Genomic DNA, 52,587 nt, shown 5'->3' with positions numbered 1-52,587 from the left:
GTATTCATGGAGAGCCTTTAAGAAAAATAGTCTTGCCAACGGATTCGTAATCCGGAGGAAATAGAAACATTTGAATCATCTGGTACAGACACAAAAAAAGGCCGTCCCCGAAGGAACGGCCTGAAAAATTGGAATATTTTTATTATTGGGCTCCGTTCTGCTTGAGCATCTCCTGAAGCTGTTCGGGAGAAATGCTCATGGGGCCGCCCTGGGGAGCCGGGGCTTCCGAAATGCCGTCCAGTTCCAGATCAAAAACAAGGGGGGAATTGGGTTCGATCGGAGCGCCGGGGGTATTTTCACCGTAGGCCAGCTCGGAAGGAATGTACACGATCCACTGGGAGCCGACGGGCATCGTGGTCAGGGCTTCGGCAAAACCTGGAATGACCTGGAGGGGAAGTTCCACGGACTTGCCCTTGGTATCGTCAAACACCGTGCCGTCCAGCAGCGTGCCCTTGTACTTCACCTTGAACATGGGGTTCTTGAACTTCTTTTCGTCAAACTTTTCTTCGCCGCCCTTTTTCACGACTTTGTACTGGAGGCCGGATTTCGTGGTGGTCACGCCTTCCTTCTTGCCGTTTTCCTCCATGAACTTCTTGCTGGCTTCCAGATTGGACTTGGCCTTGGCGGAGATGCGTTCGTCAATTTGCTTCTGGAACGCGTCCAGGGCAGGCTTCAGCTGTTCCTGGTCCTTGGCGGGCTTGCGAACCATGCCGTCCTTGATACCCTGCAGGAAAGATTCCTGATCCAGGTCATCAAAGGTAAGGGTGGGAATGGAGCCGAGCTGCTGGCCGCTCTGGAAACCCAGAAAATAGCCCAGGTCCTTTTTCATCTGTTCGGGAGACACAGTAATTTCTTTCTCTTGTTTGTTTTGGTCGGCCGCCGGAGTTTCAGCAGCTTTTTCTTGGGCGCCCGCCACACCCGCCAGAAGGGCGGAAACGGCAAACAGGGCGATGGAAGGGTTCATCTTCATGGTTGTTTTTATCCTTTACTTGAAAAGAGGACACCTTTTTAACGAATTCCGTTCACATCACAAGACAAGAGAATCAGTCATCCTGTCATCCGCCCGCCGAACGCGGCCGGAAATGCCCCGTTCAAAAGGCGCAAGGCTCATGCCAGCGTTTCCAGAACGCGGGCGATCATGGCGGGATAAAGGGTGTGCTCCTGCACCTGGATGCGGGCATGGAGGCTTTCCGGCGTATCCCCCGGCAGCACGGGAACGCGCGCCTGCCCCAGAATAGGGCCCGTGTCCATGCCGTCATCCACGTAGTGAACGGTGCAGCCGCTCTCCGCAACCCCGGCGTTCACGGCCTGCTCCCAGGCATGAAGCCCCGGGAAGGAGGGAAGGAGGGAGGGATGAATGTTCAGAATGCGGGAGGGAAACTCCCGCAGCAGCGGACTCTTCACCAGGCGCATGAATCCCGCCAGGCATACGCAGTCCACGCCATATTCCTTCAGGCGTGCGGCAACGGCAGCCTGGGATTCCTCCGGGAACTTGGTTTTAAATCCCGCGCAGTCAATCACCTCCGCAGGCACGCCCCAGGAACGGGCGCGTTCCAGAATGTAGGCGTCCGGATTGTCAGACATCACCACGGCGATTTCCGCCCGGAGGGAGCCGGACCGGATGGCGTCATAAATGGACTGGCAATTGGAACCAGAACCGGAACCGAGTATTCCTAATTTGGGCAATCTGGACATCCGGGGGATGAAACCACAGTTTTTTGCCCGTGGCAAGTCTGCGGCTTGACAAAAAGGCGCTGGTATTCGCCTAATAAGGGCATGAGAGACACCCGTTTTCAGGCCCTGGCGGCCCAGCTGGCAGGGTATTCCACCACCCTGCGCCCGGGAGACCGGGTTCTGCTGGAATTAACGGATATTCCGGAGGAAATGGGAATAGCCCTCATCCGGGAAGTGCGCGCCGCGGGCGCCCTGCCCTTCCTGCGCCTGAACCAGTCCCGTCTGAACCGGGAAATGCTTTCGGGAGCCACGGAGGAACAATACGGGATCATCAGCCGCCACCGCCTGACGGAAATGGAGGAAATGGACGCCTACATAGAAATACGCGGCGGGGGCAACGCCTTTGAACTGTCTTCCGTTCCCCAGGAAAACATGGCTGCCGCCATGAAGGCCCTGAACCCCGTCTCCCAGAGGCGCATCCGCCATACACGCTGGTGCGGGCTGCGCTGGCCGTCGGAAGGGATGGCCCAGCAAGCCGCCATGAGCACGGAAGAGTTTGAGGATTTCTATTTCCGCACCTGCCTGATGGATTACGCCGCACTGCGTCCCGCCATGCAGAAGCTGGCCGCCATGATGGAGGCGGCGGAACACGTGCGCATTACCGGGCCGGAAACGGATATTTCCTTTTCCATCAAGGGACTGCCCGCCATTCCCTGTGCGGGAGAATGCAACCTGCCGGACGGGGAGGTATTCACCGCCCCCATCATTGACAGCGCCAACGGCCGCATTTCCTTCAACACGCCGAGCCTGTTCCAGGGCATCCCCTTTGACAACATCCGCCTGACGCTGGAAAACGGCCTGATCGTACAAGCGGAGGCGGGGGATAAAACCGGGGAGCTCAACGCCATTCTGGATACGGACCCCGGAGCGCGCCGGCTGGGGGAATTCGCCTTCGGCGTCAACCCGGCCATCACCCGCCCCATGCGCAACATCCTGTTTGATGAAAAAATCTCCGGCTCTTTCCATCTGACGCCGGGACAGGCCTACCATGTGGCGGACAACGGCAACCAGTCCCGCATCCATTGGGACATGGTATGCATCCAGACGGAAGAGGCCGGCGGGGGCGACATTTACCTGGACGGCGCCCTGGTGCGCCGCAACGGCCTGTTCACCCTTCCGGAACTGGCTATCCTCAATCCCTCCCAATCATGACTACGGAATCCACTTCTGCAAAAAAACGCCCTCTGCTCCGCAAACTCCTTTACGCCGCGGCGGCAGCCATCCTGCTGGGCTCCCTGCTGGCCTCCTACATGTACTGGGAAGCCAACCACCTGCGGTTCAGCGAAAACGCCGCTCCCGCCGGGTGCGTACCCCGTCTTTCCGGACTGCGCATCCTGGTGCTGTCAGACGTCCATACCAACCTGTCCCTGCTGGAAAAAGCGGCGCAGATGGCGGAACAGTCCAAACCGGACATGATCGTCTTCCTGGGAGACCTTTACACGGACTTCATGAGGGCCACCCACGCCGGGGACTACATGAAGCAAATGAAGAGGCTTTCTTCCATCGCTCCGTCCTACGCTTGCCTGGGCAACCATGACATGGCCCTGCTGGACAACGTGGAACGCATCCTGAAGGCAGGGGGCTTTACCCTGCTGAGGAACTCCGCCGCCTTCATCACCATTCCCAGGCTGAATAATGCCGAATTCAAACTGGTGGGGCTGGGAGACGTGCGCGAAGGGGACTTCTTCCCGGACCGGTGCATGAGCCCGCTTGAATTTGCGGAAGACTCGTCCATGCCTACCATTGTCCTGTGCCACAATCCCAAAGGGAGGGAACTGCTGGACGGCTACCGGTGGGACCTGATGCTCTCCGGCCACACGCACGGCGGCCAGATTAAACTGCCCTTTTTTTCCACTCCCCTGCTGATGACGGAGGGGGAAACCATGTCCTCCGGGTTTTATCCTTACAAAGACAAGCACATCTTCGTCACCCCCGGCATAGGCTACATGGGGCCGGGCCGCTTCAACTGCCCGCCGGAAATCAACCTCATCACCATTCCCTAGACTTTCCTCCCGACTATCATGGTTCTCTCTCTGCTGGCTTCCGGAGGCCCCAATGACGCGCCTCCCTTCTTCACCCTGCTGACCGTCGTTTTCATGGGCATCATTGCGATTGCCCTTATCCTGGCCCATTTCCGGCAGTCCCTGCTGGCGGGCTATTTCATTTGCGGGGTGATTCTGGCCAACTGCGGCATTCTGGACCACATCCCCAATTCCGACGTCAGCATCCAGGCCCTTTCCGAGGTGGGCATCATCCTCCTCATGTTCACGCTGGGGCTGGAATTTTCCATTGACGAACTCAAGCACCTGCGGAAAACGGCTCTGATCGGCGGGGGCATCCAGATGTTCATTTGCACGGCGGCATTCGGCCTGGGCCTCCATTACGCCACGGGCATGGACCTGAGCCATTCCCTGACGGTCGGGGCCATCATGGGCCTTTCCTCCACGGCGGTCGCGCTGAAATCATTCCAGGAATTCGGCCTGAGCGGCACGTCCGGGGCAAAAATGGCGGTGGGCATCGCCCTGTTCCAGGACATTGCCGCCATCATGCTGGTGGCGATCATGCCCCAGATCTTCGCCGCTACGCCCAACTCATGGGAAACCGCGCTCAACATCGGCATGGCCGTCCTGCGGGGGCTCATCTTCCTGGGCGCCGCATGGCTGATCGGCCACTACCTGCTTCCGCGCATCATGCTGGCCGTGGCGCGGACAAAAAGCCGGGAATTGTTCACCCTGATGGTATTCGCCATCTGTTCCGGCATCGCCATGCTGGCCAGCCTGCTGGGCCTGAGCATCGCCCTGGGGGCTTTCACCGCCGGCCTCTTCGTCAGCAGCTCCTACTACAGCCACCGCGTGCTCAGCGAGGTGCTCCCCTTCAAGGACCTTTTCCTCACCATCTTTTTCGTCTCCGCCGGACTGCTGATTGACATTGACGACCTGTGGGAACACATCGGCCATGTGGCGACCTTCGCCGCCTTTGTGCTCGTGATCAAATTCGTGGCCTGCATCGTGGCCGCAAACATCCTGAAAATCCCCGGACGCATGGGCATCATGGCCTCCACTGCGCTGACCAACGTGGGGGAATTCTCCCTGGTGCTCATCCCCTTCATGCAGGAGATCACCCCCATTCCGGCTCTGGTGACCACCAATGTATACGCCATTGCCGCCGTCTCCATGGGCATGACGCCCCTGCTGATGAAGGCGGCACGGAAGCTCACCCCCCTGCTGGTGCGCATCCCGGGCCTGAAAACAAAAAGGGAGCGCCTCAGCGTGGAAACCATGATCACGCGCGTGGAGGGGATCAAGGATCACGCCATCATCTGCGGCTACGGTCCCGTGGGCAGGAGGCTGCATGAAAGCCTGGCCAGATACGGCATTCCCTGCATCATCATTGACCTGAACGCAGACACCGTCAAATCCCTGCTCAACAGCGGCCATCTGGCCTTCCTGGGAGACATCCAGCACCAGATCACCATGGACCTGGCGGGCATCCGCACCGCGCGGCTCATCGCCTTCACATTCCCGGACCCAGCCCCGGCCCTCTCCACCTACATGCAGATCAAAGGCGTCAACGCGGCCATCACGGTGATTGCCCGCGCCAAATTCCGGTCGGAAGTGGCTTCCCTGCATCATGCAGGCATCACCAACGTCATTCATGATGAAATGGAAACGGGCGCTGCCGCGGTGCGGCTGGCAAAGCGGAGTTTTGATATTATTGAACCCGTAGAGGCATCCACACTGTCCCATTAAGCAATGACGAATCTGCCGGACGCCCATACCCACCCCTTCCCGGCCGCTCCCGGCACGGCTCCGCGCTTTGTCTGCGGCACATCCCCGGCGGACTGGGAGCAGGTAGCCCTGCTGGCGGAAAGGGATGAAAACGTAACGCCCTTCTTCGGCATTCATCCGTGGCGCCTGAATCCGGATACATGGAAGAAGGAAATGCTCCTACTGGAATCCTTCCTGAACCGCTTCCCCCGTGCGGGCGTGGGGGAAACGGGGCTGGACAAATGCCGCGGCGGCATTCCGGACCTGTCCCTCCAGAAAGAAGTGCTGAAACGGCATCTGGACCTGGCGGCAAGACTGGACCGCCCCGCCGCCCTGCACTGCTGCCGCGCATGGGGAACGCTGGCCGGGATGCTGGGGGAATATCCCCGTCTGAAAGCCGTGTTGCACGGCTGGACGGGGGCTCTGGATCCTGACGGCCAGCTTCCTTCCAACGGCTGGCTTCTATCCGTCGGACCGCGTGAAACAAAACGTCCCGGCCTTCTTTCCTCCATCCCGCTCCATCGGCTGGCGCTGGAATCGGACGAACACCCGGAGGCCCTGCCGGAACTCTACCGTAGCGCCGCACAAACCCTCTCCATGAAAGAGGAAGATCTGGCCGCCCTGGTCTCACGCAATATGGAGAAAATTTCCGACCGCTCAAACACAGGGGACGGATAACTCCCTGCCGCCCGGGTGGCATGAAACGGCGGCTTTTTTCCTTGGCAGCCGCCGGCCGCCGGCTATCATGCGGGCATGGGCCTTTTTCAGGATCAAACCAGTTCTCTGTCGGAAATCAAGCGGCTTGCCGCCCTTGTCATGGATCCCTCCCGCAGGGATGAAATCGGCCCGGACCAATGGCCCCTGGCCATGATCGCCTACGGGTTGGTCACCTGCAATGAAACAGGCAGGGAAGAAGAAGGCGTCACCATTTACAACATCTTCCAATCCTGCTGCGCTCCGGACGCACGGCGCAAATGCGCGCTTCAACTGGCGTCTTTCATCCGCCAGCGCAAGGGAGACGGATGGAGGGCCCTGCTGCCCTTCGCCATGACGGATGAAGCTCCGGACATCCGCCGCCAGGCCGCCTTCCTGATTTACACGCTGGCCGCCCCGACGGCGGAGGAGCGCTTCCCCGGAATCGCCAGTCTGGCGAACATCATCTGTGCGGATCCCCTCCCCGGGCAGGCGGGAATGTCCCCGGCGCTGGACGCCCTGATGAGCCTGGGGGACATGCGGATGGCTCCCTATCTGGCCTCCATCTCCAAAAAACTCTCTTCCGACCGCCTTGCAGGCCTGCTGGCCGGCACGGAAGCCATTCCCACCGACCTGGGCTGCGGATGGCTGCTGGATGTTCTGGACGAACGGCCGGAACTTTCCTCCGCCATTGCAGCGGTGCTGGCCGGAATGCCGGCCAGGGCCAGCGAAGTCCTGGACGTGGTGGTGCCTATCCCCTCCTGGCAATTTACCAACTCCGCCGTCCAGCCGCTCCACTCCTGGAGCATCCCTGAATACCGGCTGCGCATGCGGGAACGGCTCACCAAACGCCTCGCTCCGGAAGAACAGGAAGCGGTAACCCGGGCGTGGAGCTGATTCCCCCGCAGGCTCTGAGGCGTTGCGTGCCTGGCAGCAGTCCATCTACACACAAAAAGAGCCGTTCCACCCTTCTGCGGAACGGCTCTTTAGTCCAGGAAATTCAACCTTATGCCCGTTTGCGGCGCATCAGAAGCGCCGTCAGTCCGAGAAGCCCCAGCGTGGCCGTGGCCGGTTCCGGGATGGTCAGGGGAATCGCATGCGTGTTCAGATAGGCAAAATCATTTCCGTTCAGCACGCCGTCATACACAGCCAGATTATCAAGGAACAGGCCATTGGCGGAGGTTGGTTGGTCTCCGCCTCCCTTGATGCTTGTCACCTTGGAACTATCGGAAAGATTCGTCGTAACCGTCTTAACAAGCTCGCCATCGTGATAAACCTGCATCTCATTTCCCTTGAACGTCAGTCCAAGGTAGTTCCATTCGTCGTCATTGGCAGCAAACAACTCGGTTCCTTCCGCGATTCCAATGCTGGCCCCGTTGTAAATCACCCACTTGTTTGACGCCGTCATTTCCACTTTGATGGTCGTACCTGCAATCGTCATGGAAAGAGCATCCTTCCAGTCCGGATTGGAAGAACTGTAATACAAGTGGACGCCCAAGCTGAAACCGGTGGAAAAATCCAGTCCGGCAATGCCATCCGAACTCGTGATATTGAACGTTCCTCCATTGGGACAATGAGAATACCCGCCGTCCGGAAGAGGCATGATCGCATTACTCCAGTTGATATAATTTCCTGCTTTTGAAATGGTGGTGGAACCACTACCCAAATTAATGAAATTCTGATTGCTTCCAAGCTGGTTGAAATCCAGTCCATACAGCAAGGTGGAAGCCTGTGCGCCTGAAATCAGGCACAAAGCTGCGGCGACCGCCGTTCCCTTGAAAATTAAATGACCATGGGGATTGAACATGCATTTACTGAAGCGGATAACAAATCCGTTCTCCCGGAAAAACAAACAGTAAAAATTGAAACAAACTGAAACAGAACAATGAATTACCTGTGTTCTTTTTAAAGAAATGGTTTTAAGAAAGGCAACGTTTTTTTAAAGAAAAATATAAATCCTTATTTATCAAAATCCACACTTGACATCGGATTTGTTATCCGTTGATAAATTCTCTCCCTTGATCCTGAATCTCATCCGGTATTTTGCATGCATGAAATTAATGCAGGACCAGGATCAAGGAATAAAAAACCGGGATGCTGTCAAACGGAAAGGAAGAATCCTGCGGATTCAAAAGGATTCTCCACGGAAAACCGCCTACCTTGCCACGACATGGCGATGGTGGAAATCAACAAAACTCCGGAACGTTTCCTCGTCCAGCAAATCCTCATGCGTCATCAGCAGGAGGGGGAATGGAGTTCCGTCATCCGTGTAAGGAAGGTGAATGTAATCAAACTGGGGGTTGGGTACAAAGCCATGCCTCTGGTAAAACCCCAGGCGGCGGCGGGAAATTTCATCCTCCGGAGGATCAATTTCCAGAATGACCTTGCGGGGAAAGGCATCCCTCAGCTCCTCAAGAATCCTCTGCCCGGCCCCCTGGCCGCGGAGGGAGGCATCTACGGCAAAATATTCCAGATACACGAAAGCCTCGCGCCGCCAGCTCACAAGAATGGCGACTACCCGGTTTTCCCCGTTCAAGAATACTTCATAGTAAAAATCCGGATCACGAAATGCCAGCGGAAAGTCCTGAACACGCCGCTGTTCATGTACCGGAAAACTTGTCCGGTAAATATCCAGGGAATCCGCAAACAAGGGATCATCCACCCCCGTCACACGGTGCTTGGTCAATGATTCAGGTGTCATGCCCCACATCCAACCACATACGTCTTCCTTCGGCAAGACTCCCGGGAAAACTTCTCTGGTCATGCAATCAGCTACCCGGACTTAACCCGTTCACTTTCCAAATGATGCGTCATCTTTCTAACACATAATTCAAGCCATTGACAATAAATAAAACAAGAAGATATATTGATAGGCACATAGAAACAGTTCCTCCATGTTTACGTCTACTCGCTTCCTTTCGTTTCTCCTGCCGTTCCTAATATTTCCCGGAGGTGCCAATACTGTTCTTTATGCAGAAGAAACTTCGGCTACGGACGACTGCTCTTTATATATTGAATCAAAGACGGATGTGGCATCCGCCCAGTGCATGATTAACGGAGGAAACCAAGAGGACGATAAAAAACGGACTGATGTGGGTATTGGAGAAAAAGTTGAACTGACCTTGACCGGAAAACGATTAAAAGACGTGGATTTGGATTCCATAGAATGGTCCATGGAACCGGATAATGTAGCTATTATAAAAAAATCAAGAGAAGAGAAGAACAAGGCTATCCTAACCATCAACAAGGACATTACCCAAAACACCACGTTGAGCCTTCTCGTAAAAACTAACCTTGACGAAGAACTTCCGGAGAGAAAACCTCTGATTCTTAATATTTTTATCCCATCTGAAATCATAGCAGTACATACGGGGGAACGTATTCCCAAGTGCGCAGCAGATGGAGAAAAAGACAATGCGGGAGCATCCTCCGTCCTGGATTTATCTCTGCATCCATTGAAAGTGAGTTTCAGTAATATCGCCTTTATTGAACGGGCGAATGATCCGGAAGGTTTCCAACCGGAACATCAACCCGGCGCCGTTTTGTTCCGCCCCAATGCCAAAAACAAGGCAACACCCAGTGACCATATCGGATGGATGTTTAAGCCCGGAATCCGATTGCCCCAGTTGCAGGCTTCCAATCTTCCCAGGCCCTTTTCATGGTCATGCGGCTGGTATGTCCGTTCCGACGACAAGGACTGCCTTCTGATTCATGGCAAACCCTATCCCCAGGATTTTAACTTCACTTATGACGGAGAAGAAATCGATGAAGCGTCTCCAACCAAAGGCTTGCAAAACGTCAAAGTAACCGTCTCCAAATTTGGCCGCACCGTGACACGCAGTACGGCAGGCAAAGCGCTTCATATCAACTCATAAATTCTTTCCAATATCATTCCATGAAATCTCTTTATGTACCTATTCTTCTGAGTTGGACGGCCCTCCTTCTCTTCCATTCTCCTGCTTTCTCCGACATTCGTCTCCCCATCCCCTCAGCCATCAAAAATCTTAACAAGCAGAACACGAAACTGCTTCAACTTAAAAAACTTCTCGATGAAGACAGCATCATTTCCTTCTACCAAGAAGCCGACAAAATGTTGACGCAAGCAGACCGTTACAGCAAAAAGGAAGTCACACCCCAGGAACTCACCGACGGACTTTTCCTGTGCTATCTGATCGCCACCGCTCCATTCATCGACGTCAACCGGCACAGCAACGTCGTGTGGCTGATGAATTACACTGACTTAGATTATGAAGTCAAAGACTTCATGTCCTCAAGCGTCCCCTTCACCGCCCTGACAGACAAACGCTCCAACCTTCCAGGAAAAGAGGAAGCCCTACGATTCTATCTCACAGCGAGAGCCCTGGTTCTCCAGCAATTCCGGAGCAGTTTCGATCACGCCTTTGAGGCCACCTGGATCTGTTCGGAAATGCTTCTGGACCATGCCCCCCAGCTCACCGGCGACCGGGAAGCAGCCGGCGAATTCGCCAACAGGCTCGCAACCAATGAGGCAAGAAACAATAAACTTAAAAATATCATACCCAGAAGGGAAAGGATATTCGTCCGCGAATTGATGCAGTGCTTCCCGTCCAAGGCAGTGGAAGTCAAAAAATACCTCCGTATGGCCGGCTATAGCGACAAAGAAATCCCTGCCCTGCTTGACAGGACCGTCGGCAGGGTTCCTGAAGCCCAGTACCTGTACAAAGGGTTGCCGAAACGGCGGGATTGAACGCTTCATCTCCATTAAAAAGAGGGGAAGCTCTTCATGAAATCCATTTAAAGTTCCATTCCGGAAACACAGGAATTAAACTAATTTCATGATGCTGCCCATAAAGACTTTCCTGCTGCTGTTGTTCACCTGGGCTGCCTCTTCCAGCTGCATCCAGGCGGAAACTGGCCTGGACCGGGAGAATTCCTGGCCGCGCTGCGCACCCGCACGCCCCGGAGACCACATTCTTTTCCTGGGAAACAGTTACACGTTTTTCAACCGCATGCCCGCTATGGTCAAGGCGATGGCGGACACCAAAGGGCTGCGGCCGGACGTCCACATGCACGCGGCTCCGGCAGCGTCCCTCCAATCCCACTGGAATGATGATGCAGCCCGCAAGAAACTGGAAGGGACGGCCTGGAACATGGTCGTTCTCCAGGATCAAAGCGCCACTCCCATCGTGGCCCCGGAACGGACGATGGAATTCGGCGGCAAATGGTGCTCCCAGGTGCGGAGTACCCAGGGAACGCCCGTCCTGATGCTGACGTGGGGAAGAAAAGGCGCCTCCGGTGTTCCGGACCCGCAGGAGCAAAAAGCTCTTCTGCACACATACCTGGAACTTGCGCGCCGTGAACAGGCAGCCGTGGCCCCCGTAGGCATAGCCTGGGAAAACTGCCTCAAACGCTATCCTGGGATTGCCCTGTACCAGGCGGACGGACAGCACCCCACGGAAGAAGGCAGCTACCTGACGGCCTGTGTGATGTACTGCACCCTGTTCGGGAAATCGCCCCTGGGGCTGCCGGGAAAACTGTCTCTGAAAGGAGTGCGCCTGTGCAGCATTCCCACAGGCAGGGCCAGGATGCTGCAAACCATCGCCCGGGATACGTGCCGCCAGCTCTTCGCCGCGCCTGAGGGCCCTCGTCCCGGAACCGCCAAGCCATAGTCGGCGTACTCCGCCGCATAGCGCAGAATCTACTCGCAAAACAGCTGCCGCCTCTTTATCATGGCGGCGATCACTTATATATATCATGAGCGAACAAGTCATTATCATCGGTGCAGGGTGCGCAGGCTACACGGCGGCCATTTACACCGCCCGGGCCAATCTTTCTCCGCTTCTCATTACAGGCTCCCAGATCGGCGGCCAGCTGACCACCACGACGGAAGTGGAAAACTTCCCCGGCTTTCCGGACGGCGTGATGGGGCCGGACCTGATGTTCCTGATGCAGCAGCAGGCGGAAAAATTCGGCACCCGGTTCGCGTATGAGGACGTCAAGAGCGTCGTCAGGGATGAAGCCTCCGGCCTGTTCACCGTGAAGACCAGCGGACAGAATTACGAAGCCCGCAGCATCATCGTGGCTACGGGCGCATCCGCCCGCTACCTGGGCATTCCGGGAGAGGAAGGCCTCATCGGCCACGGCCTTACCGCCTGCGCCACCTGTGACGGAGCTTTTTACCGGGACGTGCCCGTGTGCGTGGTGGGCGGCGGAGACAGCGCCTGTGAAGAAGCCATGTTCCTGACGCGTTTTGCTTCCAGGGTTTACCTGATCCACCGCCGCGACACGCTCCGCGCCTCCAAAATCATGGCGGAACGCACGCTGTCCAATGAAAAGATTTTTCCGATGTGGAATTCCACCATCGCAAGTTACAAGACGGACGACCGGGGAGAACTGGAAGCCGTCATGCTGAAAGACGTGGTGGAAGGGGATGAAACGGAACTGCCCGTCAAGTGCGTCTTCATGGCGATCGGCCACACGCCGAACACCTCTTTCCTGGGAGACCTGGTGGACCGGGACGAGGCAGGCTACATTATCCGGGAACCCGGGCTCATGGCGACCAAGACGCCGGGCCTGTTCGCCGCCGGAGACGTGGCGGACCCCCATTACCGCCAGGCCATTTCCTCCGCCGGCATGGGCTGCGGCGCGGCCATTGAAGCGGAACGCTACCTGCTGGGGCTGTAAGCCCATCTTCCGGAGAGGGCCGGAATTTCTCTATCATTCCGGTCCTTCCCCGCCACAGGAAAACGGACATGCATCACTACAGCATCTTTGAGCTTTTCAGCATCGGGATAGGCCCTTCATCCTCCCATACCGTGGGACCCATGCGGGCGGCGCACCGCTTCCTGGAGCAGATACGCCACTCCCCGCGACTGGCGGAAATCACGGGAATCCGCTGTGAATGCTACGGTTCCCTGGCGGCCACCGGCCACGGGCACGGCACGGATACGGCCATTATGCTGGGCCTGCTGGGGGAAGAACCCCACACGGTGGAGCCGCGCAGCATTCCCGGAAAAATAGGACTCCTGCACCAGCAGGAAATCTTGTCTGTCACGGATGGAAAAACCGTCCGCTTCTCTCCCACACGCGACCTGGATCTTTCCCATTACCAGCCCCTGCGCCTGCACCCGAACGGAATGCTGTTCACGGCCGTCAATCAGGACGGGGAACCAGTGGAAGACGCCGTGTTTTATTCCACCGGAGGCGGCTTCGTCGCTTCCGAGCAGGAACTTCTGCATCCGGAGAAGCCGGAACGCGAACCCTTCCCCCTCCCCTATGAATCCGCAGAAGAGCTGCTGCGCATGGCGGATGAACGGGCATGCCCCCTTTCCTCCATTGTCATGGCTAATGAATGCGCCCTGCTCCCGGAACGGGAAGTCCGTGAAAAGCTGGACCTGATCTGGAGCACCATGAAACAGTCCATCTCCAATGGCATGAGTGCGCGGGGCAACCTGCCGGGCGTTCTGCAAGTTCCCCGCCGCGCCAAGACCTTGCGCAAATCCCTTCTGGTGCATGGAGAGTCGGCCCTGAAAGACCCCCTTTCCATCATGGACTGGATCAACCTGTACGCCATTGCCGTGAGTGAGGAGAACGCCGCAGGCGGACGCATCGTCACCGCGCCCACCAACGGAGCGGCGGGGATTGTACCGGCCGTTCTCAATTACGCCACCAAATTCTGCGTTTCACCGTATCAGGACGCCGTGCACCGTTTCCTGCTCACCGCAGGCGGCATTGCCATCCTGTACAAGAAAAACGCCTCCATTTCCGGCGCGGACGTAGGCTGCCAGGGGGAAGTGGGCGTGGCCTGCTCCATGGCGGCGGCCGCGCTGGCGGAGTACCTGGGAGGAACGCCCCACCAGGTGGAAAACGCCGCGGAAATAGGCATGGAACACAATCTGGGCCTCACCTGCGACCCGATCGCGGGCCTCGTCCAGATTCCCTGCATTGAACGCAACGCCATTGCCGCCATCAAGGCCATCAACGCCGCCCGCATCGCCATGGGCGGCACGGGCGCCCACTTCGTCCCTCTGGACAAGGTCATCCGCACCATGCTGGATACAGGAAGGGACATGCAGTCCAAGTACAAGGAGACCGCCCAGGGAGGACTGGCCGTGAACGTCGTGAACTGCTAAAGGGAAACGGAAATCATCCCATGGGATTCCATATGTGTCTGTTCCCGTAAAAAACACTCCGGCGGATTGACAGATACGGGGAGCAAAGGTAGGGTGCGGGCATGTTTTCACGCCTTTTTCTCGCTCTGGCCCTGCTCCTGGGCGGCACGGGACTGTCCCGGGCCGTCCACGTCGTCATGTGCGGCGGTCCCGCCCTCAGACAATGGGAAGGGTTGAGAATACAGCCTGACAGGCATGACAACTGGTGGGCCAACTTTGTCAGGGCCTCCACCATCCGCATCGCCCAAATCCAGCAAAAGGACCCCTCCGCCAGAATCACCTGGATCGTCTACCGCCCGGGCTATGCGGCACGAGGAAAGGAGGACGGCAAGCCCTATACCCGCTGGATTGCCGATCTGGCTTCCAAGTACAAAATCAAGCTCGTCTGGGTCAACACCGCTGACCAGGCCATCCAGGCCTTGAATTCGTCACCCCGGTTCCGGGGGGACAAGGTGGAATCCTTCTACTACTTCGGCCACTCCAACTGCTTTGCGTGGATGCTGGACTACGGCAACAACATCATGGCCGTCTCCACGGAGTGGATTCATGAAACGGACCTGAACCGGATACGCCGCGACATTTTCACGCCGCAGTCCGACTGCCGTAGCTTCGGCTGCTACACGGGAGCCAGCATGTCCGGCTGGTGGAAGCGCATCGTGGGCGTTCCCCTCTGGGGCAACACGGAATCCACCCGTTACGGCCCCGTCTCCGACGGCAGGCTGCCGGAAGGCGTGGGCAAGTGGGTTAAATGAACAAATTAACAGTTAACAGTGAAAAGTTAATACTGCTTTTACCATTGTATTGACCTGCACTGTTCACCATTTGCCGATCCCGTATTGCTTTTCTGGGAAAAAACCTTTATCATCATACCCATGCGGACTGACTTCCGCCATTTTCTGACACAATCATGAACCAAGCACCCAATGTTGCCATCGTCGGCGCCACCGGAGCGGTGGGCGTCGAGATCCTGTCCTGCCTGGAAACCCGCCAATTCCCCGTCGGCTCACTGAAGCTGCTGGCCTCCGCCCGGTCCGCCGGGAAACAGGTCTCTTTCCGGGGGAAAATGCTGACTGTGGAAGAATTGACGGAAAAATCCTTTGAAGGCGTGGACATTGCCCTGTTCAGCGCAGGCGGCGGCATTTCCCTGAAATTCGCCCCTATTGCGGCAGCGGCAGGATGCGTGGTCATTGACAATTCCTCCGCGTTCCGCCAGGACCCGGACGTCCCTCTGGTGGTGCCGGAAATCAACCCGGAAGCGGCTTTCAACCATCCCCGCAACATCATTGCCAACCCGAACTGCACCACCATCATTACGCTGATGGCCCTGTTCCCCCTGCACCAGCGCTTCGGGCTGAAAACCGTCATCGCTTCCAGCTACCAGGCAGTCTCCGGCAGCGGCCAGCACGGCATTGCGGAACTGGAATCCCAGGTGCGTGCCGTGGTGGACGGCCATCCCGTGGTGAAAAACGTTTATCCGCACCAGATCGCCTTCAACCTTCTTCCCCAGATCGACTCCTTTACGGAAAGCGGTTATACGAAGGAAGAGCTTAAAATGCTCCATGAAGGCCGCAAAATTCTTTCCCTGCCCGGTCTCAAGGTGACGTGCACCTGCGTGCGCGTGCCCGTGTACCGTTCCCACTCCATTTCCGTGACCGCCCAGTTTGAACAGCCCGTGGACGTGGAAACGGCCCGCAAGGCCTACGACGGGAAGCCCGGCGTGGCCCTGATGGATAACCCCTCGGAAGGCGTATGGCCCACTCCGCTGGACAGCACCAACGGGGATACCTGCTACGTGGGGCGCATGCGTAGAGATCTGGCTATCGACAATGCGCTGACCCTCTGGGTCGTAGGCGACCAGGTCCGGAAGGGGGCCGCCCTGAACGCCGTGCAAATTGCGGAACTGCTGGTCAACCGCTGAATGAACTCCACCCCGCACCCATTCCATAACGTCATGTGTGAACAACCTCTGAACGAATACATTACAGAACAATGCGCCCTGATTGACGCGGCGCTGGACAGGCTTCTTCCCGCTGAGGATGAAAGCCCAGAAACCATCCACAAGGCCATGCGCTACAGCATGTTTGCGGGTGGCAAAAGAATGCGCCCCGTGCTTTGCCTGGCCGCGGCGGAAGCCTGCGGAGGGCTGGCGGTGAATGCCCTGGTGCCCGCCTGCGCCGTGGAAATGATGCACACGTATTCCCTTATCCATGACGACCTGCCGGCCATGGACAATGACGACCTGCGCCGCGGCAAACCCACCAGCCACAAGGCCTTCGGGGAAGGAGTCGCCATTCTGGCCGGAGACGCCCTGCTGACGGAAGCCTTTGCCGTGATCGCCCAGGTGGATGATACGGAACGCTATACCGTCCGGGACTACGTCAAGGAACTGGCGGCCACCGGCGGAAGCAGCATGCTCATCGGCGGCCAGGTGCTGGACCTGGAAGGAGAGCACAAGCAGCTTTCCGAACCGGAGGTGCGCGCCGTGTATGAAGGGAAGACGGCCGCCCTGGTGACCACGGCCCTCCGCTTCGGCGCCATGTCTGCCAATGCCACGGAAGCCCAGCTGGAAGCCATCACGGACTTCGGGTACAATCTCGGCCTGGCCTTCCAGGTGATTGACGACATTCTGGATCTGACCGCTTCCACGGAAAAGCTCGGCAAGACCGCCGGGAAGGACGTGAACGCCCAGAAATCCACCTGCCCGGCCCTGATCGGCCTGGACGGCGCCCGTTCCGAAGCGAAATGCCGTACCCAGGCAGCCCTGGACGCCCTGATGATTTTCCCGGAAGAACGCCGCACGCGCCTGGTGGAACTGGCCAACTACCTCCTCAACCGCGAATATTAAGCCATATTCCGTTCATGCCCGCAGAAACCGTATCCGACAACGTGGAAACCCTGATTAACCTGGCGCTGGCCGAAGACTTCGGTCCCGGCGACGTGACCTCCACGTATTTCGTCCCGGAGCACCTGGCCGCCAGGGCCATTCTTACGCCCCGGAAAAAGGGCGTTCTTTCCGGAGTCAATGTGGCGGCGGAAGTCTTCCGCAAGGTAGACCCTTCCCTGAAAGTGGAAGTTTACCTGCATGACGGGGAAGCCGTGGCGCCCGGCGCCGTGGTCATGCTCATTGAAGGCTCCGCCCGCTCCATCCTGGGGGCGGAACGCACCGCGCTCAACTTCATCCAGCGTCTTTCCGGCGTAGCGACGCTTACCAGGAAATACGTGAAAGCCGTTTCCCACACCAGCGCCCGCATCCTGGACACCCGCAAAACCACTCCCGGCTACCGCCTGTTGGAAAAAGCGGCCGTGGCCCACGGCGGGGGCACCAACCACCGCATGGGACTTTACGACCGCGCCATGGTGAAGGACAACCACCTGATGACGGACGGCAACACGGAACACCTCCAGCAGTGCATCAACAAGCTGCGCGCGGAAAAGCCCGGCGTGGAAATCCAGCTGGAAGCGGATACCCTGGAACAGGTGGAAGCCTTCCTCAAGCTGGAAGGGGTGGACCACATCCTTCTGGACAACATGGCGCCGGCCATGCTGAAGCAGGCCGTCGCCCTGCGCGGCGACCGTGCCACGCCCCTGCTGGAAGCAAGCGGAGGAGTCAATCTGGACACGGTGGCCGCCATTGCGGAATCCGGCGTGGACTTCGTCTCCGTAGGCTACGTCACCCACTCCGCCCCCTCCCTGGACCTGGGGCTGGATTTCAGCATGGAATAACAGCTACACTTCAACCCATCATGGACCTGTCCAATTTCAGAGAAGAATACCTCAAAGGCCAGCTGCACAGAAAAGACCTGGCGGAGAACCCCTTTGAACAATTTCAAACCTGGTTTGAACAGGCCCTGAAAGCGGACATTCCGGAACCCAACGCCTTTTCCCTGGCTACGGTGAACGCGCAGGGAAGGCCTTCCCTGCGTACGGTGCTGCTCAAGTACTTTGACCAAACGGGTTTCGTCTTCTTCACCAACTACGGCAGCCACAAGGCCCACGACATTGAAGAAAACCCGCAGGTCTGCATGATGCTGCCCTGGGTGATGCTGGAACGCCAGGTCATCATTTACGGAAAGGCTGTCAAGGTCTCCCGCTCGGAATCCCTGAAATACTTCCTCACCCGGCCCAAGGAATCCCAGCTGGGCGCGTGGGTATCCCAACAGAGTTCCGTCATTTCCGGAAGAAAACTGCTGGAAATGAAGCTGATGGAGTTGAAAAACAAATTCTCCAAGGGAGAAATCCCCCTGCCCTCCTTCTGGGGCGGCTACCGGATTATTCCGGACACGTTCGAATTCTGGCAGGGCGGTCCCGGCCGCGTTCATGACCGTTTCATGTACAAACTTCAGGAAAACGGTTCCTGGACGATCGAACGCCTCCAGCCATGATCAACGAGCGCGCAACAGACCGGGGAATCACTTTCCTGGACGTGGAAACACCGCTCTGCACGGCCTCCCTGTGCCTGCAGGGAGCGAACCTGACGTCCTGGAAGCCGGAAGGACACGAAGAATGCCTCTTCCTTTCCCCCAATGCGGTCTTTGCCCCCGGCAAAGCCATCCGCGGAGGCATTCCCGTCTGCTGGCCCTGGTTCGGGCCCAAGAAAAACGCGCCATCCCACGGCGTCGCCCGCATCTCGGACTGGCGCATTCACCATCAGGAAACGGACAAGCACGGAAACGTCCTGCTTTCCCTGTCCTTTTATCCGGAAAACGAGGCCTATCCCGCAGCCATCCTGCGCCTGACGCTGGGCCGCACGCTGGTCATGAAGCTGGAAACGACCGCGCGTGTGCAGCCTTGCAGGCTCACGGAAGCCTTCCATAACTACTTTTCCATCGGCAACCTGACCAAATGCCGCGTTCACGGACTGGAAAACGTTCCGTTCCGTGAAGAAGCGTCCCACCCCATGAAGCACGGAGAACGGCCGCTGGCCCCCCTGGGGTACCTGGACCGCGTGTACGATTGCCCGGACCACACGGGAAAAATCGTTCTGGAAGATCCGGTCCTGAACCGTTCCATCACCGTGGAACGGGAACATGCCTCTTCCGTCATTGTCTGGAACCCCGGCCAGCAGGGCGCGGCGGACATGGCGGACCTGGGAGCGGATTTCTGGAATAAATTCCTTTGCGTGGAATCGGGGAATGCCGTTCCCCGGACGCTTCATCTTGCCCCGGGGCAGTCTCATACCATGTGCCAGAAGATTTCCGTGGCGCCCCTTTCCTGATAAAATGGCTCCCGGAAGTTTCCCGGGACGCTGTCCGCATGGCAGCCGCACCCGGAGAATATCTTGTTTAAATGTTCATTTTATTGAACTTATCTTCCTGATAAAAAGAAACCCCGGATTTATAATCCGAAGTCAACGAAAAAATCTGGGGAAAAGTTGGTTAGGGATAATAGGGCATATAGGGATGGCGGGAATAACAGGGGCCGGCAAAATTCCCCTATCGCCCCTATTATCCTTATGTTCCCTATCAATAGACCTCCTTGGTGGCGGCGCTGATTGATCACGGATTATAAATCCGTATAGGACATCCCTATTATGAAGATTAAACTCCCTTTGGTTCTTTTAACCTATATCCTCGCCACCCTTCCCTCTCTTGCAGAAACTCCCGCCCCGGCGGATGGAGGGAGCGTCTCCATCACTCAAGACATCCATTATGAGCTCAGTACTGATACGGAATATAAGGACACCGTATTCCGGGTAGATCCTTCCGCTTCACAGAACCGGCTTGAGGTCTCGTTTCAAGGGGATGGCGGCCAAAGCCTCACCCTGAACAAGGAAGATCGCAAAGACGGGCACGCCCAATTCTTTTTCGAAAGTTCGATCAGCAACCCTACGGTTGTCAACCTGTTTACCCTGTCCATTTCCCAATTGGACAACCTTCAGCTCGGAGGAACGTACGGGGCCATTGAATTAGCCAACTATCAGGGAGATTCCGTATTTTCCATCACTGACATCCACGGAAACGTCTCCCTGGATAACAACACGATTGAATACGGAGCAAACCAATCGGATGCCCTGGTATCCCTGTACTCTTCCGGAAATAACACCATTGCCATCAGCAACATCGGAGGGACCTTGTCCATCAGCAATAACACAAAAAGTCAAGGGAGAGGGCAATCCGGACTGGGATTGCTTATTAACAGCTACAACAGCACGGACACCTATGTTGACAATTTGATTCAAATTTCCCATGTCCGGGGAGGAATTGACATCCGGGACAATACCTTTTCATCCGGCCAGGGCGTTATTGCCATTTTCAATGACGTGAAGGCAGGAAGCGCCGTCATCACGGTGGACAACATCGCCGGCGGTATCCGCTTCGTGAACAACTCCGGCTCCTATTCCTTCGGCGCCTGCCTGAGCGCAGGCTGCAAAGTTGACTGGGGCGGAGAATTATTCAGCGGCCATGCAACCGTCCAGCTTTCCAACATTCAGGGAAACATACTTTTCCAGGATAACAGTTCCTATGTCGGATCCGCCATTTTTGTCAATGGCACGGAAAGCATGCTTTCCATTTCCGGCGTGGAGGGCAACGCATCATTCATCGGAAACCATGCGGATCTGCATGGCGGAGCCATCTATTTTGAAACGGGCTGCGTCTCTGAAAACAATATATTGTCCATCCAGCACGTACGGGGAAACGTCCTGTTTGAAGGCAATTCGGCAAAAGAGCTTGGAGGAGCCATTTGCAGTTCCGCGCCCATAGAGGATGAATATGGCAACCCCATCGGACCTGCCGACGCCCGGATCATTTTATTGGCCGACGGAGGAGACATGATATTCCAGAACAACGTCATGTATGTAAATGGGGCAGACCCCATCGCCAACGCTATCCTGGCGGATGGAAAACACAAGGTGGAACTGGGCGCCGCGGCCGGACGCAAAATTGCCTTCTATGATCCCATCGTCATGCAGGATGATCAGGAGAATGCTTCCTCCCTGCATTTAAACGAAGGATCGGGAAGTGAGGGAGAAATCCTCTTCTCCGGCAGGGATTATGCAGACTCGGACAATGCGGCCAATTACACCTCCACCCTCACGGGGGACGCCATCCAGTACAACGGCATCGTCCGTCTGGACCAGCGGGCCGCCCTGCAACTGGTCAACTACGTCCAGGAAGGCGGTGCGCTGGCCATGGGGCGCCGCACCTCCCTGACCGCCTCCGGAAACGTTTCCCTGAAAACCCTGACGCTTGACCTCCGGGAGGCCGGGGACGCCGCTTCCATCACGGCTGCAGGCTCTGTTTCCGCCGACCGGCTCACTGTGTACGGCTCCTCTTCCAGCGTTGCCGCAGGAGAAACCGTACTGACCATCAAGGCGGCCTCTTTTGGAGGGATTCTTGAGCAGCCGGCGGATGATTACAAGGCGGCCATGACGGATGACCGGGGCATGACGTTCCTTTTGGGAATGAATTGGGAGCTCAACGAAGAAGGCGCCCTTGTCTTTACCACCGGCCATATCATTGAAGAAGGAGTCATTGCGGAACTCCAGGGGAGCAATATTGCCAATTCCATGCTTTCCTGCGCCTCCACCCTGCGTTCATTCTCCGGCACGGGGCTGGCACACCTGGATACCGCCCGCTTCCTCTCCCCGCTCAAGAGCAATGTCTGGACCAGCGGTCTGGGAGATTTCCAGATGCAGAGGACCAAGGGCGGCATTGAAGGGTTCGACTACCAGGGCGGCGGCTTTGCCGCAGGGGGAGACTACAGGCTGGGGGAACAATGGCTGGGAGGGGTGGCCTACGGCTATACTTCCGGCAAAAACATCAGCCGGGAATACCGGGCCACTAACAGGCAGAACACCAACATGGGACTTATCTACACGGGCTGGAGGCTCCCCATGAACAAGGGGCAGGCTCTCACGATCACTGCCGCCGCCGGCTTCAGCAGCAGCAACAACAGCCTTTCCTCCGTGACCTCCGGCGGCCAGAACTCGTCGGGTTCATGGACCAACCGGGCATGGGACGGCACCGTGAAGGCCGCCTGGGAGCTTCCCGTTGGCAGGGGGCTGGTTCTCACACCCCAGATCGGGGTGGAATACACGGATGTGGTGCAGGAAGCGTTTACGGAACGCGGAGAAATGGCGCGGCGGTTTGAGCGTGGACATTACCGCAACCTGACCCTTCCGGTGGGACTTTCCCTGACCCGGAGCCTGACGGTGGGTGGCATGCCCTGGAGCCATACCGTGAGCGTGGAATATCTTCCGGACGTGTACCGGAGCAATGCCGGAACGCATGCGCGCCTGATTGGCAGCGGGTATGCATGGGGAGTGGAGGGAAGCAAGCCCGCCCGGCAGGGGGTAAGGGCTGGAATCTCCGGACGGCTTCAAGTAACGGATAACTGGAGTGCGTACGGGAGCTACGAGGTGGAGGCCCGCGACAACTTCGTGAACCAGAGCGTGATGCTTGGAGCAGGCTATTCCTTCTAGGAGAAAACGGACAAAATCATTTAGAACCGGGTTCCCTTTCCCAGGGAGCCCGGCTTTTATCTACCACACCGCTTCCTCCGGACGACACAGGAAAAATCCTTTTTCCTGCTCCCATGTCCAGATACCAGATTGCCTCTCTCCCGGAACAGCATCGCCCTTGAAATCCTCTCTGTCGACTATAGCGCCCGGGCTGGCGCTTCCCACGCCGTTTTTCCATAATTCGCTAGGGATAGGGGACGAAATGGACCGGGGGCCGCTCCCGCCGAAGGCCCGGACTGCTCCCAGCCAGCCAGGGAAAGAGGCAGGAGGGAAAACGGTTTCCCCTTCCATGGGAAAGTTCCCCGGCTAAAATAATGGACTGGCAGGATTCGGCTTGCAAAAACCACCCTTTTAAGGTTTGGTAGATTCCGAGCCTTTTGGCGCGTTCCCTACCAAGATGCATACAAACTCACCTTCCGATGTTGGCAACGCCGCAACCTTTATTGCGGAAATTTACGGTCAGGATGTCTTCAACATGGAGACCATGCGCAATTACCTGCCCCGCCCCGTTTATAAAAAATTGCTGGCTACCATCCGCAAGGACGAAAAGCTGGACCCGGATATTGCCAATGAAGTGGCCCAGGCCATGATGACGTGGGCTCTGGAAAAAGGCGCCAGCCATTATACCCACTGGTTCCAGCCCCTCAACGGAAGCACGGCGGAAAAGCATGACTCCTTTGTAGACGTGGATCCGGAAGGAAATCTGGAACTCAAATTCTCTGGAAAGAGCCTGGTCCAGGGCGAGCCGGACGCATCCAGCTTCCCCTCCGGCGGCCTGCGCGCTACTTTTGAGGCCCGCGGCTATACCGCGTGGGATCCCACCAGCCCCGCCTTCATCAAGCGTACGGAAAACGGCGCCACCCTCTGCATCCCCACCGCCTTCTGTTCCTACAAGGGACAGGCGCTGGATAAAAAGACGCCTCTTCTCCGGTCCATGACCGCCGTCACCCGCCAGGCCAAGCGCCTGCTGTCCTGCTTCGGCGGACCGTCAAACATCCACGTCAGCGCCGATCTGGGCGCGGAGCAGGAATACTTCCTGGTGGACAAGCAGCTTTACGCCCTGCGCCCGGACCTGATGATGTGCGGCCGCACCCTCTTCGGCAACGTTCCGCCCAAGCACCAGCAGATGGAAGACCATTACTTCGGCTCCATCAAGGACCGCGTACTGGAATTCATGGTGGACGTGGATGAAGCCCTCTGGAAGCTCGGCATTCCGGCCAAGACGCGCCACAATGAAGTTGCGCCGGGCCAGTTTGAAATCGCCCCCATTTTTGAAAGCCAGAACCTGGCCGTGGACCACAACATGCTGGTCATGGAAGTGCTCCGGAAAACTGCCAACAAGCATGACATGGTCTGCCTGCTGCATGAAAAGCCCTTCTCCGGCATGAACGGCTCCGGCAAGCACAACAACTGGTCCCTCTCCGCTCCCGGTTACGGCAGTCTGCTCAATCCGGGGTCCAGCCCGCAGGAAAACGCTATCTTCCTCACCCTGCTCTGCGCCACGATCAAGGCCGTGGATGAACACGCGGACCTGCTGCGCGCCTCCGTCGCCAAATCCGGCAACGAGCACCGGCTGGGAGCCCATGAAGCGCCTCCCGCCATCATCTCCATCTTTCTGGGAGACCTGCTGGATGAAATCATTGAGCAGATTGAAAAGGGCGGCACCAAGAAGGCATGCACCCAGAAGACCATCAACATCGGCGTGGACACTCTGCCGATGTTCCCCCTGGACGCCTCCGACCGCAACCGCACCAGCCCCTTCGCCTTCACGGGCAATAAATTCGAATTCCGCGCCGTAGGCTCCTCCCAAACCTGCGCATGGCCCATGACGGTGCTCAACACCATCGTGGCGGAAAGCCTGGATGAAATCTGCTCCATCCTGGAACCCGTCAAGGACAAGCCCGATGAATTCCACGCCACGCTGAACAAGCTGCTTCAAAACATTGTCAAGAAGCACAAGCGCATTCTTTTCAGCGGAGACGGTTACGGGGAAGCCTGGATTGAAGAAGCGGAACGCCGCCACCTGCCCAACGTTCCCGGCACCATTGAAGCCTTGGCCGCTCTGGAAACGCCCAAGGCCAAAGCCCTCTTTGAAAAATACAAGGTGGTCAGCCCCGTGGAACTCCACGCCCGCCATGAAATCCAGACGGAAATATTCCACAAGGAAATCAGCATTGAAGCGGAAACCGCCCTCCTGATGGTGGAAACCCTGTACATTCCCGCCGTGACGGAACAGCTGACGCAGCTCACCACCGCCATCGCCCAGATGAAGGCCGCCGGCATCAAGGCGGGCATGAAATCCACGGTGGACCGCGCCAACCAGATCGGTACCCTGCTGGACCTTCTCCCCGCCCAGGTGCAGAAACTCCGCCGCGCCATGGATGACGCCCATACAAAGGATATTCAAACGGGCATGGACAATCTGAGAAGCACGGTAGACATGCTGGAAAGCCTGACGGACGCAGACCTGTGGCCCGTTCCCACGTATTCGGAACTGCTCTTTCTGTAAAACAAAGAGCCTTCTCCAAAAGAGAAACGTATTATCTATCAATCACAAAGAACACTTATCCCAGTTCCTTTCCCAAGAAAAACGGCAAATTAATCGCCTGACGGATTGACAAAACAGTCAAAATAGTTATCCTTTCCGTCCGGTTGTGCATAGACCGCTTAGACGGACGGCACTGAATCTAGTAATTCACAAGAAGCATCTTTCAACATCATGAGCAAGAGGACTTATCAACCATCCAAGCGTTGCCGCAAGCGCCAGTTCGGATTCCGTGCACGCATGGCTACCAAGAACGGAGCAGACATCATCCGCCGCCGCCGCGCCAAAGGCCGCAAGCGCCTGCTTCCCAAGGGAGCCGAAATCCAGTACAAGCGCCACACCATCCAGCACGGCCGTTAATTCAGCCGCCGGGACTTGGTTAACGCCTCCTTGGAACTTTTTTCACGGGCCGACCCGCGGGAGATGCGTCTTACTCGTCAACAAAGCATGACCAGGGCATTTCAATTTGCCCGGGTGCGCAACGAGGGACCATCCGTAGCAGGTCGGCTTATTGTTTTAAGTGCAGCCCCGCTGGAACATCCGGAAGAACCTTCCAAATTCGGCATCATCTGCACAAAAAAAATCGGCTGCGCCGTCGTTCGCAACAAACTGCGGAGGCGCGTGCGGGAAATCCTGAGGGCGCACGGCGCCCCCTTTGAACACGGCGTGCACCTGGTGTGCGTCCTCCGCTGGCGGGCCGTGGAAGCCAGCTATGCCGACCTGGAGCGGGACTGGCAGAAAGCCGCCCGAAAGCTCAACCTGCAACTTCTTTCCCGGGAACAAGACAAAGCATGATGAAATGGCTGCTCATTGCCCTGGTACGGGGCTACCAAACCTTCATCAGCGCACCCCTGCATGCCCTGGGGGGCCCCGGCAGCGGCTGCCGCTATACTCCCACCTGTTCCCAATACTTCATCCAGGCCGTCCAGATCCACGGGGCCTGGCGCGGTTTTCTGCTTGGATCATGGCGCATTTTAAGATGCAACCCGTGGGGCGGCTCAGGGTATGATCCCGTGCCTCCGGCCCGCACGCCGCGTTAACTACCTTTCTTCTCCCTCTCTTTAAACCAACTTTAATCAAGCTATATCACATTATGGATCGCACAGCATGGATCATCATAGGCGTTTGCGCCGCCCTTCTGGGCCTGAATATTTACATGGGCAATAATAAAAAGGCGGAACCCGTCCCCGCCGCCCCTGTCCCCGCACAACAAACGGCTGCCGCTCCGGCAAACGCCCCGGCAACCGGAGCAACGACGCCTGCCTCCCCCGCCACCCCGGAACAGCCTTCCGTCAACAAGGCTCTTGAAGAAGACAAGACCAGCCCGATCACACTGGTGGCCACGCAGGAAGTGGACGGAAAGCAAGTCCCCTTCATTACCTACACCTTCAACCGCATTGGCGGCTCCATCGGCACCGTCACCCTCCACAATGACATTGTGGACTCCCAAAAAGTCGCGGACCGCAACATTACGATCAACGAAGCCCAGAAACGCGGCATTGGCGAACTTGTCTTCAACATGGACGCCACGCAGGACCCCACCTACGACAATACGGTGTACAAGGAAGTCAAGCGCACGGCGGACTCCGTCACCCTGGAAGGCTATGACACTGCCCGGCAGCTTTTCATTTCCAAAACCTATACCCTGCATCCTGTCAGGAATCTGGAAGGCAAGGTCCTTCCCGGCAGCAAATACATGGTCCGTCTGACCGTCTCCCTCCTTAACAAATCCCCCAATGTCCAGGACCTGCGCTACATGGGCATCTTCGGCGGCAGCGCCTACCCCATCGCCAAGAGTGAACCGAAGGACACCTACACCCACTTCTTTTACCATGCGAACGGCTCCCTGGAACAGGAAGTGCCCTCCTACTTTACGGGCGGCATCTTCAGCAGCGCAAAAGCCCGCGTTCTGGAAGGCCCCTTGCAGGACCTGACCTATGCCGGCGTCATGAGCCAGTATTACGCCACCATTCTCCTACCCCAGGACCAGTCCAACGGTTCCACGGTGTACGCCACCCGCCAGGAATTCCCGCTGGAACATGAAAACAATACGCTGGTGCCGGGCGTCACGGTAGCCATGGGCATCCCCAACCTGACCATGGCGCCCAATGAAATCAAGACGCTTACCTATGACATTTACACCGGACCCAAATTCAACGCCTACCTGCGCGACCTGAACCTCACCTACCCAGCCATCAGCGACATCATGGCTTACGGCTGGCTCGTCTTCCTGAGCGTGCCGATGAACTGGCTGCTCAACCTCTTCCATGGATGGTTCGGCAACTGGGGCGTAGCCATCATCTGCATGACCATCGTCGTCCGCGCCCTCATCTGGCCGCTGCATAAGAAATCCTACATGGCCATGAAGCGCATGTCCCTGGTTCAGCCGGAGATGGCCAAGCTCAAGGAAAAATACCCGGACGACGCCCAGAAGGTGAACATGGAAATGATGAAGCTGTACCAGAAATACGGTATCAACCCGGCCAGCGGCTGCGTACCCATGCTCATCCAGATTCCCATCTTCTTCGCCTTTTACCGTGTGCTTCAATATTCCGCAGAACTGAGAGGGCAGCCCTTCTGCCTGTGGATGACGGACCTGTCCCTGCCTGACACCGTGGGCCACCTGTTCGGCATTCCGATCAACATTCTGCCCCTCATCATGGCCGTGACCATGATCGTCCAGATGCGGATGACCCCGCAGGCGGGGGAACGCTCCCAGCGCATCATCATGAACCTGATGCCGCTGATGTTCTTCCTCTTCTGTTATAACTTCGCCTCCGCCCTGGCTCTGTACTGGACCACGCAAAACCTGATCTCCATCGGCCAGACGGCTCTGATCCGCCGCCTGCCCATGCCCGTGCTATCCGCCTCCAAAAAGAAGAAGCCGGGCTTCTTCCAGAGAATGATGGACCAGCAGCGCATCGCCCTGGAAGAACAGCAGCGCAAGGCTAAAGGCCACAACATGCGCAATGTAACGCCCAAGAAGTAGGGACGGCTTTTATCTCCTTTTTCCCTGCAAGTGCGGCCGTGGGAACGGCCGCACTTTTTTATGGAAAGAAAAACGCTTCACCTATGCAGGCGGCGGGAAAAAGAAAAAGCATACTCCCTGCACGGTCATTAAAAACCGGGCTTCTCCGGGTGGGGAAGCCCGGTTTTTCTCGTCATATATCGTTGTGTAGATAATTGGAGCGGCCTGGCAAAAAATGCCAAAACACCCACTGAACCCAACTTAACGGATTTGGAATCCGGGATCAGTCAGAGCCGCCACCAGGGATGCCTAATGATAGGGAACATAAGGATAATAGGGGCAATAGGGCAATTTTATTGCCCCTATTGTCCCTAACCAACTTTTCCCCAGATTTTTCCGTTGACTCCGGATTCCAAATCCGTTTGCCACTTTACAGCCTGATTCCCAAACGGCGGCACAAAAGATCTCCCCTTCCTTCCGGAAAAAGAGTCCCAAAAAAGCAACTACGGCAGCTACGTCTTACGGAGTAGGCAAATCTTCCGGCATCAAAATGGCCGCCACGGCAAAGGCGGCGATGCCTTCCCGGCGGCCCAGCGCGCCGAGCTGCTCATTGGTGGTGGCCTTTACGCCCACGCGTGCGGGGGAGATGCCCAGAGCAGTTCCCAGAGCTCCCTTCATCTGTTCCAGATAGGGAGAAATGCGGGGGGCCTCCGCAATCAGGGAGGAATCCACATTTACCACGCGGCCGCCGCGCTCCCGGATCAGGGAAACGGCCTTCGCCACAATGTCCAGGGAAGAAATATCCTTGCAGGAAGGATCTCCCGGAGGGAACCAGTAGCCGATGTCCGGCAGGCCGGCCGCACCAAGCAGCGCGTCTGCAATGGCATGGCACAGGACATCCGCATCGGAATGGCCGTCCAGTCCCCGGGCGGATGGAATATGCACGCCGCCCAGCATCAGGGGACGCGGCGCTTCCGCAAAACGGTGGATATCATATCCCAGCCCGGTCAGGGCAATCATGTCTTTCATCTTGATGCAAGGTTGTTCAGGTTATTCCGCCAGCGCCTCCACAATCGGGATATGGCCGTTCCAGGCGACAATGGCAAACTGTTCCGGATTGTCTTCCTTCGGTTCCAGAAGCACCTTTCCTCCGGCGGCTTCCACCAGCAGAACGCCGGCGGCGATGTCCCAGATGGAGATGACGCTTTCCACATAAGCGTCAAACCTGCCGCAGGCGATATAAGCCAGAGCCAGGGCAGCAGACCCGTTGTTGCGCACCTTGCGCACCTGCCAGGCGATTTTGGCGAAGCGTTCAATGCCCTTTTCCTTGGAGCCGTCCGTCTTGCCGTGCCCCACGAAAACCACGGCTTCCGCCATGCGCTCCCGGCGGCTGCAATGCATGGGATGGTCATTCATGTACGGAACGCCTCCCTTTTCCACATGCCAGCATTCATCCATCATGGGATCGTAAATCACGCCCAGCACCACTTCCCCGCGGCGGCGCAGGGCGATGGAAACGCAGAACCAGGGAATGGTATAAAAGTAATTTACCGTTCCGTCAATGGGATCCACAATCCATTCATATTCACTGTTCCGGTCCCCGGTATACCCTTCTTCCCCTAAAACGGCGTGGGTGGGGAACACGGAAAGGATTTCTTCCGTGATCAGTTTCTGGGAAAGCTTGTCCAGCTCCAGCTTGATGTCGTTCTGGCTGGCTTCATCCACCTTCTTGAGGTCATAAAAATGCTTTTTCAGGAAGGCTCCGGCGGATTTGGCTGCCAGAATGGCCGTGGTCATTTCAGGTGAGTGGTTCATGATATGTCTATTAATGGAAAATTGAATTTCATCAGGAATCCTGTTCCGCGGGGGCTTCCTGCTCACGGCGCTCACGGACGGCTTTCCTCCGGTTCTCTTCCGCCCGGTCATACACTTCCCCGGCCAGAGCGGCGCAGGTCTTTCCCAGCGCGGCGGCAACGCCCTTCTTTTTATAAACGGCCTCATCCGGAGCGTCAAAACCCACCCAGACAAAGACCGTGAAATAACGTCCCATGACGGCGGAAAAATGCCCCGTGTTTTCCGGCAGCCGGACATTGACGGATGTTTTCCTGGAGCGCTCGTCATAACGGAAGGGCGGGAGCGCCGCCACCAGATGGGCGGATTCCCGCGGCAGGATTTCACGTCGGCTTTCTTCCGGAGAGGGAGCGTTCACCATCACCAGGTTCTTCTTGGTGGTGCCCACCTGCCGGACGGAGGAAATCTGCACATTGCGCCCATCGTTGCCAATGAGATACAAGGCATTGACGGCATGAGAGAGAGGCGCGCGGAACCTGCCGGAGTACAAATCCGGGGAACGGGGGAGATCCCCCTTGTAGCCGGCTTTCTGCGCCGTTTCTATCACCGTATTGAACCCTACCCCTCGCCCCGTGACTTCAGGACTGCTGCGGATGACGGTTCTGCGCTGATCCACGGCGCACAGATTGACGACGGGGGTAAACAGGTCGCCGGGCATCACCGGGGTCTGCCACCGGTCCACGCCATCCAGGGCGGAGCGGCCTCCCGTCACGGCCAGCACGTCTCCTTTGCGGGAATCCACACACAACACGGCCGCCTGCACGCAATTCTTCAGCTGGTTGTCCACCCTCTTAGGCAATCCGGCCCACACGGGGGAACGTTCCAGGCCCGCCAGCACAGGTTCGCTTATTTCCTCCACTATCCTCTGGAATTCCAAATCCAGCGTGGTCATGACAAAAATGCTGGACGTCCCCTCCTGCTCGTCGCAGCAGTCCAGATCGCTCAATTCACGGGAGATAACCAGGATGGGATAGGAGGCGGGCCGGGCCTCCCGTTCTCCCGCCACCGTCATCGGTTCGCGGGATGCCTGCCATAATTGTTCCTGGGTGATGAACTCGCACTCATACATCCTTTCCAGCGTCGCGTTGCGCACCTTGACGGCCGCTTCCGGACTGTAAACGGGGTTGTAAATGGAAGGGCCGCGCACCAGGCCGGCCAGGGTGGCGCACTCCGCCAGAGTCAGGTCCCCCACTTTTTTGCCGAAATACAGATCCGCCGCCTGGGCAATGCCGTAGCACTGCTGGCCGAAGTAGATGCGGTTCAGGTAGGCCGTCAGGATTTCATCCTTGGAGTATTTTCCTTCAATACGGCGCGCCACGGCCATTTCCAGAACTTTGCGGTCCAGGGTCTTCCCCCCTAGTTCATAGCAATTCCGCGCCAGCTGCATCGTGATGGTGGAAGCCCCCTGGGCATAGGACAGTGTGGTCAGGTTCCGGCAGATGGAGCGGATAATGGAGGAGTACACAATGCCTCCGTGCTCGAAAAAGGCTTCATCCTCCCGCGCGATGAAAGCGTTCACCAGGTTGTCCGGCAACTCATGGCGGGCCACGTATACCCGGTCGCGGTCCGTCAGGGTGCCTATCCACTGGCCGTTGCGGTCATACGCAGAGCAGTTCTCCAGCGGCGCCAGCACTTCGTCCAGTTCATACTGGTCCGCCCTCCAGGCGTAAATGAGAAGGACGATGATAAAGGCGATCGGAATGAGTCCCAGCCACAGCAGGATGCGGCCCAGATTGCGCGGAAGCAATCCGAACAGATCATACCATCTTTTACGCCTGTTCTCCATTCCGGTGCCAATCATTGGGGACGCCTAGCGGGCGTCCGGGGGCAGTGATTCTCCATCCTGCTTCCAATCCGGGAACTCCTTCTGCAGGCGCGCCCGGTACTGGGAAGCCTCCGACTTGCGGCCGGCCTTGTCCAGCGCTTCCGCCGCCTTGTACAGGGCCTTGGGCTTCAGTTCCGCGTCATTGACAAACAACTCGGCCGTGACTCCGTAGTACTTGGCCGCTTCATCAAACTTCTTTTCCGCATAGGAAATGTCCCCCAGAACAATTTTCAGGGAAGCCATCAGCGGGCCTTCCACTCCCAGGGCCAGAGCTTCCTCCGCCGTCTTCCGGGCGTCCGCATACTTGCCCAGCCCCAGCAGGATGGAGGCCTTATCCAGCAAGCCGTCCGCACGGCGGTAGGGCTGGTTCTCCTCCTTCAGGAAGTTGTTGGAAGCCACCAGGGCGCGGTCATACTTCTTGAGCGCCAGGCGCACCTTCGCCAGATTGCGCCAAATCACCTTCTTCACATTCTGAAGCTGGTCATTCTGCGTGGCCCAGGTCATGTACTTGTCCGCCGTTTCCAGGTCCTTCATGCCGTAAGCCTGAAGGCCCAGCCACGCGGGAATGACGTCCGGCACGCGGGCCACGGCGGAGGGATTTTCCTTCTGCAGGGTTTCCAGGGCCTCCTTCAATTTGTTCACATCCTGAAGCTTGTGATAGGACAGGACGGAAAGCACGTTCACCTGTTCCCCGTACTTCTGGGGATCCAGCGTCTTGGCCTCCGCCATATGGTTGATGGAGGATTTGAAATCCCCCTGGTCAAACGCCGCGCGGCCCAGCAGGAAATGGGCTTCCGCCAGAGCGGCGGGGGACGCTTTCGGGAAATTCTGGATCAGGCCTTCATAATATTTCGCCATGTTCACCATGTCCTGGCGGCCCGCATAAATCTGGGCGGCCCGCTGCCATGCGGCGGCTGCGGATTCCGCCTTGGGCCAGCGCGCGATCACCCTGTCAAAGTCCATCAGGGCTTCCGCTTCTTTCTTGGTCTTGGCATACATATCTCCGCGCAGGGTCAGAGCCTCGCAAATGCGGGGATCCTTCGGGTACTTGTTGATAAAGGTCGTCAGCAAATCGGCCGCCGGGCCCCGGTTTCCGGCCTGGGCGAGCGCCCACGCGCTCTTGTACAGAATATCCGGACACATGTGGGGAGGAAGCTTGTCAAAATCAATGCTGGCGTAAAACAGGGCGGCGTCCGCAGGACTGGTATTGAACAGGTTCTCCGCCGCCATCAGGCGCACCATGTCGTGCAGCTCGCTGGTCGGGAAAGCCTTGGCATAATGGTTCAGGAAACTTTGCGCCCGCTGGGGAAGATCCTTCTGCTTGAGTTCGTTATAGCACAGCAGGCGGTAGAAGGAGGCCTGCATGGCCTCCTGCGTGTAGGGAACGGACTTTTCCGCTTCCAGGAAGAACTCCGCCGCCTTCTGGTACTCCTTCAGCTTGTAGGCGGACTGGCCCAGCAGCATCAGCAGGCGCACTTGGCCTTCCTTGGTCGCCATCTTCATGCCCTTCTGCTGCGCGTACTGGGAAAGGATCTCCTTGTACTTGCCCATATTGTACAGCCCCAGGAGCAATCCCATGCGGGCCTCCGGGGCCATCTCCTTCAGGGACTCGTCTTTCAAAAGCTGTTCATAAAGGCTCTGGGCCTCCGCAGTTTTTTTCAGCTTGGTAGCCAGCATGGCGGCCTGGAGGGTGGCGATGCCCCGGTTCCTGTTATCCACGCCGGGCGTTTCCAGCACCTTGCGGTATTCGGAATAGGCTTCCCCCAAGCGGCCCGTATCCGCGCACAGGGCGGCATACCCCATCCGGGATACCAGAACGAACTTTCCGTCCGCCTCCGGATTGCCCATCACCGCGCAGAACATGGTGGCGGCGGCTTCCGGATTTCCACTGGAAAGAAACAGGCGTCCCAGACGGTACTGGGCGTCCACCCTCAAATCATTCTGCTCCGCGTTGCGGACCACGAGCTGATAATACTGGATGGCCTTTTCCGTTTCTCCGGCGGCGGAGGCGTCCGTCGCCAGCCGGTAGGCGGAAGCGGCGACCAGGGCCGGGGAGCCCGTCTGGGTCAGCCTGAGGAACAGCGCATGTGCATCCTCCTTCCTTCCGAGCTCCGCCAGGCACATGGCGGCGCGGTACTCGGCCAGGGGAGCCTGGGCGGACTGGGGAAAACGCTGGGAAAATTCCAGATACTTGCGCAGGCTCAGATCAAGCAGGCGGGCATATTCCTGCGGGTTTCCCCTGGTGGCCGGCTCCTGGGCCTGCTTGTACAGCATATCCGCCATATCCAGGGTATCCTGCTCCGGATTGGCGACCAGCGGACCGTCCGCCACGGGAGCGGCGTCCGGAATGTTTTCCTGGGCGGCGGCAAACGCAGCCAGGGTCATTAAACCTGCATTAAGGAAAAGGAACGCTTTCATGAAGCCTGGGGGTTGGAAACATTGACGGAAGACGGCGCCGGTGGCCGCGTGGAGAAGGAAACGTTGTTCAGCCCGGCTTTCAGGCAGGCGTCCATCACATGCACCACTACGCCGGACTCAGCCTTTTCATCCACGCGGATGCGGACGAGCATGGTTTTATCCAGCCGGGCCACGGAAAGAAGCTTGTCTTCCAGCTGCGGCATGGTGTACGGCTGACGGTTGATCACCACCGTGCCGTCTTTGCGGATATTCACGATGATTTCATTGGAAACGTTTTCACCGGGCTTGGGAGTTTCCGCAGAGGGAAGGTTGATGGAAAGATCCGGCTCATCGTCCTCAAAGGTCTGGGTCACGACGAAAAACACCAGCAGCAGAAAAACAATGTCCAGCATGGGCGCCAGCTGGAACCCGATGGGATTGGGCATTTTATAGTGGAATTTCATACGTTCTTCCGGTGTTGTGGGCGTTCCCGCTTCCGGCTAAAGTCCGCGCACGTCGCGCAGGGAGGTGGGGTCTACGGGAACTTTGGGAAGTTGTTCCTCATGAAATGTGCCGAATCCTCCGGCATGCGGTTTCTGAAGCTGGGTGGCGACTACGGAAACGCTATGCGTCACAGCGGCTTCCAGGTCACCCACGCGCTTGTGCACCCGGCTGCGGAAATACACATAAGCCAGAATGGCGGGAATGCCCAGCATCAGGCCGCCCGCCGTCGTAATCAGGGCTTCCGCCACGCCGCCCGCCATATCGATGCGCTGCTTGCCGCCGGAAAAATCACCATTGGCGATCTCAAAAAAGGTCTTCATCATCCCTACCACCGTACCCAGCAGCCCAAGCATGGGGGCCAGAGCCCCGATGTCCGACAACCAGGAAATCTGGCGGCTCAGAAACCCTGCCTGCCTTCCGCCTTCCGCGGCGGCTATTTCCCTTACCTCCTCAAACTGGGCGGAAGGATTGCGCAGCATGAAATTGGCTACCGTCAGCATCACGCGCGCATAGCAGGAATCCCCATCCTTGCAGAGGATGGAAAGCCCCGTGTAATCCCTCTTGCGGATAAAGGATTCCGCCTGTTCCACCAGCTTGGTGGGCAGAACGGAGGAAGCGCGGGTGGAAAAACAGCACATGACCAGCACCACCACCCCGGCAATGGATAACAGGAGAAGCGGCCACATGATAAAGCCGCCTTTGACGAACAGCTCGGAGAGGGGATAGTTTCTATCTCCCACCACAAAGTCCATGGCGGCAGCCAGCGTGGTAAACGGTACAGGATTCATACAAAAGACATAGAGGATTATACAGAAGATGGATTCGTAGGCAAGTCAAGTAGCCGTAATGCAGTACGTTTCCGCAGTTTCTTTTCTTGCTGTCTATGGCATAATAATCCCCGTGGCAGATCGTGAAAAACCATCCCTGAAGGAACTCTGGAGGCAAACCCCGCATAAACCCGGCGTTTACATCATGAAAGACGTCCTGGGGAATACCATTTACGTAGGCAAGGCCAAGGACCTCCACCGGCGCCTGGGCAACTACTTTTCCCCCACGGGAGCCACCCTTTCCAACCACAAGACAAGGGCCCTCATCAATGCCATTGCGTCATTCGACTACTTTGAGACCAGGAACGACCAGGAGGCTTTTCTGCTGGAAAGCAAGCTGATCAAGCAGTACCGCCCCCACTACAACATCCAGATGAAGGATGACAAGCGCTACCCCCTGCTGAAGGTGCCGAAGGGGGAAAAATTGCCCCGCTTCCAGCTGGCGCGGGTACGGAAGGACGACGGGGCGCGTTACTTCGGCCCCTTTGTCCACTCCCAGGCGCTTTACGCCACGCAGGAATGGCTCAACCGCCACTTCCGGCTACGGACCTGCAAGGCCAGGAATCCGGGACTCAATGACTTCAAACACTGCCATGCGGACGTGATACGCAACTGCTCCGCCCCGTGCGTCGGGCGCATTTCCCTTAGTGAGTATAACCGGAACTTTGACCAGGCGCTCCGCCTGCTGGAAGGAACCGGCAGGAAAAGCACGCTGGACGAGCTCACGCAGGAAATGATGCAGGCCTCCGAAGAGCTGGATTTTGAACGGGCGGCCTACCTGCGGGACATCCGGGACAACCTGATCAAGGTTCTGGAGCCCGCACGGCGATTCCAGAAGGGAACGCCCAACCTGCCCGGCACCGTGCGGCCGGAAGAGGATATGAAGGAACTGGGACTGGCCCTAGGACTGGAAGAGCCCCCCGCCATCATGGAATGCTTTGATATTTCCAACGTCTCTTCCAACCACATCGTAGCCTCCATGGTGCGCTTCACCAACGGTAGGCCGGACAACAAGGCCTACCGCCGCTACCGCATCCGCACGGTGGACGGACAGAATGACTTCGCCTCCATGTCGGAAGTCATCCGGCGGCGTTATTCCCGCATTCTGGCGGAAAGCGACGCCGTCGCGTCACGGCCTGCGGACATCAGCCTGTACCAGTGGCTCAAAAAACTCAGCGCGGAGGGGAAAGCCCCCATCAAGGTCCCGGACTTGGTGGTGGTGGACGGCGGCAAGGGCCAGCTTTCCTCCGCCCTGGCTGATCTGGAAGCCATCGGCCTGGGGGACATGCCTATCGTCGGTCTCGCCAAGCAGCGGGAGGAAATCTTCTTTCCCCACCAGTCACAGCCGCTCTGCCTGCCGCACAGCACGGGAGCTCTCAAGCTCATGCAGCGCATCCGGGATGAAGCCCACCGTTTCGCCAACGGATACAACGAGCTGCTTTACCGGAAGCGCATGCGGGAAAGCGCCCTGGACGACGCTCCGGGTATGAGCGCCTCCAAAAAAAGCCTGCTGCTGGAAAAATTCAAGTCCGTGGCCGCTATCAAGAGGGCGGATCCCGCCTCCATTGCCGCCATCCGCGGCATCTCCGAAACATGGGCCCGCAATCTGCTGGACTATCTCAACTCATCTCCCAACTCCTGACTTCACATGCAATTCCTAATCCTGGCCGCGGGAAAGCCGGCCCTGAACTACGCCCGGGAAGGCGTGGAACTCTATCTCAACCGCCTCCGGCCCTTTGGCAAATCGGAACTTAAACTTGTCAGGGACGGCAGTTCCAAAGACGTTTCAGAACGGCTGCTGGCCGCCAGCGAGGGCTGCCTGCGCATCGCCATGGACGAACGCGGAGAACTCTGGACGACGGAAAAGCTGGTCAAGCTGGCGAAAGACTGGCAGATGCGTTCCGTGCGCCGCATCGCCTTCCTCATCGGAGCATCGGACGGCCACACGGAAGAACTGCGTTCCCGGTGCGACCATATTCTGGCCCTGAGTAAATTCACCCTTCAGCACGAGCTGGCGCTCGTGGTTCTACTGGAACAGCTTTACCGCTGCCATACCATTCTGGCGGGAACGCCGTACCACCGGTGAATTATTCCTACAGATCCCTTTCCTCTCTCGGGGAGTCCATCAAAACTTTCACCGTCACGGCAACCGCAGCAAGCACGGCCACGCCCCACGCTACGGAGTCACCCATCATCCCCGTGGCCAATAAGGGAAAAGGATTGAACGCCACCGCAAGGGAGCCAAATACCCAGCCCCAGCCGGGAAACCCTTTCTTAAAGGCCACATAAGCCAGGTAAAAATACAAGGCGACACTTGCAAACTGGAACAACGGGAAAGCAGGACCGTATTCGATCACCTTGGAAGCGTGGCCTATCTTTTGATAAGAATGCCTCAGGCAAGACGCCAGCACTAACAAAAACGGAGCGCTCAATAAAAGAAGAACCGGAAAAACGGCCCTTTCCGTTTTTGCCTCCTCTGCAGAAGGTTCCAGATCTTTGTTTTCCCGATCATCAGCTGTCATGATGAACGTTCATAACAGCAACCATCTTTCCCTGCAACGAAAAAGGAGTACTCCCTGAGGAGTACTCCTTTCCCGAGAAAGAAATGGTAAAGCCAGTTCCTTCGCAGCCAGCCAAGCTTAGCGCTTGGAGAACTGGTAACGCTTGCGGGCACCGGGACGACCGGGCTTTTTACGTTCCTTCATGCGGGAATCGCGGGTCAAAAGACCGAATTCACGCAACTGGGCGCGGGAGGCTTCATCAACCTGAACCAGAGCGCGGGCGATCGCCATGCGGATGGCGCCCACCTGGCCGTGAATGCCGCCGCCCTTGGTGACGACGTTCACGTCAAATTTGTTCATAGTGTTGGTGACCTGGAAGGGTTGGAGAACGGCGTTCTGCAACTGAACGGTGGGAAGGTATTCTTCAAAACCGCGGCGATTGATCGTGATGCGACCGGAACCTTCAGTAAGCCAAGCGTGTGCAATGGCGGTCTTGCGACGGCCGGTGGCGTTGTATGGGGTTGTCTGACTCATGTCTGGGAAATCAATTAAAGGGTGACGGCGGTGGGCTGCTGGGCTTCATGCGGATGGCTGGCACCGGCATAAACCTTCAGCTTGGTCATTTGCTGGCGTCCCAGGCGGGTGTGGGGCACCATGCCCTTGACGGCCAGTTCCAGAAGAAGTTCGGGACGGCGGGCACGGATCTTCCGGGGAGTATCTACCTGCTTGCCGCCGACATAACCGGAGAACCGGGTGTAAATCTTGGCGTTTTCCTTGTTGCCGGTCAACACCACCTTGTCCGCGTTTACGATAATGACAAAGTCGCCACAATCAACGTGGGGGGTGAAAATTGTCTTGTTCTTGCCACGCAAAATGTTAGCCGCTTCAACGGCAACACGGCCGAGCACCTTGTCGGCAGCGTCTATAACATACCATTTGCGCTCTACTTCTTGCGGTTTGGCTGAGAAGGTCTTCATGGTTCAATTCTTCGTTCTCGTTTTTCGGCATCCTGCCGTAATCTTCCAATTCGGGGGCGCATTCCTAATGATTATTCATGTAAATGTCAAATACTTTTTCTCTTTTGCCCCCCTTTTTCCCATCCCCTCCGCGGAATCGAGGCTTAATTGCGGCGTTTTCACATTCAGGGCTTGCCCTCGTGGAAATATGGCCTATTATTCGCCTGCGCAAATTCTGTACACGCGCGTTTACTTTAACCTTACAAGGAGAATCCTATCAGCCCGAATCCAAGACCCAGCAACCGCCCCAGCGGCGGCCAGAATTCCCGCCCCGGCGCCAGACCGGCAGGTAGCAGCGCAAGACCGGCCGGCACAGGCGCCCGTCCCGGACAACCCCGGGCTGCCGTGAATGGCTCCGGACCAGCCCGCCCGGCGGGACAATCCACAGGACCGGGAGCAGCCAAAACGGGCGGAGCCCCCCGTCCCGGAGGAGGCCCCAACCGCCCGCGCCCGCAAGGAGGCGGAGGACGACACACCAAGGGCAGAAGGCATTTCAGTAAATCGGCTCCCAAGGAAGAAAACTCCGAAAGTGAAATTGAAGTGGAAGGCACCATCTGTGCCGTGCTGGCAGGCACCATGTTCAAAGTGCGCCTGCCCAACGGACACGAAGTGCTCGCCCATATTTCCGGCAAGATGCGCAAACGGTTCATCAAAATCGTGGTGGGTGACAAGGTACGCATGGAAATGTCCCCCTATGACATGACCAAGGCGCGTATCACGTTCCGCATCGGTTAACCGTCCCGGATTCACTCCTTTTGCAAAAAACCTTCTCCGGCTTGCAGGAGAAGGTTTTTTAGCGTAGAGTGCAGACTGACTTTATCAGCGCGCCATGAAAATTTGCTCTACGGAAAACATGCAGATCGCGGAACGCGAGCTCATCGTCAACGGAACGCCGGCCAGAACCCTGATGAAACAGGCTTCCGCCGGCATTGCGGAAGCCGTCATGCAGTTCTTTCCCGTTCCAGGGCTATGCATCGCCTATGTGGGAAAAGGCAACAACGGGGGAGACGCGCTTACCGTTCTCAACATCCTGAAGCAGCACGGCTGGGAAATAGGGCTCCGCTCCGCCTATCCACGCGCCGAATGGGGGGAACTGCCCGTGCGGCAACTGGCGGAAATTTCCCCGCCGCCCCAGGAATACCAGGAAGCGCCCCTTCCCCGTACGGGAAAACCCATGATCCTGCTGGACGGCCTGCTGGGCATTGGAGCAAAAGGGTTGCTCCGCAAGGAAATCTCCACCCTCTGCGCGGAAATGAACTACCTGCGGGACCGCTGCGGGGCGGTGCGTACCGTGGCGATTGACATCCCCACCGGAGTTGACCCTGACACGGGCATGCCCCAGGAAAACGCCGTGGAGGCGGATTTCACGATGTGCATAGGCGCCGTGAAACAGGGACTGCTGGATGATGACGCCACCCTGCACGCGGGCCGCCTGGCATGCATTGACCTGCCCGGGCTCCACGTGCACGCGCTCCCGGCTACGGAACTGATCACCTCGTCCCGTCTCACCAAATTCCTCTCCGCAAGACCTTATACGGACTATAAAAACAAACGCGGGCACATCGGCGTCATTGCCGGCTCGGAGGGAATGCTGGGGGCGGCCAGACTCTGCTGTGAAGCCGCCCTCCGGGCCGGAACCGGGCTGGTTACGCTGCACGTCCACCGGGACGTTTATCCCCTGGTAGCCCCTTCCATGCCGCCGGAAATCATGGTCAAGCCCGTGGACAGTTACGCAGAGGTTTCCATCCGGACATTCAGCGCCTTCCTCATCGGCCCCGGCATTGGTTCCGTATCGGAGGAAGACGCGGAAGCCATCCGCCTCATTCTGGAAACCGGCACTCCCGCCGTCCTGGATGCGGACGGACTGAACCTGGCCGCCGCCATGCAATGGAACCTGGGAGAACATATCCTGGCGACTCCCCACCACGGGGAAATCCGCCGTCTTCTGCCGGACGCGGACAGCTGCGCCATCCGGGCGGACATTGCAGACTGCTTCCTGGCGGAACATGCAGCGGCCCTGATCTACAAGGGGGCACGCACCATTGTCACCCAGCGCGGGAAACCTCTCTTTTACAACATCACCGGAGGCCCCGGCATGGCTACAGCCGGCCAGGGAGATGTGCTGGCAGGCGTTTGCGGCGGCTTCATGGCCCAGGGGGAATCCCTGCTGGTTTCCGCCGTTCTGGGCGCCTACCTGTGCGGAAGAGCCTCCGAGATAGCCATCTCCTCCGGAGATTCCACGCAGGAGACCCTGACGGCGGGAGATACTCTGCGCCATCTGCCTGCCGCCATTCTTTCCACCGCACGCCTCTGCTACTGACATGGCCTACCGCAGACTCCAGGATCTTCCCGCCCAATCCCTGCCACGTGAAAAGCTGCTCCGCCAGGGAAGGCACACCCTCAGCAATGCGGAACTGCTGGCCATCTTCCTGCGGATGGGCATCAAGGGAAAAAACGTGCTGGACCTGTCCTCTGACCTGATCCAGTCCGCAGGCTCCCTGGACGCGCTGGCCCACATGGAAGCTGGGGAAATAGCGGACATCTGCAAGGGGATAGGCTTGGCGAAAGCAGCTACGCTGAGCGCCGCTTTTGAACTGGGCGCAAGGGCTCTCCGGGAAACATTGGCACGGCAGCCCATTCAAACGCCGGAAGACGTCTATGACTACCTGGCTACAGCCATGCGCTGGAAAGACAAGGAAACGGTGCTTGTCCTGCTGCTGGATGCCAAATGCCGCCTCATCAAACCCGTGGAAATCTCCACCGGCACCCTGAACGAATCCATTGCCCATCCCCGCGACATCCTGCGCCCCAGCGTCATCCATAACGCCTACGGCTTTGTTCTTGCGCATAACCACCCCAGCGGAAATCCCGCTCCCAGCCGTACGGACGACCTCCTGACGGAACGCGTCAGAGAATGCGCCAAACTTCTGGGGATCCGTTTCATGGATCACGTGATCATCGGGAAGCCAACTGAAACTGCCCGCAGAAACTATTACAGCTACAACCATCCTGACGGCGACCGGCTCCAGGACTCTGACAAAGGACGATCCTTCTATCATTGAATGTCTATTCCTGCGGACTTTTTCATGGAACATCCCGGCACAGGGGCAAAACCCGCTTGCCACGGACTTCCTGCTGAATAATAACGAATGGGCAATGCGGCCCATGATGCCCGGCATGCAGGGCGCAACACGCTCCTCCAGCTGGCAGGCTTATGGTGGCCGCAGGCGGCGGCAATGTTGAAACAGCCTTTCCTTGGGAATACGGCACGGCAATCTCCATGTTGATACTCCAAATGGCCCAAGATAAAAATATCCGGCAAGTTACAACCTGCCGGTATCGGAAAAAGATGTTGAACCCTGCCTCGTCTGGAATTGTTCCTAGGAGGGAAGGCTACCGCCCCCGGGGATGTGCTCAATAGGACAATCCCTGGTTTTTAAAGGGAACCGGCAATATGTTGAAACGCCATGCTGGAAAGCGGCTCTCCAATATAAAAGGGAGATCAACAAACACAAAATGCCTGTTGTCCAAAGCCTTCCTTCCGGAATACCGTCCATTTCCAAAAGAAAAAAACCATAACAGTCTTTTAAAAAGGCGTACCATAACAGAATGAGAGGAATACCAAGATACCATTGACAACGACGAGCGATAAATTGAAAAAACCGATCGCGTTTCAATATCCTCCCGTTGACATCTTCGGGAGCCGTGGAAAGTATCTTTTCTCCATCTTTCTCTACTATCACAAATGAAGGAATATCAGGGATTGGATCCCCTGTGCAATTATAGGAAGAAGTACTTTCATTATCCAAGCCCCCTTCCAACGGTCTCATCGCGTTCCATATCAGACATAAGGCAAAAATACACCATTGTTTTTCCAACGGCATGTTGACGATGATACGTTCATCATTTCCATTAAAAAGACGGGAACGTCTGTAATACCCGCAAAAGGAGGCAAAAACAGCGTCGTCACTCACAAGTATCGTGTCACGGTAGTAACTGTATTTATCGGCATCACCATAAGAACATCCATGTGCCCTGGCCCACAGAAATCGGCGGGCGCTGTCATCCTGTAGAATTTTTAAAAACCCCAGCTTGGGATCTTCAAATCGAATTTCCCCATAAGAAGCATACTGTGCAATATTCTTCCCGTTGAGAACAACATTCCCCCTGCCCCAAGGCATGAAGAGCTTGTTTAACCATTTGACGGAACCACTAATTGATTTCCGTATGTCAACTTGCAGTTCAGAAGATTCCACAGACAGACGCAGATGACATCCCTGGTTAACTGCTTCAACAGAATAATGACCGCAAACAGTTCCGTCCATTTTCAATAAAGATCCATGGAGCGATCTTTTACCAACTACAAATTCATTTGTCTGGTCTTGGAAGATGCAGTCAAAAACATTCATCCTGTTAATAATGGTTTTACAAGATTTTCATTCTCCGGCAATCGGACGATGAGAAAAAAGCTTTCGCTGAACCTGACCTTGAAAAATTAGAAAAAAGTAACACATGAACTTAAGTCTCTTTAGCTCCCATTTTCCTGAATTGCAATGATCTGCGTCGTGATTTATGATTTGTATAGTTCTGATAACGTTTTCTGTTCCAGCAACTGGAATTATCAAAATATGCCGTTCACTTGACATGTCCATTTTTTCCGCATTCAAGACGGAAAGATAAAACTGGCCGCATATGTTAATATGAAAAGCAGAACGATCCATTTGATAACTGATATTATGTCGTGCGCAGTATAGGAATCAGAATCCCGGACCCGTTTCAGTTGCTGAGGCGGACATTTTTCCAGGAGAAACGAAAGGGCGTAATTGGTCTGCTCTGGGGAGTCGAACCATTTTGACCTGAAATGTATATTGCACCCATTTCCAATAATCCGTACATTAAAGATCTGATATTTCTTAAGTTTATCAGAAATGGATGAACCGAAGGCTTTACCTATCTGATAGGCATCGAAACATGAATCGTCAATGATAAGTTCGTCTATATCTTTATACAGAATTTCATGTTGCCGCCCCCATAGTTTTCTAATAATTCTGTCGTTATAAAATATCAGCCGATAAGTACTCAATTTAAGAGTTAAATAAAAACCTAAAACAAGCACTCCCACTAAAATAGGTAAATCACTCTGATAGGCATTCCCAGGTGTGAAAAGAACCCATAAGAATAAACTTAATATAATTCCACATGCTATTATTGCGAGAACAAGTGACGTACGAGGGATTAAAGAGGTAACAATAGTCTTTTGCATCCGTTTTTATTGCATCGGAATGATCATGATAGTGTCTTGCTATCCTTCAAAATTACAAGAGAGCTCATCTATCTTCATTTACTCACGTCTGGTTGACTTGAATCCTTTTTATGAATCCCGCCTGTCGGGCAAAACTTCATGCTTGTTATGGCGGCGAGGCATGATGCTGTCTTCAGGTTCGGTCGGAGCAAATATAAATCCGACCATACGGACAGTATGCACTGGCACGTTTGAAAAGAGGATCGCATTCATTTAGACCCGTTTAGCGTGTATATCATATTCCTCTCATTCCTAAGAAGTCAAACCCGGCTCATTAAAGGAAATAATTTATTATTTCCCAGACAGGGCAATCGCAAAAATACATCCATGCTTCTCCCTGTCATGAACATGCCTCCTTGAAAATTTGTTCTTTCGAGGAAATAGGAATGACCTGGACAATCTTCTTCCAATCCCCCAGAGCAGCGGATAGTTGTAGAATAGCAACGTGTCCGGGATGAAACTCTATATCTATAATAGGCTATCTCTGATTTTTATTCGATCCGCTGTTATATGGAGGTTTCACAAGGCGAAAACGTTTCCATTCAAGATCGTCAGGATCGCCCACCGTAAACCAGACCTCCAATTCCTTCTTCAGCGTGAGTTTACCCCCTTGTCCATATTCACCTCCATTCCAGACAAACCAAATTTCTAAAAAGCTCTCCTCCGAACCGTCTGAAACAAGTTTCCACGTACCGGTTTCAGGAATTTGCCCCTCTTCATTCCCCGCAATATCCGCAATAAGCAAATTATTAAACTCAGCTTTTCCGTTTTCTTTCAAAATGAAGGATTTTTCATGAGATGGATCATCCAGCATTTTCCATTCACCGAAACATTGATCGGGATTTTTCACTTTTCCCTGATCGCAGGAAGCAACAAGGAATAAGAAAACTACAAGAGGAATGAAAACAATTTTGATAGTCATGTTGATGATCAATGGGGGGCTTCCTTCAACTTTTCTGTGAAAGTCATTTTGGAATAGCAGCCGAACAAATTATTCAATTCCATGATCGGCAACATTCTGTGGATGTTCATCAGCTTGGTTTGATTGTATATTATTCATTTTGCCATTTAAAAGCTAGCTGGCACCATTGGCCTCCCCCTTCATGCAACTCCCTTGGTCATGCAAACATGGCCTACGGCAGGTGAGTGAGCCATAAAAATCAAAACTGGAAAAAATCCCGTAAAAAAATAATATTTTTTCATTATAGCGACAATTGTTATTTAAATTATTCGCCGCATCTCCCATCTGCATATTCAAAACTGATTTATGCAATGATCATTGCTTATTTTCAAATAAAGATTTTCTAAATTCTCCAATAAGGGAAAGCATTTTATCAGAACGATTATATTTGTAAAATATGCAATTCCTTTTATCTTCATCATTGCTGCTCTTATGAATAATATATAAGTCGGAATTATGATGCAGGATGAACAATCGTTTTCCGAATTCTCCATCTCCATTTATAAATAAGTAAGAAGTTTTTTCTTTTTTATCAAACCAGAATTTACCTTGATTGATTCTCTTATGAAATGAATCTGTACTCTCTTCATAAATAAGATAAGGGGGGAATCGACGTGATTTCTTTTAACAGCACATGTTTATCTTGGGCATGGGCCTTCGTAATAATGATACCTGATATAATCAATAATATGTATTTTATGAATATTATTTATTCCTTCCTTATCGGTATTACATTTCTTTTCCGAGCGGAAAGACAGCCGGTTTTCTAATCTTCAATTTTTATTTCTGAAAATAGTGAATTGGCGTTTTCAGAAATATATTCCTTAATCAGATGAGCGTTTTTGTGCGCTATTTCTCTGCAGGGATATGTTATCGTCTGGAACATGAAAACATGAATGTCCCAAGGTGGAAAATTCCTTTTTCTTCGTATTCTTACTTTGCCTTCCAGGAATCCCCCCATTGGCGAATCGTATATTTCTAGGGTAAGTACGGGTTTTCTATTTTCCAACTGAATCTTTTTTGAGGTAAAAAAGCCGATAAAGGAACATTGCGCGTTATCAAAAGTACTTTCGCTGGAATATAGGATATTTATAGATGGAATTGCGGTCAGACAGATAACAGTGATAAGGATCAAAAAAGGGAGCGCCTCCGAGCAATTGTTCGCATACGGCGTACCTGCAATGACTGCATAAATACAGTATAACGTGGCCAATAAAAATCCGATTACAGGGATGAAAAACAATCCTGTAAGAGCTATTTTTTTCCAACAGGACTCAAAGGATACCCTTTTTACAGTTAGGGTCTCCTTGTTTAACGAAAAGGAAAGCGAGTAGTTTATTCGATCTATTAGACATTCATTCAAGTCAAGTTTTGGAGTCATTTAAATAAATGCTTAATATTATGATTTTCAGCGTTTTTCAGTATAACTAACGTGAAAACTGTTGCAAGATCTTTTCAGGATAACCATAGTTTCCGCCTGCATGGAAATTGTCGTTATTGCGGAGAGCGTTTTCCGCCGGAGGCAGAGGCAGGGTAGATACTTGCCATGCAATTGCATGAGACGGGAAAGCCGTGGGATTACGTGGCAGGTTCGTCATCCGGGTAGACGGAAGACCGGATCGGTTTTTGATTCCGCGCCGCAAGAGGCAGCCCGCTATGCCGGTACGGCTGCTGGTGAGTTCCGATGTTGGGAAAGCACCGTGGTTACGGCCTGACGCATATCCTGGCTTTCCGCGGGTTTTCCTTCTGGCAAGACCCGTTCCCCGGAACGCTATATCAGTTCCATTCTGGCGAATGTGAGCGAGCTTTACGAGGTGTCGCCCGGGCGTGAGCTACTGGTCAAGGGAAGGTAGCCTTCTTCATGGATGCTGCTGCAATTGGAGCGGAAGGACGGGTTTTATTCCATTCTGACAGCTTATCCGGTGGAGCAAAACAAAAAGCCAAGAGGAAGGAAACTCCCCCTTGCAGAGCGGGCGTCTGACAAGAGCCAGACGGATGCCCGACACAGGCAACCTCCTGCAAACGCGAATAGCGGCACCGCGCGCCTAGGTCCAGGACCGGCAAGCTAGGCCGCTCTGCCGTCCCAATCCGCTGGCGGGGGAGATGTTGCTTCCCTACCACGAGGAGCCAAGGTTGTCAACGTGAATGAGTTGAAATGCCCGTTTGACAAGGGCTCCATTGTTCCGACGACATTTTCCATAAACACGGGCGAAAACATATGAATGGAGTTAAAACGGGAAGTGCAGAAGAAGCGACTGTCCGTCCTGCGCGGACCATACAGCGCAAACCATAGAAGCTTGGCGTCTGTGTGCGGCCAACAAGTTGAATCCGGAGGATGGCGCGGAAGCGTCCGGGAAGGTAATAGCCGTGGTGTCGTCCATGGACAAGCCGCTGCCGGAAAGATACAGGTTCAGTTTATCTCTATATGAGGACGACCTGGGCGCAAGTCTTGTTGTGGGACATGGCTGCCCGCTTGTTGGCTCTGGGAATCAGCACCTTGGGCACCAGTCAATTTCAATACTTCTCATCAACTCCTTCCCATCCCATGGCTATCCATCTGTTCTTTCGTTTCATGATTCCTGCCATGCTGGACATTCGTTACACCATGTACAGTGAAGTGTCCCAGTGAGCTTTCCATTTTCCAGTGTGTTCCAGCGTAAACAAAAGAACGGAAAACCTTGTAAAATCAGGTTTTCCGTTCTCTAGCGTGATAAAAAACTGGCGGAGAGAGTGGGATTCGAACCCACGGTGGGTTTTAAAGCCCACGTTCGATTTCGAGTCGAGTGCCTTAGACCAGCTCAGCCATCTCTCCGCTTAAAAAGCGGAAGTTTTTGTATCCGGTTTGCAGGATGCTGTAAAGAACAGAATCATAGCCAACCGTCATCTGGACGCTTTTAACGCCTTGGAGAAGCCAACGGTCCGAGCGTAGCTTCCGCTTCAAATTTCTGGGTCTTGTTATGGGGAAGAGCACTCTTTTCCGGGCCGGGAGGCGGTTGCGGAATACGTTCCCGTTCTTGCGGCTCCATCAGCCAGGAGCAGGAAGAGATAAGAAGAAGGGAGAAGGACGTAAGCAAAAGGGAGCCTGTGAATCGTTTCATCATTTGCTTTTTAAAAGTTGAACCCCACTATGCCGGAGAGCACAGCGGGGTTCAAGGAAAATACACGGCAGAATCTTATTTGGCAGACTGCAACGGACGCAGGAGCTGCACCATGTCGCCAGGCTGGATGCTCATGCCGACGGGCACGCTATCCTTGACGATGTCAGCTACCGTCTGATTCTTTTCCAGAGAAGTGACCTTCAGCTTGCCGATGCTGCGGCCGTCACGAGTAACGAGTAGAACCGTATTCGGATCAATGTTGCTCCCTTCCCCGGCGCCAATCACTACAAAGCCCCATTGCGGGTCCACGGACAGAACGGGATATTCGTCCCCATTCTTGGCGAGGGCGGCACGGTATTCAGCCTGTTCCTTCTGGCGGTTAGCCAGCTCGGTAGCCTGTTCGGCACGCTTCTTGGCGGCTACTTCCGTAGCGCTCTTGATCTGGTCAATGTCTTCCTGAAGCTTGTGGTTGGAGGTTTCCATGGCTTCCATCTTCGCCTGGATTTCCTGCACGCTGGAAACGCCAAAGTCGTTGAGCTTGGCTTTCAGTTCCTCCATTTGCTTGTTGATCTTGGACAGATCCGCATTCAGCTGAACTTCTTCTTCCTTCAGTTCCGTTGCCTTGGAAAGCTGTTCGTCACGCTGCTGCGTCACGGAGGCCTTGTTGGAGATCAGGCTCAGATTTTCTTCCGCAGCCAGACCGCGGTTCTTGATCATGTCATTGCGCAATCCCGTCCAATTCCGGATTTCCTTGTCCAGAACTTTGCGGTACGCGATCATTTCCTTGAAATCCTGATACTGGCCATTGACGCCGAAGAGGCCGCTAAGACCGGAGAACCAGGCGCCCGCACCTGCGGCAAGAATCAATAAAACTACTAAGACAGTTTTCATTGTGTATGTATGTGAGAGTGTATGGTGTGTACTGAACCGGGAAAAATTAGGGACGAACGGATACAACGACGTCTCCGGCTTCAACACGTTCGCCGGCGGTTACCGTGGTGGGGAGAATGGTGGCCGTGGAAACACGAGATTCAACAGCGTTTACGTCAAGCTCGGCAATCTTGTTGCCGTCCCTCATCACGGCCAGCTTGGAACCGGGCACCACGCCCAAGTCAGCAGCTCCACCGTCAATTACCACTACATTAAAGTCATGAATCACCTGGGAAACCCGAGTTTTCAGGTTGGGCGGGGAAAGGTGCGCATCCTGGTCAGCCTTGAGCTGGCGAAGGGCCGCATTGTTTACGACAAGCTGTTCCGTTTCCGCCACAATGGCATCATGCTTGCCCTGTTCCGCCTGCTTGACCACTTCCAGCTGCTTGGATTCTTCTTCCAGTCCCTTGATTTTATCAGCAATGGCCTGGATGTTTTCCATATCCTTGCTCTTGGACTGAAGTTGAGCCAAAGCGTCCTGCTGGGTTTTAAGGTCCGTCTTCTTGGCCTCATTGGCGGCGGCCAGTTCCTGATTCTTGGCTTCCAGATCGTCCTTCTGCTTGGTCAAGCTATTGATATCATTTGTCAAAGCCTCATTTTTCACAAGGAAGTCGACATATTTTGTCTTTTCTTCCGTAAACTCACCACGAAGACCGTTCAGGTTCTTGTAGCGAGAGACGCATTCCTTACGCTCCTTGGTTAGAGCTTCCTCGTTATCAAGATAATACATGGCTCCGCCGAGAAGAGCAATGACCAAGGCTGCAATTGATACTTTGACCCACATAGGAAATAATAGAGATGAGAAGGTTCCTGTTACTTTTGTGAGATTGGCATGAACATTTTCAGATTTCAACATCAAAATGACATCCACATTGTTTTCTTGATATTTTTTTCAGGGAAGGTCCGTAACGGGATGCCGCAAGAGTTCTCTTATCAACATTTTAAAACAATTACGCTCTATTTTCTTTTCAAACAGGGACTCATCTTCTAGTCTTTCTGAACCGTGAGTTACCAGGTCTTTGCCAGAAAATACCGTCCTCTGACATTCGATGACGTCCTTGGACAGGATCATGTCGTCCAGACGTTGAAAAATGCCATTGAACACAATCGCCTAGCGCACGCCTATCTCTTTGTAGGCCCCCGCGGAACGGGAAAGACATCCACTGCCAGAATTTTTGCGAAAGCCCTGAATTGCAGCGGCGGTCCAAAAGTGGACTTTGACCCGCACGAAGATATCTGCGAGGAAATCGCGGAGGGCCGGAGCCTGGACGTGCTGGAAATAGACGGCGCCTCCAACCGCGGCATCGACCACATCCGGGACTTGAGGGACAACGTACGCTTCGCCCCCAGCAGAGGCAATTTCCGTATCGTCTATATAGATGAGGTGCACATGCTCACCAAGGAGTCTTTCAATGCCCTGCTGAAAACCCTGGAGGAACCGCCCCCTCACGTCAAATTCATCTTTGCGACTACGGAACCCCACAAGATTCTTCCAACCATCCTGTCGCGCTGCCAGCGCTTTGACCTGCGTCCCATTCCGTCTGAAATTATTGCGGACCACCTGCTTCACATTGCTTCTGCGGAAGGAGTGAGCCTGAGCCGGGAAGCCGCCTTTGCCGTCGCCAAAGTGGCGGACGGAGGCATGCGGGACGCCCAATCCATGCTGGACCAGCTGGTTTCCTTCTGCGGGGACCACATTGAAGAACAGCAGGTGCTTCATATCTTCGGCATCACTTCCCGGGAAACTGTAGCCCATGCCCTGGCACTGATTCTGAACAAGGAGCTTCCTTCCCTCCTGCATCTTCTGCATGAACAGGCGGAAGCAGGGAGAGACATGGGCCAGTTCCTCTCTGAAATCATCTCCGCCGTGCGTGAAATCCTGGTTTCCAAGGTAGACCCGGAAGCCAGTTTTGATTCCCTGCCTGAATCTTCCAAGGAAAAGCTTGTCGAACTCGTTAAACACACCCAGACGGATAAAATCCTGCGCCTGGTGGAAGTTCTGGCGGAAACGGAAGACAAGATGCGCTGGTCCACCAATAAAAGGCTGCATCTGGAAATGGGCCTGATCAAGGCCGTTCATGCCCTGGCGGAAGCAAGCATCAGCGATATTATCATGGCGCTGGAAGGCGCGCCGCTGGCCGCCGCCATGCCTTCTCCCGCCCCTCAAACCCGCCAGGAACAGATCGCTCCCACACCTGCCGCCCCGGTCCCCGCAACGGAGCCTCCGGCAGATATTCAGACGTCTATTCCTGCAGAAAAACCGGAGCTTGCTCCGGAAGAACACCTGATGGACCCGGTTCCGGAGTTTGCTACGGCCACCCCCTCCCCGGCTCCTGCCGTGCAGGCAAAGGAATCTGCCCGTGTTCAGGCTCCTTCCTCTCCCGCAGAGGAACCCGAACCGCAGCCATCTGTAACCGAACCGGAGGTTCCTGAAGCCACCACCGTGGAAGAACCCGTCCCTGCTAATCCGGTGGAAGAACCACCCTACTCCGCACCGGAACCGCAACCGGACCCCATTTCCCGCCCCCTGGAAGAACCCCAGCGCCCCGTCTCCGTCATTTCCGACGCCCCCGTGGCTCCTCCGGATTCCCCGGAGCCGACCTTCATGGACCCTGAGGAAAACCTTCCTCCGGAAAGGCGCACTACCAGCTTCTTTGACAACCTGTTCGACACGGCAACCGCTCCTTCCCGCCCATCCGCTCCTTCTGCTAAAGAGGAATCGGAAGCTCCGGCGCTACCATCCGGAAAGACGATCACGGAGGAGGATTGGAAAACAGCGCTTGAACAGGCCGCCGTCAACTTTCCCCTGCAAGCGGACTTTTTGTCCAACAGCGTTTTTTCCGGCCATGAGGGCTCATTCGTCACCATCTCCTTCCATCCTTCCGATCATCAGGGGATGGACAGCCTTGGTTCCGGTCCCCTCCGGGCGGTCCTGGAAGCAGACCTTTCCAAACGTGGCGGAACACCCGTTACCATTTCCATTCATCAGGACTCCTCCGTTCCGGAGCCCGTTCAGGAAGAGCTGGCCCCTCTGCCGGCACCTCCCCCTCCCACCCC

General features: G+C 55.7%; 46 protein-coding genes and 1 tRNA gene. 29 read left to right on the top strand and 18 right to left on the bottom strand.

All coding sequences use genetic code 11. The features are described from left to right. Positions 1-142 precede the first annotated feature (142 nt). Positions 143-970, bottom strand: coding sequence for an FKBP-type peptidyl-prolyl cis-trans isomerase N-terminal domain-containing protein (locus tag LIO64_RS08620; protein WP_290549036.1), 828 nt, complete (start codon positions 968-970; stop codon positions 143-145). A gap of 137 nt (positions 971-1,107) precedes the next feature. Beyond that, positions 1,108-1,695, bottom strand: a complete 588-nt coding sequence (gene purN, locus LIO64_RS08615; RefSeq protein WP_290549035.1) for a phosphoribosylglycinamide formyltransferase — start codon at positions 1,693-1,695, stop codon at positions 1,108-1,110. Positions 1,696-1,776: 81 nt separating this feature from the next. Here purN and LIO64_RS08610 point away from each other — a divergent pair, with 81 nt between their 5' ends. From LIO64_RS08610 to LIO64_RS08590, 5 genes are all read left to right on the top strand, one after another. Beyond that, positions 1,777-2,886, top strand: coding sequence for an aminopeptidase (locus LIO64_RS08610; protein WP_290549034.1), 1,110 nt, complete (start codon positions 1,777-1,779; stop codon positions 2,884-2,886). After that, positions 2,883-3,737 carry a phosphodiesterase YaeI gene (gene yaeI / locus LIO64_RS08605; protein ID WP_290549033.1) on the top strand — a complete coding sequence of 285 codons (855 nt, stop codon included), beginning with the start codon at positions 2,883-2,885 and terminating at the stop codon, positions 3,735-3,737. The genes LIO64_RS08610 and yaeI overlap by 4 nt, the downstream gene beginning before the upstream one ends. A gap of 18 nt (positions 3,738-3,755) precedes the next feature. After that, the gene (locus LIO64_RS08600) at positions 3,756-5,483 is read left to right on the top strand and encodes a cation:proton antiporter (RefSeq protein ID WP_290549032.1); all 1,728 of its coding nucleotides are present in this window, start codon (positions 3,756-3,758) and stop codon (positions 5,481-5,483) included. 3 nt (positions 5,484-5,486) lie between these two features. Then, complete coding sequence (locus tag LIO64_RS08595) at positions 5,487-6,179, top strand: TatD family hydrolase (protein WP_290549031.1); 693 nt, start codon at positions 5,487-5,489, stop codon at positions 6,177-6,179. A gap of 75 nt (positions 6,180-6,254) precedes the next feature. Further along, entirely contained in the window at positions 6,255-7,091 is an 837-nt protein-coding gene (locus tag LIO64_RS08590) for a hypothetical protein (RefSeq protein WP_290549030.1), read from the top strand. 109 nt (positions 7,092-7,200) lie between these two features. Here the strand turns inward: LIO64_RS08590 and LIO64_RS08585 are convergent, their stop codons facing one another. Beyond that, positions 7,201-8,001, bottom strand: a complete 801-nt coding sequence (locus LIO64_RS08585; protein ID WP_290549029.1) for a LamG-like jellyroll fold domain-containing protein — start codon at positions 7,999-8,001, stop codon at positions 7,201-7,203. Between the two features lie 348 nt (positions 8,002-8,349). Beyond that, positions 8,350-8,895 carry a GNAT family N-acetyltransferase gene (locus tag LIO64_RS08580; RefSeq protein ID WP_290549028.1) on the bottom strand — a complete coding sequence of 182 codons (546 nt, stop codon included), beginning with the start codon at positions 8,893-8,895 and terminating at the stop codon, positions 8,350-8,352. A gap of 193 nt (positions 8,896-9,088) precedes the next feature. Between LIO64_RS08580 and LIO64_RS08575 the strand changes: the two genes are divergently transcribed. The 17 genes from LIO64_RS08575 to yidC all read left to right on the top strand — a co-directional run bounded on the left by LIO64_RS08575 (position 9,089) and on the right by yidC (position 28,339). After that, a complete protein-coding gene (locus LIO64_RS08575) occupies positions 9,089-10,069 on the top strand; it encodes a hypothetical protein (protein ID WP_290549027.1) in 981 nt (326 codons plus the stop codon). A 20-nt stretch (positions 10,070-10,089) separates the two neighbouring features. Then, positions 10,090-10,920: a hypothetical protein gene (locus tag LIO64_RS08570; RefSeq protein WP_290549026.1), complete on the top strand. Its 831-nt coding sequence runs from the start codon at positions 10,090-10,092 to the stop codon at positions 10,918-10,920. An 88-nt stretch (positions 10,921-11,008) separates the two neighbouring features. Beyond that, positions 11,009-11,842: a hypothetical protein gene (locus tag LIO64_RS08565; protein WP_290549025.1), complete on the top strand. Its 834-nt coding sequence runs from the start codon at positions 11,009-11,011 to the stop codon at positions 11,840-11,842. 85 nt (positions 11,843-11,927) lie between these two features. Further along, positions 11,928-12,857, top strand: a complete 930-nt coding sequence (trxB, locus tag LIO64_RS08560; RefSeq protein ID WP_290549024.1) for a thioredoxin-disulfide reductase — start codon at positions 11,928-11,930, stop codon at positions 12,855-12,857. Positions 12,858-12,925: 68 nt separating this feature from the next. Beyond that, positions 12,926-14,305: an L-serine ammonia-lyase gene (locus tag LIO64_RS08555; protein WP_290549023.1), complete on the top strand. Its 1,380-nt coding sequence runs from the start codon at positions 12,926-12,928 to the stop codon at positions 14,303-14,305. 101 nt (positions 14,306-14,406) lie between these two features. Continuing rightward, positions 14,407-15,096, top strand: a complete 690-nt coding sequence (locus tag LIO64_RS08550; RefSeq protein ID WP_290549022.1) for a hypothetical protein — start codon at positions 14,407-14,409, stop codon at positions 15,094-15,096. Between the two features lie 155 nt (positions 15,097-15,251). Beyond that, positions 15,252-16,262: an aspartate-semialdehyde dehydrogenase gene (locus tag LIO64_RS08545; protein ID WP_290549021.1), complete on the top strand. Its 1,011-nt coding sequence runs from the start codon at positions 15,252-15,254 to the stop codon at positions 16,260-16,262. Between the two features lie 33 nt (positions 16,263-16,295). Continuing rightward, a complete protein-coding gene (locus tag LIO64_RS08540) occupies positions 16,296-17,189 on the top strand; it encodes a polyprenyl synthetase family protein (RefSeq protein WP_290549020.1) in 894 nt (297 codons plus the stop codon). Between the two features lie 14 nt (positions 17,190-17,203). Then, a complete protein-coding gene (gene nadC, locus LIO64_RS08535; protein ID WP_290549019.1) occupies positions 17,204-18,067 on the top strand; it encodes a carboxylating nicotinate-nucleotide diphosphorylase in 864 nt (287 codons plus the stop codon). A 20-nt stretch (positions 18,068-18,087) separates the two neighbouring features. Beyond that, the gene (pdxH, locus tag LIO64_RS08530) at positions 18,088-18,726 is read left to right on the top strand and encodes a pyridoxamine 5'-phosphate oxidase (protein WP_290549018.1); all 639 of its coding nucleotides are present in this window, start codon (positions 18,088-18,090) and stop codon (positions 18,724-18,726) included. Continuing rightward, positions 18,723-19,559, top strand: coding sequence for a D-hexose-6-phosphate mutarotase (locus LIO64_RS08525; RefSeq protein ID WP_290549017.1), 837 nt, complete (start codon positions 18,723-18,725; stop codon positions 19,557-19,559). The genes pdxH and LIO64_RS08525 overlap by 4 nt, the downstream gene beginning before the upstream one ends. A 315-nt stretch (positions 19,560-19,874) precedes the next feature. Further along, on the top strand, positions 19,875-22,766 hold the full coding sequence (locus LIO64_RS08520; protein ID WP_290549016.1) for an autotransporter outer membrane beta-barrel domain-containing protein: 2,892 nt from the start codon (positions 19,875-19,877) through the stop codon (positions 22,764-22,766). Positions 22,767-23,202: 436 nt separating this feature from the next. After that, positions 23,203-25,314 carry a glutamine synthetase III gene (locus tag LIO64_RS08515; protein ID WP_290549015.1) on the top strand — a complete coding sequence of 704 codons (2,112 nt, stop codon included), beginning with the start codon at positions 23,203-23,205 and terminating at the stop codon, positions 25,312-25,314. A 210-nt stretch (positions 25,315-25,524) separates the two neighbouring features. Further along, positions 25,525-25,710 carry a 50S ribosomal protein L34 gene (gene rpmH / locus LIO64_RS08510; protein ID WP_012420297.1) on the top strand — a complete coding sequence of 62 codons (186 nt, stop codon included), beginning with the start codon at positions 25,525-25,527 and terminating at the stop codon, positions 25,708-25,710. A gap of 63 nt (positions 25,711-25,773) precedes the next feature. Further along, complete coding sequence (gene rnpA / locus LIO64_RS08505; protein ID WP_290549014.1) at positions 25,774-26,145, top strand: ribonuclease P protein component; 372 nt, start codon at positions 25,774-25,776, stop codon at positions 26,143-26,145. Further along, positions 26,142-26,390, top strand: coding sequence for a membrane protein insertion efficiency factor YidD (yidD, locus tag LIO64_RS08500; RefSeq protein WP_290549013.1), 249 nt, complete (start codon positions 26,142-26,144; stop codon positions 26,388-26,390). Before rnpA ends, yidD begins: the two co-directional genes overlap by 4 nt. A 53-nt stretch (positions 26,391-26,443) precedes the next feature. Beyond that, a complete protein-coding gene (yidC, locus tag LIO64_RS08495; RefSeq protein WP_290549012.1) occupies positions 26,444-28,339 on the top strand; it encodes a membrane protein insertase YidC in 1,896 nt (631 codons plus the stop codon). Between the two features lie 498 nt (positions 28,340-28,837). Here yidC and ispF read toward each other — a convergent pair whose 3' ends face one another. The 6 genes from ispF to LIO64_RS08465 are packed head-to-tail and all read right to left on the bottom strand — an operon-like array spanning position 28,838 to position 35,683. After that, positions 28,838-29,347: a 2-C-methyl-D-erythritol 2,4-cyclodiphosphate synthase gene (ispF, locus tag LIO64_RS08490; RefSeq protein ID WP_290549011.1), complete on the bottom strand. Its 510-nt coding sequence runs from the start codon at positions 29,345-29,347 to the stop codon at positions 28,838-28,840. A 21-nt stretch (positions 29,348-29,368) separates the two neighbouring features. Beyond that, on the bottom strand, positions 29,369-30,133 hold the full coding sequence (locus tag LIO64_RS08485; protein WP_290549010.1) for an inositol monophosphatase family protein: 765 nt from the start codon (positions 30,131-30,133) through the stop codon (positions 29,369-29,371). 31 nt (positions 30,134-30,164) lie between these two features. Next, positions 30,165-31,955, bottom strand: a complete 1,791-nt coding sequence (locus LIO64_RS08480; RefSeq protein ID WP_290549009.1) for a transglycosylase domain-containing protein — start codon at positions 31,953-31,955, stop codon at positions 30,165-30,167. A gap of 24 nt (positions 31,956-31,979) precedes the next feature. Continuing rightward, positions 31,980-34,412 carry a tetratricopeptide repeat protein gene (locus tag LIO64_RS08475; protein WP_290549008.1) on the bottom strand — a complete coding sequence of 811 codons (2,433 nt, stop codon included), beginning with the start codon at positions 34,410-34,412 and terminating at the stop codon, positions 31,980-31,982. Further along, a complete protein-coding gene (locus LIO64_RS08470) occupies positions 34,409-34,855 on the bottom strand; it encodes a biopolymer transporter ExbD (RefSeq protein WP_290549007.1) in 447 nt (148 codons plus the stop codon). Before LIO64_RS08470 ends, LIO64_RS08475 begins: the two co-directional genes overlap by 4 nt. A 36-nt stretch (positions 34,856-34,891) precedes the next feature. Beyond that, a complete protein-coding gene (locus LIO64_RS08465; protein WP_290549006.1) occupies positions 34,892-35,683 on the bottom strand; it encodes a MotA/TolQ/ExbB proton channel family protein in 792 nt (263 codons plus the stop codon). A 112-nt stretch (positions 35,684-35,795) separates the two neighbouring features. On the opposite strand from LIO64_RS08465, the gene LIO64_RS08460 reads away from it, so the two are divergent. Both LIO64_RS08460 and LIO64_RS08455 read left to right on the top strand, forming a co-directional pair. Then, entirely contained in the window at positions 35,796-37,364 is a 1,569-nt protein-coding gene (locus LIO64_RS08460; protein WP_290549005.1) for an excinuclease ABC subunit UvrC, read from the top strand. 6 nt (positions 37,365-37,370) lie between these two features. Further along, complete coding sequence (locus tag LIO64_RS08455) at positions 37,371-37,808, top strand: 23S rRNA (pseudouridine(1915)-N(3))-methyltransferase RlmH (RefSeq protein ID WP_290549004.1); 438 nt, start codon at positions 37,371-37,373, stop codon at positions 37,806-37,808. A 7-nt stretch (positions 37,809-37,815) separates the two neighbouring features. Here the strand turns inward: LIO64_RS08455 and LIO64_RS08450 are convergent, their stop codons facing one another. From LIO64_RS08450 to rplM, 3 genes are all read right to left on the bottom strand, one after another. Next, a complete protein-coding gene (locus LIO64_RS08450; RefSeq protein ID WP_290549003.1) occupies positions 37,816-38,244 on the bottom strand; it encodes a hypothetical protein in 429 nt (142 codons plus the stop codon). Between the two features lie 117 nt (positions 38,245-38,361). Continuing rightward, a complete protein-coding gene (gene rpsI / locus LIO64_RS08445; protein WP_022197696.1) occupies positions 38,362-38,757 on the bottom strand; it encodes a 30S ribosomal protein S9 in 396 nt (131 codons plus the stop codon). 14 nt (positions 38,758-38,771) lie between these two features. Further along, positions 38,772-39,200 carry a 50S ribosomal protein L13 gene (gene rplM / locus LIO64_RS08440; RefSeq protein WP_290549002.1) on the bottom strand — a complete coding sequence of 143 codons (429 nt, stop codon included), beginning with the start codon at positions 39,198-39,200 and terminating at the stop codon, positions 38,772-38,774. A 384-nt stretch (positions 39,201-39,584) separates the two neighbouring features. Between rplM and infA the strand changes: the two genes are divergently transcribed. From infA to radC, 3 genes are all read left to right on the top strand, one after another. Beyond that, positions 39,585-39,974: a translation initiation factor IF-1 gene (infA, locus tag LIO64_RS13045; protein ID WP_345779582.1), complete on the top strand. Its 390-nt coding sequence runs from the start codon at positions 39,585-39,587 to the stop codon at positions 39,972-39,974. Between the two features lie 94 nt (positions 39,975-40,068). Continuing rightward, positions 40,069-41,559: an NAD(P)H-hydrate dehydratase gene (locus LIO64_RS08430; protein WP_290549001.1), complete on the top strand. Its 1,491-nt coding sequence runs from the start codon at positions 40,069-40,071 to the stop codon at positions 41,557-41,559. A 1-nt stretch (position 41,560) separates the two neighbouring features. Beyond that, positions 41,561-42,301 (top strand): DNA repair protein RadC, encoded by a 741-nt coding sequence (gene radC / locus LIO64_RS08425; RefSeq protein ID WP_290549000.1) that lies wholly within the window; start codon positions 41,561-41,563, stop codon positions 42,299-42,301. A 318-nt stretch (positions 42,302-42,619) separates the two neighbouring features. Here the strand turns inward: radC and LIO64_RS08420 are convergent, their stop codons facing one another. Both LIO64_RS08420 and LIO64_RS08415 read right to left on the bottom strand, forming a co-directional pair. Beyond that, positions 42,620-43,648: a hypothetical protein gene (locus LIO64_RS08420; RefSeq protein WP_290548999.1), complete on the bottom strand. Its 1,029-nt coding sequence runs from the start codon at positions 43,646-43,648 to the stop codon at positions 42,620-42,622. 1,371 nt (positions 43,649-45,019) lie between these two features. Further along, positions 45,020-45,463: a hypothetical protein gene (locus LIO64_RS08415; protein WP_290548998.1), complete on the bottom strand. Its 444-nt coding sequence runs from the start codon at positions 45,461-45,463 to the stop codon at positions 45,020-45,022. 2,500 nt (positions 45,464-47,963) lie between these two features. On the opposite strand from LIO64_RS08415, the gene LIO64_RS08410 reads away from it, so the two are divergent. Further along, the gene (locus tag LIO64_RS08410) at positions 47,964-48,131 is read left to right on the top strand and encodes a hypothetical protein (protein ID WP_290548997.1); all 168 of its coding nucleotides are present in this window, start codon (positions 47,964-47,966) and stop codon (positions 48,129-48,131) included. 90 nt (positions 48,132-48,221) lie between these two features. Here the strand turns inward: LIO64_RS08410 and LIO64_RS08405 are convergent. The 3 genes from LIO64_RS08405 to LIO64_RS08395 form a co-directional block, all read right to left on the bottom strand. Beyond that, a tRNA-Ser gene (locus tag LIO64_RS08405) sits at positions 48,222-48,314 on the bottom strand. 361 nt (positions 48,315-48,675) lie between these two features. Continuing rightward, on the bottom strand, positions 48,676-49,491 hold the full coding sequence (locus LIO64_RS08400) for a hypothetical protein (RefSeq protein ID WP_290548996.1): 816 nt from the start codon (positions 49,489-49,491) through the stop codon (positions 48,676-48,678). Between the two features lie 46 nt (positions 49,492-49,537). After that, positions 49,538-50,260: a hypothetical protein gene (locus LIO64_RS08395; RefSeq protein WP_290548995.1), complete on the bottom strand. Its 723-nt coding sequence runs from the start codon at positions 50,258-50,260 to the stop codon at positions 49,538-49,540. Positions 50,261-50,533: 273 nt separating this feature from the next. On the opposite strand from LIO64_RS08395, the gene dnaX reads away from it, so the two are divergent. After that, positions 50,534-52,587, top strand: a 2,054-nt coding sequence (gene dnaX, locus LIO64_RS08390) for a DNA polymerase III subunit gamma/tau (protein ID WP_290548994.1), incomplete at its 3' end; no start/stop codon positions are given.

It is taken from the genome of Akkermansia sp. (assembly GCF_020860705.1).
In the GTDB taxonomy this organism is placed as follows: Bacteria; Verrucomicrobiota; Verrucomicrobiia; order Verrucomicrobiales; family Akkermansiaceae; genus Akkermansia.
This window is presented reverse-complemented; position numbering and strand designations above follow the sequence as displayed.

Bases quoted from the DNA above. Each gene is read 5' to 3' on its own strand.
- LIO64_RS08620 (WP_290549036.1), bottom strand. From the start codon at position 970: ATGAAGATGAACCCTTCCATCGCCCTGTTTGCCGTTTCCGCCCTTCTG.
- purN (WP_290549035.1), bottom strand. From the start codon at position 1,695: ATGTCCAGATTGCCCAAATTAGGAATACTCGGTTCCGGTTCTGGTTCC.
- LIO64_RS08610 (WP_290549034.1), top strand. From the start codon at position 1,777: ATGAGAGACACCCGTTTTCAGGCCCTGGCGGCCCAGCTGGCAGGGTAT.
- yaeI (WP_290549033.1), top strand. From the start codon at position 2,883: ATGACTACGGAATCCACTTCTGCAAAAAAACGCCCTCTGCTCCGCAAA.
- LIO64_RS08600 (WP_290549032.1), top strand. From the start codon at position 3,756: ATGGTTCTCTCTCTGCTGGCTTCCGGAGGCCCCAATGACGCGCCTCCC.
- LIO64_RS08595 (WP_290549031.1), top strand. From the start codon at position 5,487: ATGACGAATCTGCCGGACGCCCATACCCACCCCTTCCCGGCCGCTCCC.
- LIO64_RS08590 (WP_290549030.1), top strand. From the start codon at position 6,255: ATGGGCCTTTTTCAGGATCAAACCAGTTCTCTGTCGGAAATCAAGCGG.
- LIO64_RS08585 (WP_290549029.1), bottom strand. From the start codon at position 8,001: ATGTTCAATCCCCATGGTCATTTAATTTTCAAGGGAACGGCGGTCGCC.
- LIO64_RS08580 (WP_290549028.1), bottom strand. From the start codon at position 8,895: ATGACACCTGAATCATTGACCAAGCACCGTGTGACGGGGGTGGATGAT.
- LIO64_RS08575 (WP_290549027.1), top strand. From the start codon at position 9,089: ATGTTTACGTCTACTCGCTTCCTTTCGTTTCTCCTGCCGTTCCTAATA.
- LIO64_RS08570 (WP_290549026.1), top strand. From the start codon at position 10,090: ATGAAATCTCTTTATGTACCTATTCTTCTGAGTTGGACGGCCCTCCTT.
- LIO64_RS08565 (WP_290549025.1), top strand. From the start codon at position 11,009: ATGATGCTGCCCATAAAGACTTTCCTGCTGCTGTTGTTCACCTGGGCT.
- trxB (WP_290549024.1), top strand. From the start codon at position 11,928: ATGAGCGAACAAGTCATTATCATCGGTGCAGGGTGCGCAGGCTACACG.
- LIO64_RS08555 (WP_290549023.1), top strand. From the start codon at position 12,926: ATGCATCACTACAGCATCTTTGAGCTTTTCAGCATCGGGATAGGCCCT.
- LIO64_RS08550 (WP_290549022.1), top strand. From the start codon at position 14,407: ATGTTTTCACGCCTTTTTCTCGCTCTGGCCCTGCTCCTGGGCGGCACG.
- LIO64_RS08545 (WP_290549021.1), top strand. From the start codon at position 15,252: ATGAACCAAGCACCCAATGTTGCCATCGTCGGCGCCACCGGAGCGGTG.
- LIO64_RS08540 (WP_290549020.1), top strand. From the start codon at position 16,296: ATGTGTGAACAACCTCTGAACGAATACATTACAGAACAATGCGCCCTG.
- nadC (WP_290549019.1), top strand. From the start codon at position 17,204: ATGCCCGCAGAAACCGTATCCGACAACGTGGAAACCCTGATTAACCTG.
- pdxH (WP_290549018.1), top strand. From the start codon at position 18,088: ATGGACCTGTCCAATTTCAGAGAAGAATACCTCAAAGGCCAGCTGCAC.
- LIO64_RS08525 (WP_290549017.1), top strand. From the start codon at position 18,723: ATGATCAACGAGCGCGCAACAGACCGGGGAATCACTTTCCTGGACGTG.
- LIO64_RS08520 (WP_290549016.1), top strand. From the start codon at position 19,875: ATGAAGATTAAACTCCCTTTGGTTCTTTTAACCTATATCCTCGCCACC.
- LIO64_RS08515 (WP_290549015.1), top strand. From the start codon at position 23,203: ATGCATACAAACTCACCTTCCGATGTTGGCAACGCCGCAACCTTTATT.
- rpmH (WP_012420297.1), top strand. From the start codon at position 25,525: ATGAGCAAGAGGACTTATCAACCATCCAAGCGTTGCCGCAAGCGCCAG.
- rnpA (WP_290549014.1), top strand. From the start codon at position 25,774: ATGCGTCTTACTCGTCAACAAAGCATGACCAGGGCATTTCAATTTGCC.
- yidD (WP_290549013.1), top strand. From the start codon at position 26,142: ATGATGAAATGGCTGCTCATTGCCCTGGTACGGGGCTACCAAACCTTC.
- yidC (WP_290549012.1), top strand. From the start codon at position 26,444: ATGGATCGCACAGCATGGATCATCATAGGCGTTTGCGCCGCCCTTCTG.
- ispF (WP_290549011.1), bottom strand. From the start codon at position 29,347: ATGAAAGACATGATTGCCCTGACCGGGCTGGGATATGATATCCACCGT.
- LIO64_RS08485 (WP_290549010.1), bottom strand. From the start codon at position 30,133: ATGAACCACTCACCTGAAATGACCACGGCCATTCTGGCAGCCAAATCC.
- LIO64_RS08480 (WP_290549009.1), bottom strand. From the start codon at position 31,955: ATGGAGAACAGGCGTAAAAGATGGTATGATCTGTTCGGATTGCTTCCG.
- LIO64_RS08475 (WP_290549008.1), bottom strand. From the start codon at position 34,412: ATGAAAGCGTTCCTTTTCCTTAATGCAGGTTTAATGACCCTGGCTGCG.
- LIO64_RS08470 (WP_290549007.1), bottom strand. From the start codon at position 34,855: ATGAAATTCCACTATAAAATGCCCAATCCCATCGGGTTCCAGCTGGCG.
- LIO64_RS08465 (WP_290549006.1), bottom strand. From the start codon at position 35,683: ATGAATCCTGTACCGTTTACCACGCTGGCTGCCGCCATGGACTTTGTG.
- LIO64_RS08455 (WP_290549004.1), top strand. From the start codon at position 37,371: ATGCAATTCCTAATCCTGGCCGCGGGAAAGCCGGCCCTGAACTACGCC.
- LIO64_RS08450 (WP_290549003.1), bottom strand. From the start codon at position 38,244: ATGACAGCTGATGATCGGGAAAACAAAGATCTGGAACCTTCTGCAGAG.
- rpsI (WP_022197696.1), bottom strand. From the start codon at position 38,757: ATGAGTCAGACAACCCCATACAACGCCACCGGCCGTCGCAAGACCGCC.
- rplM (WP_290549002.1), bottom strand. From the start codon at position 39,200: ATGAAGACCTTCTCAGCCAAACCGCAAGAAGTAGAGCGCAAATGGTAT.
- LIO64_RS08430 (WP_290549001.1), top strand. From the start codon at position 40,069: ATGAAAATTTGCTCTACGGAAAACATGCAGATCGCGGAACGCGAGCTC.
- radC (WP_290549000.1), top strand. From the start codon at position 41,561: ATGGCCTACCGCAGACTCCAGGATCTTCCCGCCCAATCCCTGCCACGT.
- LIO64_RS08420 (WP_290548999.1), bottom strand. From the start codon at position 43,648: ATGAATGTTTTTGACTGCATCTTCCAAGACCAGACAAATGAATTTGTA.
- LIO64_RS08415 (WP_290548998.1), bottom strand. From the start codon at position 45,463: ATGACTATCAAAATTGTTTTCATTCCTCTTGTAGTTTTCTTATTCCTT.
- LIO64_RS08410 (WP_290548997.1), top strand. From the start codon at position 47,964: ATGGCTGCCCGCTTGTTGGCTCTGGGAATCAGCACCTTGGGCACCAGT.
- LIO64_RS08400 (WP_290548996.1), bottom strand. From the start codon at position 49,491: ATGAAAACTGTCTTAGTAGTTTTATTGATTCTTGCCGCAGGTGCGGGC.
- LIO64_RS08395 (WP_290548995.1), bottom strand. From the start codon at position 50,260: ATGTATTATCTTGATAACGAGGAAGCTCTAACCAAGGAGCGTAAGGAA.